This is a genomic window from Streptomyces sp. NPDC028305 (genome assembly GCF_055569495.1).
The window spans coordinates 343,907-387,049 of sequence record NZ_JBVHTN010000005.1 but is presented as its reverse complement, the minus strand read 5'-3'; the positions used below and the strand labels follow the sequence as shown (position 1 = coordinate 387,049).

Below are 43,143 nucleotides of genomic sequence, written 5' to 3'. Positions count from 1 at the left end.
TTGGCGGAGCTCCGCCCCAGCCCCCGGGGTCTGGGGCGGAGCCCCAGTTTCGGGAAGGGGCGGGTAGGGGACAATTCCGCCGCGTAGCGGACCCCAGGGGGGCGAAGCCCCCGGCGCGGCGGAGCCGCACACGGGACGGGGCGCGCGGCGGGAGGTCAGGCGTCCGCCAGGTCCGCCAGGCGCGCGCGTACGCGGGCGATCGAGAGCGCGTCGCCCGCCGTCTCGTACAGCCCCAGCGCCATGCGCAGATCGTCGGCCTCCCCGGCCAAGTCGCCGAGCCGCCGCGCGCAGCGAGCACGCATCTCCGCGGCGTCGGCGTGTTGCAACTCCGCGCCCTCGCGCCCCATCGTGGCGACGGCCGCGTCGAGGCAGACACGGGCCGACTCGGCGTTGTCCGCGCCCCCGGCGTCCAGGTGCGTCTCGCCCAGGCTCATGTACACGCGGCCCTCGTTGTACAGGTCCGGCTCGGGCAGGGCCCGGAAGTCGGCCAGGGCCTGGTGGAGTCGGCGCACGGCCTCAACGTGGCGCCCCTGGCCGCGCAGGGCGCGCCCGGTGTGGTGGGCCAGCAGCGCCAGGGCGCGGGGCACGTCCGGCGCGCCGTCGTCCCCGGGGCGGATCCGCCCGAGCGCCTGCCGGGCCTCTTCGAGGCTCCGCCGCGCGTCGGGGTATCGCCACTGCTTGAGGCGCAGCAGGCCGAGGGCCTCGGCGGCGGTGGCCTGGCCGCGGTGGTGCCGGGCCCGCCCGTCCGCGGCGGCGGCCTCCAGCAGGGCCTGCTCGGCCTCGGCCAGGCGGCCGAGGCCCATGTGGGCGAAGGCGAGTTGGACGAGCATCCGGCCCTCGGCCCGCGGGTCGCCGAACTCGGCGGCGCTGCGGCGGGCGGCGGCCACGCCCCTCAGATGGGTGTCGACCCACTGCTCGTGGTAGCCGAGCCGCAGATGCAGGCCCCACATCGCCTCGCACAGCTGCCAGGCCAGGTCGTCGAAGCCGTGGTGTTCCGCGGCGCGCACTGCCGCGGCGAGGTTCTCGCGCTCGGCGCGCAGCTCGGCGAGGGCGAGGCGGCCGTCCTCGGGGCCGCGGCCCGCCGGCGGCTCCAGCCGCGCGTAGGCGGGGCCCAGCCGCCAGCGCCCGGGGATGACGCGGAGGTCGGCGGCGGCGGCGCACCCGAGGTGCCAGACGACGACGCGGCGCACGGCGGCCACCCGGTCGGCGTGTCGGTCCTCCGTCTCGCCGCGCCGCTCGGCGTGTTGGCGTACGAGGTCGTGGAAGCGGTAGCGCTCCTCGCCCACTTCCTCGAGCAGATGGACGCCGGCCAGCTCGCCGAGGAGGACCCGCGCCTCGTCGTCGTCCGTCGCGTCCACGGCCCTGCGCGCGGCCCCCACGGTGACGCTGTGCCACGGCCACACGCCCAGCATCCGGTACAGCAGGGCCGCCCGCGGGCTCAGTTCCCCGTAGGTGACATCGGTGGTGAGGTCCACCGCGTCCCGGGAGGAGCGGTCGTCCATGGGCAGGGCCTCCCGTTCCCGGCGGTGTGCCCGCTCGGCCAGCTGGCGTCCGACGGTGTGCCAGGTGAGATGTTCCCGTACGGCGACGCGGGCGCCCGTCTCGCACAGCGCGAGCGGAATCCCGCCGCACCGCTCCGCGACCGCAGCCGCGCCGGGTCCGCGCCCGGCCATCGCGTCGTGGCCCACGATGCGGGTCAGCAGCTGGACGGAGTCGGCGGTGGAGAGCGGATCGAGCCTGATCACCCGGGCGCCGGGGTCGGCGGCGAGCCGGTCCAGGCGATAGCGGCTGGTGATGATGACCAGGGATTCGGAGGCGGCGGTCAGCAGCGGCGCGACCTGGCGCTCCGAGTGGGCGTTGTCGAGCACGACGACCATGCGCCGCTCGGCCGCGCAGTCACGGTAGAGCTCGCTCAGCCGCTGCTCGTCGGCGGGCATCCGGCCGGACGGCACCCCGAGCCGGTCCAGGAACCGGACCAGCGCCTCGGAGGGGGTCAGCGCCGTCGTCGCGGACTGCCCCTCCAGGTCGATGTAGAGCTGCCCGTCGGGGAAGCGGTCCTTGAGCAGATGCGCGCAGTGCACGGCCGCGGCGGTCTTCCCGATGCCGCCGGGCCCGACCAGCACGACGACCGCGGGCACGCCGGCGGGCCGGTCCACGCCGTCCAGCACCTGGGCGATCTGCTCCGGCAGCGACTCGCGGTCGGTGAAGGCGGCGTTCGCGGGAGGCAGCATCCGCGGACGGGACGCCCCGGGGGCCACGGCCGGGACGGCGCCGGACCCCAGCCACCCGGCCTCCCGCAGCCAGGCCGTGACCTCACGGGCCAGGCCGGGCGAGGTGCGCGCGCCCTCCCACAGCTGCCGGGCGAGCTCGCGCCGCTCCTCCTCGGTGGCGGGCAGCAGCGGCTCGCTGTCGGCGCCGGGGGCGGGGGCGGGGTTCTGACGCCGCATCCGCCGTACGAGCCCGGCCAGCGCCTCCGAGCTTCGCCGCCCCATCTCCCCGCCCGCTCCCGACAGGGCACCGGAGGTCACCGTGCCGACCGCCGAAGCCACCGCCGCCATCGTGAACGGCTCCACAGCCCACCCACCCCCAACTCGCGTCTGTGCCACACGGTATCGGGAAGATCGCCACGTCGCGGCCGGGATCGCGTCAGGCGGCCGGGGTGAAGGTGGAGTGTCCGGAGCCCACCGTGTAGACGGCGTAGCCGTTACGGACGCCCCGGAAGCGCGGCGTTGACGCGCCGTCAGGCCCGGCGCCACGGGCCTCGGGCGTCCGGCCACCGGCCAGCGGGGCCTGCACCTCGGCGGTGACGTTGACGGGGATGTCGACCTTCACCGCGGTGCCGTGCGCGGTGGTGCTCCAGCGGACCCCGACGGTGCCCGCCTGGGTCCACACCGTGCCCTCGGCGTGGGTCAGACCGGTGTCGCGCGGTGGCCTGATCCGCAGGGTGGCGGCGCCCGGGGCGGTGATGTTCAGGCCGAGCATGTCCTGCTGGAGATCCACCAGTGCGGTGGCGCCCCAGCCGTGGGAGAGGTTCTGGCCGTCGTCCGGCGCCTCCCAGGACTCCCAGGTGAAGGTTCCGCCCCGGGCGAGGATGTTGGCCCAGCCGAGCGAGGTGCGGTCGGTGAGCCGGGCCAGCACCTGGTCGTCACGGCCGGCCCGGTGCAGGGCGGTGAGCAGCCAGTTGGCGGTCATCGGGCCCATCTGGAGCTTCAGCGAGGCGAGATGGTCGGCGATGGTGTCCACGGCCGCGTCGGGGGCGATGCCGAAGGCGACGGCGTAGGCGTTGGCGATCTGCGAGGCGTGTGCGGCCGGGCGCGGTCGCCGACGGTCAGGTCGGCGGGGGCGAGGGGCGCGTGGCCACCGCGCGGTTCGGCGGCCGCCGCGCGGCCGGGGACGGCCGTGGACACCACCGGGAGCAGGGCGGCCGCCAGCACGACGCCGAACCGCCGCAGTCAGCCGCCGCTGCTGCCACTACCGCTGCTGCCGCTGCCGGTCTCCCGGCGCCTGGGGACTCTCGATGTCGCCTCCGAAAGCGATACCTGGAACACGGAAATCCGTCAGGCCCCCGGCGGGACCGGGGGCCTGACGGGGTGTGCGGCAGTGGTCAGGGGTGGGCGGTGGGTTCCGCCGTGAGCCGCTCCACCGGCTGCGCCTGGCTCTGGCCGCGGCCGGTGAAGCGCATCGCGACACACGCGCCCGCGTACAGCACGGCGACCAGGAGCAGCAGCGCCTGATAGCCGGTGATCAGGGCGAGGTATTCGAGCGTGCCGCCGACGAGGGCGCCCAGGAGGTTGGCCCCGAAGGCGGACGTGGGGTCGGAGGCCGCCGCCAGCCGGTCGGAGAAGATGATGTTGGCGCAGAAGATCGGGGCGAAGGCCAGCGCGATCGCCGCGACCAGGCGCGCGGCGAAGGGCAGCCCGAGCACCAGATGGGTCGGGACCAGCCAGGACACGGCCAGCGTGGCGAACAGCGCGAGCTGGAGGGCGGTCTGGTTGACGCGGCGCATCCGGCGGCGGACCTCGACGCCGCACAGCACGGCCAGCATGACACCGGCGAAGACGACCGCGTTGACCAGCCAGGTGGTGCCGAAGTAGAGCGCGAACCCGATCACGTTCTTGGTCTCGAGCAGCATGAACGCGGCACCGAGCAGGAACATGTCGGCGTACTTGACGGTGCGTCCGACGCGGACCCCGGTCAGCCGCACCGACACCAGGGTCACCAGCAGGATCGCGCCGAGCACCCCGAGGTAGAGGTTGGGGATGGTGCGGTGCAGCAGGTACGGGAAGGGGTGGTCGTCGGTGGCGGCCGCGGGCACCGGGCCCGAGGGCCGCCAGGCGGTGCGGCACCGCTGGTCGCCCGGGGTGGCGCCGGCGACGAGGATCGCGGCCTTCTTGCCGCCGTAGTGGGTGATGCAGGGCGCGTGCCCGAAGACGTCGGTGATCGTGGAGCCGTAGCGGTCGATCAGCCAGTTCTGCCGGTAGTAGTTGTACATCGCGAACGCGCCGCCGGGGGCCAGATGGCGGTGGGCCGCCTCGAACGCCTGCCGGGTGAACAGATAGCTCTCCAGGCGGAGGTTGCTGGCGCCGGACACCAGGGTCAGGGAGTCCGGCAGCGCGAGGACGACCAGGTCGTAGCGGGCGTCGGTGCGCTCCAGGAAGGCCCGCCCGTCGTCGATGTGGACATGCACCCGGGGGTCGTCGTACGGCCGGTCCGGGTGCAGATCGGCGCCGATCTGCTTGAGCCTGGGGTCGATCTCGACCGCGTCCACCCGCCGGGCGCCGTGAGCGAGCGCCACGGCCACGTCATTGCCGTTGCCGGCGCCGATGACCAGGACGCGGCGGTGCGGATTGGCCGGGGTCTCCTGGTAGGGCCGCTCGTACGGGGAGTCGGAGCGCCGCAGCACCTTCAGCGGCGCGATGCTCTGGTGCGGCACCCCGTTGGCGGAGATCTTGTAGTCGCGGCTGCCGGTGGTCGGCCGGGTGACCTCGATCTTGTAGTACGGGGACCAGGAGATGCCGGTCGCCAGCGACTCCAGCGTCAGCGCCGCCACCACCAAGGCCAGCGGCGCCGCGTATCGGACGGTGTTGCGCCGCCCGCCCAGCACCAGCAGCGCCACCGCGGCGAGCGCCCCCCACGCCACCGACGGGGCGCGCAGCCAGGACAGCGCCGCGAAGGAGAGCGAGCCGCCCAGCGAGCCCAGCAGGTCGTAGCGGTAGGCGTCCAGCGACGGCAGCTGCCGGAACAGGTCCGCCGTCATCTTGCCGAGCGCCGTCATGGTGAGCGCGGCAAGGCCGAACAGGACAGGGAGGGTCACCCACTGGGGCAGCCCGGTGGTCTTCACGGCCGTGAAGTAGATGACCTCGCCGCTGGTCTGCCGCACTTGCACGGGGAACGCCCGCACCAGGACGACGAGGACGGCGAGCGGCACGGGCGCCCAGCGGGTGAGCCACTGCCCGCGCCCGGCCGGGATCAGGAACCCCAGGCCGATCCCGAGGAACGAGCCCAGCAGGATGAAGTTCGAGAAGTAGCTCAGGTGGACGACGTTGGCCCCGGTCCACCTGATCAGCGCCAGCTCGACGAAGAGCATGGTGGCGCTGGCGAGCACCAGCCTCGGGCGCAGGTTCCGCGTTCGAGCGCTGTGATCCATGTCACGAGACGGTGTCATCTGAGCGGGGGCAGGTCGAGCACCCCGGCGGTACGTGCGCCACCTGACCCGCGCCTGTCACCTGATGGGCCCAACCGTGCCGTCGGTGGGGCATGCCACCCTGAACCTCCGTTCGAACGGAATCACGATCTTCGGTGTGGAGGTGGGGTTCGCCATGGGGATGTCCGGCTGCTGGCTCGTGGGGGCGCTGGGTGAGGCGGACGTCGCGGAGCTGGCCCCGCTGGCGGTGCCCGCCATCGAGGCCACCGCGGCCCGGGCGGCGGCGGTGGGGACCTGGGCGCGCTGGGAGCGGGACGCGGAGCGCGGCGGTGGCGCGGTGCCGGTGTGGCGCGAGGACGGCGCCTACAACACCGAGGACGCGCTGCACCTGTACAACCTGGTCGACGACTCGGCCTTCGACGCGATGGACGGCTCGGGGAAGCTCCACATCATGGAGTGGTGGGACCGGATCGACACCGACGCGGTCGAGCCCTTCGTCGAGTCCGTGCGCAAGGACAACCCGGTGGCCGCCCTCTTCCACGGCCTGGGGCCCGAGCGCGCCGGGAAGCTGCCCGGCTGGGCCGGTGACGCCGTCTTCACCGCCGACGAGGTGCGCCGTCGGCTCCCCGCGGCCGAGGCCGCGCTCGCGGTGTCCGGGGCGGAGCGCGAGCGGGCGCTGGCCCGGATCGACGACTGGCCGGGCGAGAAGGAAGCCGAGGCGCTCCTCGACGGGCCGCTGCGGGTGTGGCGGGGGGCGGCCGAGGCCGGGACGGGGCTACTGGCCTCCCGCGTCTGGTTCTGATCCGCCGGTGGCGCTGCGCACCGGCTTCCCGGCGGCGTCGGTCCGGCCGTCGCGCGGGGCGCGCGGTGCGCCCGGGGCGGCCGGCGAGCCCTGGGCGCCCGGGGCGTCCTTGGGCGCGCCGTTCTCGGCTGCGGGCTTCGCCGACGCACCATTCGCCGACGCGCCGTTCTCCGACGCGCCGTTCTCCGACGCCCTCGGCTCCGACGCCCTCGGCTCGGGCGCGCGCTGCTCCGGCGCGCGCTGCTCCGGCGATTGCTGCTCCTGCCGGGCGGCGCGCTTGCCGTGCAGCCGGGAGCGTACGTCGGCGTGCGGCAGGAACTGCGCCCAGCGCTCGGGGAACTCCGAGGGCGGGGTGATCTCCGCCGCCCCGTCGTCCGCGGTGCGCTGCTCCCAGGCCCGCCGCCGGGTCGCCTCCTCCCGGACCCGGGCGGCCGCCTCGGCGCGCCCGGCGGCGGTGGCCACCGACGGCCAGACGCGGTCGATCGCGGCGTTGACGGCGGCGCCCACGAGCACCGCGAAGGCGGACACACCGATCCACAGCAGCACGGCGACGGGCGCGGCCAGCGAGCCGTAGATCGTCGGCCCCTCCACGGTGTGGAGCAGGTAGATACGGAGCAGGAAGCTGCCGAGCACCCATATCGCCAGGGCGACGAGCGCGCCGGGGATGTCCTCCCGCCAGGGCGAGCGCACCGGCACGGAGACGTGGTAGAGGGTGGTGAGGAAGGCGACGGACAGCAGGATGACCACGGGCCAGTAGAGGATCCGTACGAGGTCCCCGCTCGAGGGCACCAGGTCCACCACGGTCTCCGGGCCGATCACCATCAGGGGCAGCGCCACCGCCCCGATGACCAGCGCGACCAGATAGAGGAGAAAGGACAGCAGCCGGGTCCTGACGATCCCGCGGCGGCCTTCGAGCCCGTACATGATGGTGATGGTGTCGACGAAGACGTTGACCGCGCGGGAGCCGGACCACAGGGCGATGGCGAAGCCGAGCGAGATGACGTCGGGGCGGCCGCCCCTGATGACGTCGTCCAGCAGCGGCCGGGCGATCTCCCGGACCCCCTTGTCGGAGAGCACGGTCCCCGAGGCGTTGAGGATGTTCTGCCGGATGGTGGCCACGGTGTCGGTGTTGGTCCACGCGTCGAAGTAGCCGAGCAGCCCGATCAGGCCGAGCAGCAGCGGCGGCAGAGACAGGAGGGTGAAGAAGGCGGCCTCGGCGGCCAGGCCGGTGACCCGGTACTCCATGCAGGAGTTGACGGTGTCCTTCAGCAGCAGCCAGACCATCCTGCGCTTGGACACGTTTCGGTACAAGGCGCGCGCCTTGTAGAGCCGACCGGACGGCTTCGACGGTTCTTTCCCTGGCTGCACCTTCTCACGGTATCCGCCCCGGGGTGCCCGGCGGCGCCCGGTGTTTCCCTCCGTGACCAGCCGGTGACCAGGCCGGACGGTGCGTGGCCGGGGCCTGGGCCGGGCCGGCGGAGGGGATGCCGCGCCGACTCGGTACCGCCCTCCGCCGCGCCCACTGTCCGTGCGGGGTACAGCCATAGGCAAAGGTTGCGCGGCGTTGCAACGCGCCGCCCGCCGGGCAGCGCGCGCCCGCCCCGGGCACCCGGCGGCGGTCGTGATTGGCTGTGCTCCATGAGCATCACGGTCACCACCTGGTCCCTGGAGCAGACCTCGCCCGCGGACCTCGCCCCGGCGCAGGAGCCGCCCGCCTCCGCGGGGGTGTGGATCGTACGGGCCGAGATCCCCAGCCCGGAGTTCAACCGCTTCCTCTACACGTCGGTGGGCGCGGACGTGGCCTGGACGGACCGGCTGGGCTGGACGCCCGACCGGTGGCGGGAGTTCCTGGAGCGGCCCGGGGTGGAGACCTGGGTCGCGTACGAGCGCGGCACCCCGGCCGGATACATCGAGCTGGAAGGGCAGGACGAGGGCGTGGTCGAGATCGCGTACTTCGGGCTGCTGCCCGCCTTCCGGGGCCGGCGCATCGGCGGGCACCTGCTGTCCTGGGGCACCGGCCGGGCCTGGGACCTGTCCGAGCGCTGGGCCGGGCGGCCGCCGACCAAGCGGGTGTGGGTGCACACCTGTAGCAAGGACGGGCCGCATGCGCTGGACAACTACCGGCGGCGCGGATTCCGGGTCTTCGACACCAAGGTCGACACAGAGGCCGACGCCGGGGGCGACACCAGGGCCGACGCCGGGGCCGAGTAGGCCGGTCTTTCCCCCCGGCGAGGGGCGGCACACGTGACCAAGGACACATCGTCTCACGATGCGGGACAGAGTCGTCCAAATATTGGATGATGGTGGACTGCCCTGAGACCCCCATGCCACGCTTCCCTCATGTCTCGAGCTGGAATTGCCTTGGTGAGTCGGCGACACGTCGATCTCGGCCGCATGTCCAGCGCGATCTGTCCAGCGGGCTGAGGCTGTACCCGTAGTCGGGCCTCCGTCCTGGACGCCACCGCCAGCAGCGCAGCTTTCCCCGCCGCCCCCGACGTCGTGGGCGAGCGCGCACGTCTCGCACTCTCCCCGCCTCCTTAACCTCTGCACCCCGCGCCCCGCGCCCTCTGCCGCAACGCCGTGCCCGCCTGCACAAAAGCGCAGGTCACCGAGGGTGCGCTGACGAGTACCGCCCGCCGCACCAGAGCCGCTCAGAAGGACACACACCGCCATGGCCGCCACCCCGGACCGCCCCAGCGCAGCCACGCCCCGCCGCAAGGCCGGACGCCACCGCGGCGAGGGCCAGTGGGCCGCGGGTCACTTCACCCCGCTCAACGCCAACGAGCAGTTCAAGAAGGACGACGACGGTCTCAATGTGCGGACACGCATTGAGACGATCTACGCCCACCGCGGCTTCGACGCCATCGACGGCGCCGACCTGCGCGGACGTATGCGCTGGTGGGGCCTCTACACCCAGCGCAAGCCCGGCATCGACGGCGGCAAGACCGCCATCCTGGAGCCGGAGGAGCTGGACGACGAGCACTTCATGCTGCGCGTCCGTATCGACGGCGGGCGGCTGACCACCGAGCAGCTGCGGGTCGTCGGCGAGGTCTCGCAGGAGTTCGCCCGCGGCACGGCGGACATCACGGACCGGCAGAACGTCCAGTACCACTGGATCCGGATCGAGGACGTGCCCGAGATCTGGCGTCGGCTGGAGGCCGTCGGCCTGTCGACCACCGAGGCCTGCGGCGACACTCCGCGCGTCATCGTCGGCTCACCGGTCGCCGGGATCGCCGAGGACGAGATCATCGACGGCACCCCGGCCATCGACGAGATCCACCGCCGCTTCATCGGCACCAAGGAGTTCTCCAACCTTCCGCGCAAGTTCAAGACGGCCATCTCCGGCTCGCCGGTGCTCGATGTCGTCCACGAGATCAACGACATCGCGTTCGTCGGCGTGCGCCACCCCGAGCACGGCCCCGGCTTCGACCTGTGGGTCGGCGGCGGTCTTTCCACCAACCCGAAGATCGGCGTCCGGCTCGGCGCCTGGGTCCCGCTGGAGGAGGTCCCGGAGGTCTGGGCGGGGGTCATCGGCATCTTTCGCGACTACGGCTACCGGCGGCTGCGCACCCGCGCCCGGCTGAAGTTCCTGGTCGCCGACTGGGGCGCGGAGAAGTTCCGCCAGGTGCTGGAGGACGAGTACCTGAAGCGCAAGCTGGCCGACGGCCCCGCGCCCGCGCAGCCGGTGCAGCGGTGGCGCGACCACATCGGCGTGCACCGCCAGCAGGACGGCCGCTACTACGTCGGCTTCGCGCCGCGCGTCGGCCGCGTGGACGGGGCCACCCTCACCAAGATCGCCGAGCTGGCCGAGGCACATGGCTCCGGCCGCGTCAGGACCACCGTCGAGCAGAAGATGATCGTGCTCGATGTCGAGCAGGACCGGGTCGACTCGCTCGTCGCGGGTCTGGAGGCGCTGGACCTCCAGGTCACCCCGTCGACGTTCCGGCGCGGCACCATGGCCTGCACCGGCATCGAGTTCTGCAAGCTCGCGATCGTCGAGACCAAGGCGCGCGGCTCCTCGCTGATCGACGAGCTGGAGCGCCGGCTGCCCGAGTTCGACGAGCCCATCACCATCAACCTCAACGGCTGCCCGAACGCGTGCGCGCGCATCCAGGTCGCCGACATCGGCCTCAAGGGCCAGCTGGTCATGGACGACAACGGCGAGCAGGTCGAGGGCTACCAGGTCCACCTGGGCGGCGCGCTCGGCCTGGAGCCCGGCTTCGGCCGCAAGGTGCGCGGCCTCAAGGTCACCTCCGCCGAACTCCCCGACTACATCGAGCGCGTGCTGCGCCGCTTCGAGGAAGAGCGGGAAGAGGGCGAGCGGTTCGCGACGTGGGCGTCGCGGGCCAGTGAGGAGGCCCTCTCATGAGCGAGCGTGCGGCGCCTTTTTACTGCCCGTACTGCGGGGACGAGGACCTGCGCCCCTCCGAGGAAGGCCACGGGGCGTGGGAATGCGCGTCCTGCAACCGCGCGTTCCGGCTGTCGTTCCTCGGGCTGCTGGCCAAGGGCCTGCGGCGCGAACACGGCGAAGGGGGCACGGCGATATGACCGAGCACGTGGACCTCGACGAGTCCGGCGACCCCGCGCACCTGGAGCGGCTCGCCGAGCGCGCGGGGCGCGAGCTGGAGGACGCCCCGGCGCTGGAGATCCTGCGCTGGGCGGCCGACACCTTCGGGCCGCGCTTCTGTGTCACCTCCTCGATGGAGGACGCGGTGGTGGCCCATCTGGCCTCCCGCGTCCTGCCCGGCGTCGATGTCGTCTTCCTCGACACCGGCTACCACTTCCCCGAGACCATCGGCACCCGTGACGCGGTGGCGGCCGTGATGGACGTCAACGTCATCACGCTCACCCCCCGCCAGACCGTGGCCGAGCAGGACGCCGAGTACGGCCCGAAGCTGCACGACCGGAACCCGGACCTGTGCTGCGCCCTGCGCAAGGTCAAGCCGCTGGAGGAGGGGCTGCGCGGCTACGCCGCCTGGGCGACCGGGCTGCGCCGCGACGAGTCCCCGACCCGCGCCAACACCCCGGTCGTCGGCTGGGACGCCAGGCGCGGCAAGGTCAAGGTCTCCCCCATCGCCCGCTGGACGCAGGCGGACGTGGACGCGTACGTCGACGAACACGGCGTGCTCACCAACCCCCTGCTGATGGACGGCTATGCGTCCGTGGGGTGCGCGCCCTGCACCCGGCGGGTACTGGAGGGCGAGGACGCGCGCGCCGGCCGCTGGGCGGGCCGCGCCAAGACCGAGTGCGGGCTGCACGGCTGATGGCTGACCAGGAGAACCAGATGAGCGTGACAGAGCAGGGCGCCACGGTATGGCTCACCGGTCTGCCGAGCGCGGGCAAGACGACGATCGCCTACGCGCTGGCCGAGCGGCTGCGCGGCGAGGGGCACCGGGTGGAGGTGCTGGACGGCGACGAGATCCGCGAGTTCCTCTCCTCCGGCCTCGGCTTCTCCCGCGCGGACCGGGACACCAACGTCCAGCGGATCGGCTTCGTGGCCGAGCTGCTGGCCTCCAACGGCGTCAAGGTCCTGGTGCCGGTCATCGCCCCGTACGCGGACAGCCGCGAGACGGTCCGCAAGCGCCACCAGAGCGAGGGCACGGCCTATCTGGAGGTGCACGTCGCCACGCCGGTGGACGTGTGCGCCGAGCGGGACGTCAAGGGGCTGTACGCCAAGCAGGCGGCGGGCGAGATCTCCGGGCTGACCGGGGTCGACGACCCGTACGAGGCCCCCGAGGTCCCGGACCTGCGCATCGAGACGCACGGGCAGGGCGTCCAGGAATCCGCCGCGGCGCTGAGAGCGCTGCTGGGTGAGAGGGGACTGGCATGACGACCGTGGCTCAGGTCAACGGGACGGGACCCGGCTCGGAGGACGGCGACGGCGACGGCGCCCTCTACACGCTGTCGCACCTGGACTCGCTGGAGTCCGAGGCGGTGCACATCTTCCGCGAGGTGGCGGGCGAGTTCGAGCGGCCGGTGATCCTGTTCTCCGGCGGCAAGGACTCCATCGTCATGCTGCATCTGGCGCTCAAGGCGTTCGCCCCGGCACCGGTGCCCTTCTCACTGCTCCACGTCGACACCGGGCACAACTTCCCCGAGGTCCTGGAGTACCGGGACCGCGCGGTGGCGGCCCACGGGCTGCGCCTCCATGTGGCCTCCGTCCAGGACTACATCGACCGCGGGGTCCTCAAGGAGCGCCCCGACGGCACCCGCAACCCGCTCCAGACGCTGCCGCTGACGGAGAAGATCCAGGCCGAGCGGTTCGACGCGGTGTTCGGCGGCGGGCGCCGCGACGAGGAGAAGGCCCGCGCCAAGGAGCGGGTGTTCTCGCTGCGGGACGAGTTCTCGCAGTGGGACCCGCGCCGCCAGCGCCCCGAGCTGTGGAACCTGTACAACGGCCGCCACGCGCCGGGCGAGCACGTCCGCGTGTTCCCGCTGTCCAACTGGACCGAGCTGGACGTGTGGCAGTACATCGCCCGCGAGAACATCGAGCTGCCGGAGATCTACTTCGCCCATGAGCGCGAGGTCTTCGCGCGGGGCGGCATGTGGCTGACCGCGGGCGAGTGGGGCGGGCCCAAGGACGGCGAGACCGTCGAGAAGCGGCAGGTCCGTTACCGCACCGTCGGCGACATGTCCTGCACCGGCGCGGTCGACTCGGACGCCACCACGCTCGACGCCGTCATCGCCGAGATCGCCGCCTCCCGGCTCACCGAGCGCGGCGCCACCCGCGCCGACGACAAGCTGTCCGAGGCCGCCATGGAGGACCGCAAGCGCGAGGGGTACTTCTAAGCATGACCACGACCACGGAGCTCTCCGAGACGACCCTTCTGCGGTTCGCCACCGCCGGTTCGGTCGACGACGGCAAGTCCACCCTCGTCGGCCGTCTTCTGCACGACTCCAAGTCGGTCCTCGCCGACCAGCTGGAGGCCGTGGAGCGCGCGTCGGCGAACCGGGGCCAGGAGGGCCCGGACCTGGCGCTGCTCACCGACGGCCTGCGCGCCGAGCGCGAGCAGGGCATCACCATCGACGTGGCGTACCGCTACTTCGCCACGCCCCGGCGCCGGTTCATCCTCGCCGACACCCCCGGCCATGTGCAGTACACCCGCAACATGGTCACCGGCGCCTCCACCGCCGAGCTCACGGTGATCCTGGTCGACGCCCGCAACGGCGTCGTCGAGCAGACCCGCCGCCACGCCGCCATCGCGGCCCTGCTGCGCGTCCCGCACGTGGTCCTCGCGGTCAACAAGATGGACCTCGTCGGCTACCGGGAGCCGGTCTTCGCCACCATCGCCGAGGAGTTCACGGCCTACGCCACCGAGCTCGGCATCCCCGAGGTCACCGCCATCCCGATCTCGGCGCTGGCCGGTGACAACGTGGTGGAGCCGTCCGCCACCATGGACTGGTACGGCGGCCCGACCGTCCTCGAACACCTGGAGACCGTCCCGGTCAGCCACGACCTGGCGCACTGCCACGCGCGGCTGCCCGTGCAGTATGTGATCCGTCCGCAGACCGCCGAGCACCCGGACTACCGGGGGTACGCGGGCCAGATCGCGGCCGGTTCGTTCCGCGTCGGGGAGCGGGTCACGGTGCTGCCGTCCGGCCGTACGACCACGATCTCGGGCATCGACCTGCTGGGCAAGCCGGTCGACGTGGCCTGGACGACGCAGTCGGTGACCGTCCTGCTGGAGGACGACATCGACGTCTCGCGCGGCGATCTGCTCGTGCCGAGCAAGGACGCGCCACCGGCCACGCAGGACATCGAGGCGACGGTCTGCCATGTCGCGGACCAGCCGCTGACGGTGGGCCACCGGGTGCTGGTCAAGCACGGCACGCGCACCGTGAAGGCCGTCGTCAAGGACATCCCGTCCCGGCTGACGCTGGACGACCTGTCCCTGCACCCGCACCCGGAGCAGCTCGTGGCCAACGACATCGGCCGAGTGAAGATCCGTACCGCCGAGCCGCTGCCGGTGGACTCCTACGCCGACTCGCGCCGCACCGGCTCGTTCATCCTGATCGACCCGGCCGACGGCACCACGCTGACGGCGGGCATGGTGGGCGACTCGTTCGCGACCGCCACCCCGGCCACGGCCGACGACGACACGTCCGACGACGACGGATGGGACTTCTGATCATGTCCGGTGATGTCTTCTCCACCTTCGCGAAGGAGGGCGGCCGCGTCGGCAGCGGCGCCCTCGGCAGTGGACAGGGAGGGGTCGGCCGATGTGCCAGCTGACCCGCTCGTTCCCCGTTCCCCCGCCGTATCGCAAGCGGCGTAACCGAAGACCAGCCGAACTGCCGGGCGTCCCCTGACGCTGTCCCCGGCCCTCCGAGAGGAACTCCTCCCGTGCCCGTCGACCGCACCACGCACCCGCGCCCGGCCTTCAGCCGGCGCACCCGCCTCTTCGCGGCAGCCGCCGCCCTCCCGCTGCTGATCGGCGCGCTGGGCGCCTGCGGCTACGGCTCAAAGAAGGACGACACGGGAGACAAGGCCGTCCCCGCCGCCGGCGGGAAGAAGATCGACGGCCTGGACAAGGTGAGGATCGGCTACTTCGCCAACCTCACGCACGCCACCGCGCTGGTGGGCCTGCGCGACGGCGGGCTGATCCAGAAGGAGCTGGGCGGCACCGAGATCCAGCCGTTCGTCTTCAACGCGGGCCCGTCCGAGATCGAGGCGCTCAACGCGAACTCCATCGACATCGGCTGGATCGGCCCCTCGCCGTCCATCAACGGCTATGTGAAGTCGCACGGCAAGAACCTCAAGATCATCGCGGGTTCGGCGTCCGGCGGGGTCAAGCTCGTCGTCAACCCGAAGAAGATCAAGACGCTGGACGACGTCAAGGGCAAGAAGATCGCCACCCCGCAGCTCGGCAACACCCAGGACGTGGCGTTCCTCAACTGGATCGCCGAGAAGGGCTGGAAGGTCGACGCCCAGAGCGGCAAGGGCGATGTCTCCGTGGTCCGCACGGACAACAAGGTGACCCCCGACGCCTACAAGTCCGGCGCGATCGACGGCGCCTGGGTGCCCGAGCCCACCGCCTCCAAGCTGGTCGCCGAGGGCGGGAAGGTGCTGCTGGACGAGTCCACCCTGTGGCCGGACAAGAAGTTCGTCATCACCAACGTGATCGTCCGGCAGGACTTCCTGAAGAAGCACCCGGACGTCGTCGAGGCGGTGCTGCGCGGCTCGGTGAACACCAACGCGTACATCAAGGCCAACCCCGACAAGGCGAAGTCCGAGGCCAACGCCGCCCTCGAGGCGGAGACCGGCAAGGGGCTCCCGGCCGAGGTGATCGACCCGGCGTGGAAGAGCATCCAGGTCACCGACGACCCGCTGGCCTCGACCCTGGACACCGAGGCGGAACACGCGGTCAAGGCCGGGCTCCTGGAGAAGCCCGACCTCAAGGGCATCTACGACCTGACCCTGCTCAACAAGGTCCTCAAGGCGGAGGGCAAGCCGACGGTCTCCGCCGCGGGGCTCGGCACCCAGTAGCCGCCGGCCGCCCGCGTACGCACGCATCGCGTACGCGGGCACCCCGTACGCACGCCCATACGCACGTACGCACCCATCAGGAGGTGACCGGATGTCCCCGGCACTGACCACCGACAAGGCCGACCGGGCGGGCGCGGCCGCGGCGGCCGCGGCAGGCCCCTCGGATTCCTCCGGAGCTGTCCGGATCAACCACGTCCACAAGGCGTTCGGCCGCCCCGGCGCCGCACAGCCCGTGCTCGACGACATCAGTCTCGATGTGCGGCCGGGCGAGTTCGTGTGCATCCTGGGCGCCTCCGGCTGCGGCAAGTCGACGCTGCTCAACCTGGTCGCCGACCTGGACAGGCCGACCGCCGGGTCCATCGAGGTCCCGGGCGGCCGGCCGGCCCTGATGTTCCAGGAGCACGCGCTCTTCCCCTGGCTGACCGCGGGCAAGAACATCGAGCTGGCGCTGCGTCTTGGCGGCGTGCCGCGCGCCGAGCGCAGGCCGAAGGCGGAGCAGCTGCTGGAGCTGGTGCGGCTGGGCGGCGCGCACGGCAAGCGGGTGCACGAGCTGTCCGGCGGCATGCGGCAGCGCGTGGCGCTCGCCCGCGCGCTGGCGCAGGACTCCAGCGTGCTGCTGATGGACGAGCCGTTCGCCGCGCTCGACGCCATCACCCGCGATGTGCTGCACGGCGAACTGACCCGCATCTGGAGCGAGACGGGCGTCTCGGTCCTGTTCGTCACGCACAACGTGCGCGAGGCGGTGCGCCTGGCCCAGCGCGTGGTGCTGCTGTCCTCGCGGCCGGGGCGGGTCGTCCGGGAGTGGACGGTGGACATTCCGCAGCCGCGCCGGATCGAGGACGCGGCCGTCGCGGACCTGTCCATCGAGATCACCGAAGAACTGCGTGGGGAGATCCGCCGTCATGGCCGGCACTGAGATCACCGGCGAATCGCCGAAGACCACGGCCGCCGTGGCGAAGACGGAGCTTGAGAAGGAGCCGGGAAAGCAGACCAGCCAGGACCTGGCGGGCCTGGAGGCCGGGCTCGACGCGCTGGACGCGGTGCAGATCCGGCGCACCTCGCCCGCCGAGGTGCTGGTCCAGAAGGTGCTGCCGCCCATTGTGGCGATCGCGCTGATCCTGGCCGTGTGGAAGGCGCTGGTCTGGGCGAAGGTCACCGACGACTACAAGCTCCCCGACCCCAAGCTGGTCTGGGACGCGCTGGAGCAGCTGTGGCTCCGCGGCGAGCTGCTCGACATCGTCTGGACGAGCGTCTCGCGCGGCCTGTTCGGCTTCCTCATCGCGCTGGCGATCGCCACCCCGCTGGGGCTGATCGTCGCCCGGGTGAAGGTGATCCGCGCCGGGATCGGCCCGATCCTGTCCGGGCTCCAGTCGCTGCCCTCGGTCGCCTGGGTGGCGCCCGCGGTGATCTGGCTGGGCCTCAACGACCGGATGATGTACGCCGTGATCCTGCTCGGCGCGGTCCCCTCGATCGCCAACGGCCTGGTCTCCGGCATCGACCAGGTGCCGCCGCTGTTCCTGCGCGCCGGACGCACGCTCGGCGCCCGGGGCCTGGTCAGCGCCCGGCACATCCTGCTGCCCGCCGCGCTGCCCGGGTATGTCGCCGGGCTCAAGCAGGGCTGGGCGTTCTCCTGGCGCTCGCTGATGGCCGCGGAGATCATCGCCAAGTCCCCCGACCTGGGGCTCGGGCTCGGCCAGTACCTGGAGAACCAGCGCAACAACTCCGACATGGCGGGGGTGCTGCTCGGCATCATCATGATCCTGTTCGTCGGGATCGCGATCGAGCTGCTGATCTTCGCCCCGATCGAGCGGCGGGTGCTGCGGAGCCGGGGCCTGCTGGTGAGCACCCACTGACACCCCGTCCCGACGACCCCGCCCGTAGCCCGGCCACCCCGCCCGTAGCCCCCCGCCCGCCCTCGTAAGGAATCCGGTAACGCATCCCGTGACCCCCTCTCCCCCCGTCCTGCTGGTCATCGCCCACGGCAGCCGCGACCCGCGCCACGCGGCGACCGTCGCCGCGCTGTGCGCGCGGGTGCGGTCGCTGCGGGCGGGGCTTCGGGTGGAGGCGGCGTTCCTGGACTTCAACGCGCCGAGGGTGGGGCAGGTCCTGGACCGCCTGGCGGCGGAGGGCGCCCGCGATGTGGTCGCCCTCCCGCTCCTCCTCACCCGCGCCTTCCACGCGAAGGCCGACATCCCGGCGGTGCTGCGCGAGACGACGGCCCGCCACCCGGGCCTGCGGGTCCGGCAGGCCGAGGTGCTCGGCCCCTCGCCGCTGCTGATCAGCGCCCTGGAGCGGCGGCTGTACGAGGCCGGGCTGCGGCCCGGCGACCGAAGCTCGACCGGGGTCGTCCTGGCCTCGGCGGGCTCCACCGACCCGGAGGCGATCGCGGTGATCGCAGAAATCGCGCGGGAGTGGCGGCACACCGGTTGGTGCGCCGTGCGGCCCGCGTTCGCCTCCGCCACTCTTCCAAGAACCGAGGACGCGGTGCGCGCGCTGCGCGCCGAGGGCGCCCGCCGCGTGGCCGTCGCCCCGTACGTCATCGCCCCCGGCCGCCTCCCGGACCGCATCGCGCACGGCGCGCGGGAGGCGGGTGCGGACGTCCTGGCGGGCGTCCTGGGCCCGGCCCCGGAGCTGGCCCGGCTGCTGCTGCGCCGCTACGACGAGGCGGGGGCCCGGAAGCTGACGGCGCTCACCGCCTGACCGCGCGGTCCCGTCCCTTCTTCCCTCACCCGTTCGGGCTACTCTCCCGCTCCGCCTCAGAGGGACGCCCGACCCCGGCGGGGCCTGGGGTCCGACGGGGTTCGGCCACCTCCGCCCCGTGCGATTCACCGCGTCTTCCGTGTCCCGTCCCCCGCCCGTCCCGCATCCTTGTCAGCCCGGCCCCCGGACACCGCTGGACTTGCCTCCCACACATCAGGACGTTGCAGAACGCCGACGCCCCAGGGGATGCCATGCGCACTGAACACGCCCCCCGTCCACTCGGAACCGACATGGTCGGCACGGCCGACAGAGCAGCCCGCCGCGGCGCCCGCAGGCGGGGCGCGATCGCGGTGGCCGCCACCATCGCGCTGACGGTCATCAACCCCTGGGCGGTGCCCGGGCCGGCGCAGGCGGCCACGCCCGCGGCGGCGAAGCCCGCCCCAACCGCCGCCGCGAAGTCCGTCACCGACTGGACGACGCGGACCGTGGCCCCGGGCGTCGAACTGCGCACCGGCGTCATCAAGGACCCCGACGCCAAACCCTCCTGGACGGTCACCATCCAGGCCCCCGCCGTCAACCGGCTGACCGGCGCCCCGACGTCCGCCCCGCTCTCCACCCGCGCCTGGGCCGACGACACCGCGCGGCGGCTGCGGGACGCCGGTCTCGAGCCGCGCCTGGAGCAGGTCCGCTGGCCCGCGTACGCGGACACGCCGAGCGGCACGATGGGCTGGCGGGTGCGCGTGGGCTCGTACGCCACCGCGGAGGGCGCCCAGAGCACCAGCCAGAAGGTGTCCGCGAGCGGCCTGCGCCCGGCCGTGGAGTGGACCGGCTACGACGTGCAGCAGCCGGCCGACCGGGAGAGCGTGCACGTCGCGGTCATCGACCCGGCCGCCTTCACCGGCACCGTCGCGGGCACGCACAACGGCGATGTCGCGGACCGCGAGACGACCTCCTCCGTCGCCGCGAAGGTCGGCTCCCTGATCGGCGTCAACGGCGGCTTCTTCATCACCTCCGACGCCGACGGCGTCCAGGGCACCATGGCCGGAATCGGCGCCTACGACGGCGAACTCCAGTCGATGGCCGCCGGCTCACGGGCCGCGCTGATCCTCGACGACGGCGGCCGGAACCCCCGTATCGCGGACCTGACCACCACGGTCACCGCCCGCGCCGGAACCGCCGGCTACGCGGTGGAGGGCATCAACCGGGTGCCCGGGAAGGTGCGCAACTGCGGCCGCCCAGGCGCCACCCCCACCGAGGAGCCCCGCCAGGACCTCACCTGCGCCAAGACCGACGACCTGGTGAAGTTCACGTCGTCGTTCCGCGCCGACCTGCCCACCGGCCCCGGCGTCCAGGCCGTGCTCGACGCCGACCACCGCGTGGTGTCCGTCGGCGCGCGCGGCGGCAAGGTCCCGTCCGGCGGCTCGGTGCTCCAGGGCATCGGCGGCGGCGCCGACTGGCTCACGGCCCACGGCCGCGCGGGCGAGCCCATATCCGTCGAGGAGGTCATCCGCGACACCGCCGGCCGGCAGGTCGAACTCGGCCCCGACGACAGCGTCGTCAGCGCCGCGCCCACCCTGGTCGAGGACGGCCGGAACGCCGTCGACGCCGCCACCGAAGGCATGCTCGACCCCCAGGACCTCTCCTTCGGCTACGCCTGGTCCAACGGACGGCAGCCCCGCACCATGGCCGGGATCGACAAGCAGGGACGGCTGATCCTCGCCACGGTGGACGGGCGGCAGCCCGGCGTCAGCGAGGGCTTCACGCTCGTGGAGGGCGCCGACTTCATGCGCTCCCTGGGTGCGGAGCAGGCTCTCAACCTGGACGGCGGCGGCTCCAGCGCCATGGCCGTGAACGGCGGGCTCGTCAACGCCCCCTCGGACGTGGCGGGCGAGCGCGCGGTGGGCGACACGGTCCAGGTGCTTCCGGCGGGCGCGGGACGGTGACTTCGTGGTGGATATGAGACGACGACACGCCGTGGCATCGGCGTGTCGCTGTCTCATATCCACCACAAACCGCAGACCTCCTACACCAGCAGATCCAGCCCCTTGTACCCGATGCCGGGAGCGTTGAGGGCCAGCCAGCCGTGGCCCCGCATCGCGGTGCCGGGGCCGACCTTCGTGGGGTCGACGGACAGCTGCCCGCACGCGTACGCCGCCCGCGCCGTGCCCTCGTGGGGCTCGGCCTCGTAGTACTCCGGGTCGTAGTCCTCGTCGTCGACGACCAGGTCCTCCCACGGCAGCGGCTCGCCGATCCACTCGGGGTCGCTCTCCGCCGCGTAACGCCGCCGGATCCGCCCCTTCTCCGCCACCACCCAGATGTCCGCCCCGGCCGCCTGGTCCTCGAAGAACATCTGCGCCTCGCCGCAGTGCTCGCTCAGCCGCTCCACCGCGCCCATCCACTCGTCCCAGCCCTCGCCGACCACACTGATGAGGTTGCCGTAGATCAGCCGCCAGCCGTCCAGCTCCGGGGTGATGAACACGGGCAACGCGCCCCGGCGCCACGGCATGTCGTCCACATCGACACCCTCCTCCAGCGTGACCGGGAACCGGTCGTGCAGCTCCAGCGCCTCGAACACCCCCTCGTACGCCGCGCCCGGCACCGCGTACCACCATCCGCGCGGTTCCACCCGAAACGGCTTCTCCCCACTGGCCTTGGTCCGCGCGCGACGCTCCAGCAGCGTCTTGTCGCGGGCGTCGAGGCGGTCGATGAGTCCGGTGGCGAGGATTTGGCGAAGCCTGTCGTTCGTCATGTCGGACGACCCTAATAGGCTGGGCTGACAGCTGATGCGGGACCATGGTCATGACCCGTGAGGAGGGCTTGCCATGCGGAGTCTGCTGCGCCGGTGGTGGACGACGGCCGCCGCCGTGACCGTCGCGGTGATCGGCGCTCTTCTGCTGTCAGGACAGATCAAACACGTATGGGACGGCCACTCCGAACTGGCCGCGCTGCGCGCCCACGGACTGCACGCGCGGGCCGAGGCGTCCCTGTCCACCGCCTGCTCCCAGGGGCGGGGCATCAGCTGCGAGACGTCGTCGGTGTGGCTCGATTTCGTCGACGCCGACGGCGATCCGGTCAGCGTGCCGGAGACGGCGATCGACGGCTCGCTCTATGTCCCGCACGGCCACCGGGACGCCGAGGACCGCGTGGCGACGACCGTCGTCTACAACCGTGAAGACCCCTACCAGGCCCAGCCCGCCGGGGCCCTCGACCAGAGCGTCCTCGACCTCGCGGCCCACCGCTGGCTCGCCCTCACCATCGCGCTCGCCCTGCTCGGCGCGGGCATCACCGGCACCGTCGCCGCATGGCCGCCTCCCCGCCCGGCCCACCGGCCCCCCGCCTGACGGCAATTCGCGTGCCTCCCGCCACGCCCCCGTGATTCGCTACCCCGCATGGCAAGACTGCGACTCGACCGCGTCCTCGTCGTGGACCTCGAAGCGACCTGCTGGGACGGCCCCACCCCCGAGGGCATGGAATCCGACATCATCGAGATCGGCCTGTGCGAACTCGACGTCGCCACCGGCGAACGCTCCGGCCGCCGCTCCCTGATGATCCGCCCCGAGCGCTCCACGGTCAGCCCCTTCTGCACCGAACTGACCACCATCACCCCCGAACAGGCCGCCGACGGCCTCGAATTCGCCGAAGCCTGCGAGATCCTGCGCGACGAGCACGGCGCCGGGCACCGCGTATGGGCGAGCTGGGGCGAGTACGACCGCGCCCAGTTCACGCGCCAGTGCGAGGCGACCGACACCCGCTATCCGTTCGGCACCCGGCATCTCAACGTCAAGAACCTGTATTCGCTGATGCACTCCCTCGACCGCGAACTGGGCATGGCCGGGGCCCTCCACCACGCCGGGCTCCCCCTGGAGGGCACACACCACCGGGGCGTGGACGACGCGTGGAACATCGCGGGGCTGCTGGCGGGGTTGCTCAGACGGTGAACCGCGGCCCTCTCGCGGGTGACCACCTCACTCCAAAGAGTGATAAGCATGCCTTTCGACGCATGCTAGCGGCTCGGGCTGGAAGTCTCGGCGAATGTCAGAACTGCGTGCCATGCTGGAGTCCAAGAACACGAGGAGGCGGTGATGGCAGTCATGAGCGTCGAAAATATGCGAGTCGACGATCACGAAGGCCCTTGGACAGTTGAGGACGTCCTCGCGCTCCCGGAGCACCCTGCACGCGCCCGCTATGAGCTCGTGGACGGTGTCCTCATGATGTCCCCTGCACCCTCATGGGACCACCAGATCGTGTCCTCGGAGTTGCACAGCCAGATCAAGGCTGCCCTGGTTCGGTCCGCCGCGCCCTTTATTTCCGCCGAGGCAGTGAACGTGACGGGGGAATCCCGACTGTTCATCCCCGACATCGCCATCGCCGACCGCGCCGCAGTCCAGCGCGGGACGCTGGCCGTGCCGCTCGAAGCGGTCCTCCTGCTCGTCGAGATCGTGTCGCCGAGCAACCAGTCCACCGACCGCATCCTCAAGCCCGCCCTCTACGCCCAGGCGAAGGTGCCGGCCTACTGGCGGGTCGAGCTCGAGCCTCAGGTGCGGGTTGTGGCGCACGAGTTGTCGGTCGACACCTACCGCGAGGTGGCCACGGTCACGGGCAATGAGTCCATCCAGATCGCCGGAGAGTTCAGCGTCGAGCTGGACGTCGCCGCGCTGCTCGGCGACCTGGCGGGCTGAGCGCCTCACGGCTACCCCGCCAGCACGCCCACGGCCAGCGCCAGTACGGCGATCAGTACGGTCAGGGCGCCCCCGAAGGCCGCCCCCGCGCGCAGCAGCGAGGCGTGCGCGTCCGCCCCGCCGCGAGGAGGCTCGGGTCAGCGACACTGGAAGTCGTACGAGACCTGCATGAGCCCTGGGCTCCCGCTCTGGCCTCAGCTGGGGTTGTGTGTGGCGCACGGCCGGAGCCCCGCACGGGCCCGTTGGACCGGCGATGGGGCCCAGAGGCGTTCCGCGGGGCAGTGACGGCGATGTGCCCGGCCTCGCAGCGAGACCGGGCACCTCCCCAGTGATGCTGGGCGATCTGTTCAGACTCCGGGGCGCCTAGGTGACCGTCAAAGTCACCGGCCCACCCGGCATCGGGGTGCCGTTCGGGAAGCCGAAGGACGAGGACTTGCGCGCCTGGTCGGACAGGCGCAGAGCGACGGTGTACGTCCCGGGGGCCACGTCGGAGGGAAGTGGGAAGGAGAAGGTCAACGAGCCGCTGAAGGTCACTGAGGTACCGCCGAACACGGCCGGGATCCGCTGCCCCGAGGAGTCGATCAGGTAGACGTCGTAGTTGTTGACACCCGCGGTGGTGCCCGAGACGTTGACGGTGAGGCGGATGTCCGTGAAGTGGTCCGTTGCCGGGATGGTGGTGGGCGAGAGCGTGGCCTGGTCGATCTCGGGCAGCACCGTGTCGGGTGCCGAAGCGATCGTCAGACCGGTCTCCGGTGCGCCGAACTGCGAGCCGTACAGCGCGACGTTCCCGGCGTTGTCCGTGATGATCAGGCCGGTGACGTGGCAGGTGAAGACCCCCCGCGGCACCTGGTAGTTCACCGAGACGGTCCCGTCCGCCGCGGTCGTTGCCGTGGTGGAGGTCTGCCGACAGCCGTTGGCACTGTTGGTAATCACGACCGCCGATGCGACCTCGCCCTGGTCCCCGTGGGGCCGGAAGCCGACCTTGATCGTCCGGGCGCCGTGCCAGGTGTCGACCGGGTTCGGCGTCGCCGTGAAACCGTCCGCGGAGAGCACGTCGTTGGAGGTGACGTGGACAGGGGCGGCTGAGAGGTTGTTGTAGGTGCTGGTGTTGCCCGCGTTGTCGGTGAGCTCGACCTTCGAGACGGTCCACGTGCCCGATGCCGCGTGCGCGGGGAAGGTCACGGACACGCGGCAGGACCCGGCGTATGTCTGGCCCCAATCGATGGAGCCACACCCCTGGTAGCCCTCGTACCAGGTCCACTCGATCGCGAACGAGCCGGTCAGGTGCTGCCCGCCGGGGCCGGTCACCGTCAGGGTGCCGCCGGAAATGCCGGCCTGGGCGTCGTACACATCGAGCTCGTAGGTCATGCTCGACGAGTCCTCGCCGGCGTAGACGTACGGCTCCTGTTCGCTGTTCACCGCAAGGTCGTCGTACGTCGGACCCTGCGCGTCGGCGAGCGTCTTCGCCTCGAACGTGCTGTGGAACGCACCCAGCTCGGCGGCGCCCCAGTCCAGCGAGGTGCCCTGGTTGTCCCAGGCCTCTAAGCGGGTAACGGCCCAGGTGACCGACGTCCCGGCCGCGTACTGCGGAACGGCCAGGGTCCACTCATAAGTAGCCTCCTGAGGCGTCGAACCGGGCACCACGGTGATGTCCTGGCCAGAGGAGCCCACGTCATAGGTCCCGACCAGCGGCACGCCCAGGTACGTACCGGCCGTCGCGCCCTGGCGGCGCAGGTAGACCCGCGCGCTCATGCCGTCGCTCTCTGGGGTGGTATCCGTCATCGTCCAGCGGAGCGTGACGGTCTCGCCGCCAGGCGTCGCGTCCACTGCGGACGGGGTGAAGTCCATGTCGGTCACGGCCATGGTGCCCGTCTCCTGCGCCGCCGCGGTCCCCGTGATCGGCGTCAGGGCCAGCGCGAGCCCCACCCCGATCACCGCGATCATCCGTCTTATTTGTATGCGCAACTCTGGTCCCCTCATTCTGCTTTCCGTCGTGTCCCCGTACTCGGGGCAAGCGGACTGTAACAGTGCGGTCACTGATCTGTTCCGCTGCGCCCGTGCCGGCTCGTCATTGCCCACCACCAGCATCTGGGCCCGGTTGATGCCGCCCGGAGCCGTCACCCAGAGCCCCCGCCCCCGGGCGTAAACGCTATGGCGCGTCTTGACTCTTGCCGACCGAAAAAGTTCGGAACACACTCCGGAATGTTTCATCACCGTTGCCGGAAGTCACCAGAGATCGAGAGGCGGCACCATGGTTCCGTTACCAAGGAAGACGATCACGAGGCGGATGAGACGCCTGGTCACCAGCTCCATCGCTCTCGCGGCCCTGATCTTCGCACTGATCACCACAACGGGCACCGCCCACGCCGCACTCGCCACACCCACCGCACCGGCCGCCGGAGTGCGCGTCATGCCGCTCGGCGACTCGATCACCGACGGTTTCAACGTGCCGGGCGGCTACCGCGTCGACCTCTGGCAGAAGTTCGTGGCAGCCGGCCGCAACGTCGACTTCGTCGGCTCCATGTCCAACGGTCCGAGCGGTCTCGGCGACCGGGATCACGAAGGCCACTCCGGGTGGACGATCGGCCAGATCGACAGCAATGTCGTGAACTGGCTCCGCACCTACACCCCGCACACCGTGCTCCTGCACATCGGCACCAATGACATGTACGGGAGCGACCCCGCCGGAGCACCGGCCCGGCTCTCCACCCTGCTCGACCACATCACCGCCACGGCCCCCGACACGGAGGTCTTCGTGGCGACGATCGTCCCCATCTCCTTCGCCGACCCGACCGTCCGCACCTTCAACGCGGCGATCCCCGGGATCGTGCAGAGCAAGGTGAACGCCGGCAAGCGTGTCCATCTGGTTGACATGTACCGGGCACTCACGACCGCCGACCTGGCGGACGGAGTGCACCCGAACGCGGGCGGCTACAGCAAGATGGCCAACGTCTGGTACAGCGCGCTTCTCTCGATGCCCGGCAGCATGGGCGCCAGAGGCCCGTCACGAGCGCAGGGAGCACCCCAGGCGGCAACAGCACGGTAGTCACCGAGGGAGTACCGGCCCCGGCGCCGGAGAAGGGCCGGGGCCGGACTCGGGTTCCACATGGTCGGGACCGGCCGGAGGCTGGATGATTGATGCGTCTTTCGGTCTGCTAAGCCTTACTCGCGGTCGGCGCAGAGGTCAGCGGTCAGCGCCGCACAGGCCCACTCCTCCCAGGCGTCGGGGGACCAGCCGCGGTCGCGGACGAAGACCAGGTACAGCTCGGGGCTGAGCAGACCGTACAGCAGGTCGGCAGCGCGGGTGACGTCGACGTCGGCGCGGGCGTCGGGCTTGGAGGTCAGCGCCTCAGCTGCGGCGTACTGGACGGTGTAGCGCGGGTCCGGGCCGGTGGGCCACTGCGCGGCGATCTCCGGGTCGGTGGCCGCGGCGGCGGCGATCAGCGGCATGATCGGGGCGACCCGGCCGAGGATCTCGCGCACGCCCCGTACGTGGGCGCGCAGTTGTCCGGCCGCAGTGGGCTCGGCGCACGCGCTGCGGAACCAGTCTCGGTCCATCGTGGCGACCGGTTCGGCATCGCCGGCGATGGACGTGTCGACGACGTCCTTGAACAGCGCGCGCTTGTTGCGGAACACGAAATACACGGTCTGGACGGCCACGCCCGCGCGGTCTGCGACCTCCTGAAGGCTCGTCGCCCCATACCCCTGCGCGACGAACAGATCCCGCGCCGCCGCGACGATCTTCTCGCGGGTGCGCCGCGAGCGCTCGGCCCGCTTGTCGGGGCGCTTGTCGGATCCCTTGACGGCAGCCATGCCGGGAGTCTATCTCTAGAGCCAGACACTAGAGTCGAACTCTAAATTCTTGGAGGGGTAGCGGTGAGCGATATACGGACGGCTGCGGAGCTCGACCAAGAGGCGGCCGTACGCCGCTCGTTGGAGGACTACTACCGGGACGGCAAGCCGCCGTGGGACAGCGGCGTCACACCACCCGAGCTGGTGGACCTGGTAGAGGGACCTGGCGCGCTGACGCCCGGTCACGTCCTCGAACTCGGCTGCGGCACCGGGACCAACGCGGTGTACCTGGCCCGGCACGGCTGGCGGGTGGCGGCCGTCGACCTGGTCGACCGCGCGGTCCGTCAGGCCCGGAAGAAGGCCGACGCGGCGGGGGTGGACGTTACGGTGCTGTGCGGGGACGCCACCCGGCTCGACGAGGTAGGCGTGCTCGGCCCGTACGATCTGTTCTTCGACCTGAGCTGCTACTGCGGCATTCCGCCGCACCGCCGCGACGCCTACGCCGCCGGTCTCACGAAGCGCGCCGCCCCGGGAGCACAGTTGCTGATGTTCGGGTACGGCCCCGAGGCGTTCGACGACCCGATCTCCGGCGTTACTGCGGATGAGCTCCGCGCCAAGTTCGCCGGGTGGCAACTGACCGACGTGACGCCTGGTACGAACCCGGTCCCGACCTTCTGGTTCACGCTGCACCGCACCTCCGCCGCGGCGTGAGGGGCGTCGTGGACACCGAACCGTCCGCGGCGGAGCTGCTACGGCTGATGGACAACACCCTCGTGCCGTGCGGAGCATCCCGGAAACGCAGCCTCATCGCCTACGACCACGTCAAGCCGAAGACCGGCACGCATAGCACATCAATCAGCTAGCCCGCGTGGACCGGCACCGCGACGGCCCCGGCCTCGCGGTCGCCGCCCGCCGGGCCGCCGGTCGCCGCGTCGGCCTGCCGGCCCGGCGCCTTGGCGTTGATGAACACGCCCGCGACCACCGCGGCCAGCAGCATGACGCCCGCGGAGATCCAGGTCGCCACGGAGTAGCCGTGCACCGTCGCCTCCGCCAGTGCCGCCTTCGCCTGCGGTGTCCGCTGGGTGGGGTCGACCCGGTGGTCCGTCAGCCAGTCCGTGGTCACGCCGGCCGCGATCGTGTTCAGCAGCGCGGTGCCGACCGACCCGCCCACCTGCTGCATGGTGTTGAGGGTCGCCGAGGCCGCCCCCTGCTCATGCGGGGCGACGCGCCCGGTGGCCGTGGAGATGGCCGCCATGAAGGTGGCGCCCATGCCGAGGCCCATCAGGCTGATGCCGGGCAGGACGTGGCCGAGGTAGCCGGCGTCGACGTCCATGGAGGCAAGGAAGGCCAGGCCGCCGGCGGCCAGCGCCAGGCCGGGCATGATCAGCGCCCGGGCCGGCACCTTCTGGAGCAGCCGCGCCGAGATCTGCGTGGAGCCGATGATCATGCAGACGGTCATCGGCAGATAGGCCACACCGGTCTTCAGCGGCGACCAGCCCTTGATCCCCTGAAGGTAGTAGGTCAGGAACAGGAAGACGCCGAACATGGCGATCGTGACCAGGGCCATCGTCAGATAGGCGCCCGCCCGCTGGCGGTCCTTGACGATGTGCAGGGGCAGCAGCGGGGTCCGGGCGCGGGTCTGCCACCGCGCGAAGATCCCGAGGACCACCACGCCGCCGATCAGCAGAGTCAGCACCCGGGCATCGCCCCAGTCGCGGGACTCGGCCTCACTGAAGCCGTAGACGATGGACAGCACACCGGCGGTCCCCAGCACGGCGCCGAGGATGTCCAGCCGACCGCCGGTCCTGCGGCCCGGGTCCTTGAGCACCACGATCGCGCCGATCACCGCCACGGCCGCCACCGGCGCATTGACGTACAGGCACCAGCGCCAGTCCAGGTACTCGGTCAGGAAACCGCCGAGCAGCATGCCGATGGCGCCACCGGCACCTGCGATGGCGCCGAACACACCGAACGCCTTGCCGCGTTCGCGCGGGTCGGTGAAGGTCGTGGTCATCAGGGACAGCGCGGCGGGGGCCAGCAGCGCGGCGAAGGCGCCCTGGAGGGCTCGGGCCGCGAAGAGCATGCCGGGGCCGGTGGCGGCGCCGCCGAGCGCGGAGGCCCCGGCGAAGCCGATCAGGCCGATGATGAAGTTGCGCTTGCGGCCGAACAGGTCGCCGAGGCGGCCGCCGAGCAGCAGCAGGCCGCCGAAGGCGAGGGTGTAGGCGGTGATGGCCCACTGCCGGTTGCCGTCGGTCAAGCCGAGGTCCTGCTGGGCGGACGGCAGGGCGATGTTGACGATGGTCATGTCCAGCACCACGATCAGCTGGGCGAGGGCGATGACCACCAGGCCCCACCAGCGGCGGGGGTCGGGGGGCGGCGGGTCTCCCCCCTTGTCCAGCAACATGTCGCGGCGTTCGGGGCCGGTTTCAGGCAGGGCTGTGTGGGCCATGTGTCGGGCTACCTTCTCCGTGTGCGTGCTCGGGGGTCGATTCGGACGATTCGTGGTGCCGCGTGCCGCCCGGTTCGTTCGCGCGGCGTCCTGACGCACACAAGACGCCGGCGCCCCGATCCCTGTGACAGGGCGGAACTGTGACATGGGCCACCGATCACGGGTGTCACAAAACGGTGGGGACCGGCGTCCTGTGCGTGTGGCAGTGCGACGGGCGAACAGGCAGGAGCCGGGTATGAGCGAGCGCAGCGAACGCACCACGGACACGGGTGAGCCGCTCGATCGTGCCGACCGCGTGGACTCCGTGGACTCCGCCACCGAGGCGTTCGTCGCCCACCGCAACCTGCTGTTCACCGTGGCCTACGAGATGCTCGGCTCGGCCACCGACGCCGAAGACGTCCTTCAGGAGACCTGGCTGCGATGGGTGGGCGTCGATCCCGGCACCGTGCGGGAGGAGCGTGCCTACCTGGTGCGGATCGTCACCCGGCAGGCACTGGACCGGCTGCGTGCGCTCAGCCGGCGCAAGGAGTCCTACGTCGGGCCGTGGTTGCCCGAGCCGTTGCTGATCGCGCCCGATGTGGCAGAGGACATCGAGTTGGCCGACAGCGTCTCGATGGCGATGCTGCTGGTGCTGGAGACGCTCGGGCCGACCGAGCGGGCGGTGTTCGTGCTGCGCGAGGTGTTCGATCTGGACTACGACGAAATCGCCGAAGCCGTCGACAAGACCCCCGCCGCCGTGCGCCAGATCGCGCATCGGGCACGGTCACACGTCGCCACGCGCCGACCGCGCGGCACCGTCTCCCCGGCCGAGAGCCGAGCCGCCCTCCATGCCTTCCAACGAGCGATCGAAACCGGCGACCTACAGAGCCTGCTCGACATCCTCGCGCCGGACGTCGTCGCCCTGAGCGACGGCGGCGGAGTCAGGCACGCTCTGCTGCGGCCCGTCGTGGGGATCGGCAAGGTGGCCGCCCTCTTGCTGGGCGCCCACTCGTACCAGCGCGACGCCGCAAGGTCCCTCGAGCCGGTACAGGTCAACGGCAGCCCGGGGCTGCTCGTCCGGCTCGACGGCGAGATCGACACCGTCATGGCGCTGCGCCTCGACGACGGACTCATCACCGGGCTCTACGCCGTGCGCAATCCCGAGAAGCTGTCGCGTGTGGAACGGGAGACCGCCGTGAGCCGCTGAGACCGGCGCGCTGCTCGACGACGCGGGAGCTCTGGAGGGTGGCGGGTGGGCTCGGCCTCGACGCCGCCTCGGCGGGCGGTCAGCGGAGCCCGACCCCCGGCCCCGAGGCCGTCGCCACGATCGGGGGCTCCCGCATCGTCGAGCCACGAGAGGGAAACGGCCCGGACCTCGCCGTCGTACGGATGGAACTCCGCCAACCGCTCGTTCCGGGCCAGTCCGACGGGCCGGTCACAAACCGCCGTGGCCCCGCCTTCCGGCGGGACCACCGCGACTTCAGAACCGACCTCTGATCCGAGCCACAGCTCAGAAACCCTTGTTCAGGATGTCTTGATGAAGAGATACCACACTGCCCCGTACCTCTGGCAGTACCACGGGAACGGCTGGCCGTAGCCGGCGAGTCCACACTGGTATTCCGTGAGGTACTGCCCCGCGTAGACGTAGCCCTGCACGCCGGCGGGGGCGTCCACGGAGACGCTGGCCGACTGTGCGACGGACTGAGACGAGGCGGCCTGGGCGGGGACGGCTATCGCCCCGAGGGCGAGCACAGCTCCCAAGGCCGCGCCGATGAGGGCATAACGAATACGCACAACCTACTCCCCATCTTCAGGAATCGCGGCTTCGCGTGGTCAGCCATCGAGGAGCGCGATGCGGATGTCTTTAACCCCGCTGGATGCACCGATGTCCCTGATCGGGAAATTCTCGCCCTTCGTCAAGTTGACTGCATCGGTGGTGTAGTACTCCCCGTCGCCCCCCTTCTTGTCACCGGTCACCTGGATGGTGTGCCACCCGCTTCCCGAGCAGGTTCGCGTGATGCTTCCGCTCAGACTGAAGCCGTACCAGCCGGTGCCGTCGCTCCAGTAGGTGTAGTCACCGGTGAACTTGGCGCACGCGCTTGTGCGGCCGAGGGGGGCGGCTTGCGCGACGCCCTGCCCCAGCATGGCGACAGCGGCCGTCAGCGCGCCGACCACCGTGGCTGCTCGCTTGATATTGCCCCTCATGTCGTCTCCTTGGAGATCAGAGTTGTCGGTTCTGTGATCACTGGTCGACACCAGTGCGAACGGTTCCACCTGAGGGCCCTTGGGTGTTCGGCACTCAGGATGCCAAGGGCTACAGCACCCGGCCTTGTCACTCCGCGCACGGCCTTTGACGATTCGCGCACGCTGTTTGCGGCGGGTTCAAGGGGCGAGGTAGCGCGCCTCGCCCCTTAACTGTGCAGTCAGGCGGCCTCGACGCGCTCGAAGTCGGCGGCGTCGGCCTGGCCGAGCCAGACCAGCCTCGCCGACACCTCGTCCTCGCCGCCGCGCCCGGTGAACCACCGGAGCGCTCGCTCGGGCGTGTTGAGGACGAACTGGCGGGTGCCGTCGATGGTGGTGACGCGTACGGAGCCGTCGTCGAAGGCCATGCCCCAGGCCGCGACGCAACCGTCCTTCACGCCCGGGTCCACCTCGTATTCCTGGATGACGGCGAAGACGCGGGGCGCGACGGCGACGACGAGGTCGCACAGCTCTTTGTCGAAGGCTTCCGGGGATGTGTCCGCCCACGGGAACGGGAGCGGAGGGTGGTTCGGGCTCGGTGGGTTGGGGTTAGGTGTCTCCACGTGGGCCTCCGAGAGGTGTCGATGCCCCCGCTTCGGACATGCCGGTGCCGAGGCAGCAGGCATGAGGGGGCCGTACGCTTTCGACTTGCACCGATCATCGCTGTGTGATGAGTGCGTCACTCACAGTACGCCACAACTTTGTGCACCACAAGTTTGTGGCGATGTCCGAGCTGTCTGGTTGGATGGCGCAACGAGCGTTTGTCGGGCTCTCGATGGATCGGAGGGAACGGCCGCATGGCACTGAGGAGTCAGCCCACCGCGTTCCAGGCGCGACTGGGCGCCGAACTGCGCAAGATGCGCGAGGCGGCGGGCATGACCGCCCGCGAGGCAGCCGAGCGAGTCGGTACGACATCGGCCCAGATGAGCCACGTGGAGTCGGGGCGTGCGGGCATCAGCGCGGAACGGGTTCGGCAGATGGCGACTCATTACGCCTGCCTCGAAGAGGAATTGATCGCCGAGTTGGCCGCCATGGCCACGGATCGCGGCAAGGGGTGGTGGGAGGAGTTCCGAGGCCACCTCGCACACGGGGCGCTGGATCTCGCCGAGCTGGAATCCCGCTCCTGCTACATGCGAACGCTTCAGGCTGTCTACATCCCGGGGCTTCTACAGACCAAGGACTACATGCGCTCCCTCATGGCCTATGGGCTCCCCGAGCCAACGCCACACCACCTTGACGTGTTGGTCGACTTCCGCATGCGCCGCCAGCGCGTCCTGGAGCGCGATACCCCTCCCTCGTTCGAAGCGGTCATCTGCGAATCCGCCCTACGAACACGGGTTGCCGACCGGGACGTAGCGCGCCGCCAGTTGCAGTACGTGCTGGAGCAGTCAGAACGGCCGAACATCACTGTCCGGGTGATCCCGTTCGACGTCGACGGGTTTGGCGGGGCCGGAAATTCCATGCTGTACGCAGGTGGGCCAGTACCGAAACTGGATACCGTACAGCTAGACGCGCTGAGGATGATTTTGCTGGACGCAGAGTCGCAACTCGTACGGTTTCGCCTACTTCTCGACAAGGCCCTCGGATTCGCTCTCCCACCAGAGGAATCGCGCGATCTCATCCGTCGCATCACGGTAGAACTTTGAAGGGACAGATCGTGACTGAAGCAATGGAGTGGCGGAAGTCATCCTTCTCGGGCCACGGCGAGGAAGAAAACTGCGTCGAGCTGGCCGCCGCAGACGGCAAAATATGGCTGCGGGAGAGCGACACCCCCACCGCAGCCATCCGCACGACCCCAGCCCGGCTCGGCACCTTCATACGCACCGTGAAAACCGGCGCGCTCGACGACCTCAGCTGAAGTCCAGGCCCCCCGTCCGGGTCCGCTTGAGCTCGAAGAAGTCCGGGTAGCCCGCGAGCAGCCGGGCGCCGTCGAAGATGCGCACCGCATCCTCGCCGCGCGGGATGGACGACAGCACCGGGCCGAAGAAGGCGACGCCGTCGACGTGAAGAGTCGGCGTGCCGACGTCTTCGCCGACGGGGTCCATGCCCTCGTGGTGGCTCTCGCGGAGGGCCTCGTCGTAGGCGGTGCTGGTCGCGGCCGAGGCGAGGTCGGCGGGGAGGCCGACTTCGGCGAGGGCTTCGCGGATCACGGCCTCGGTGTCCTCGTTGCCCTGGTTGTGGATGCGGGTGCCGAGCGCGGTGTAGAGGTCGCGCAGGACCTCCTCGCCGTGGTTCTGTGCGGCGGCGACGCAGACGCGGACGGGGCCCCAGCCCGCCTCGAGCAGGTCTCGGTAGCGCTCGGGGAGGTCCTCGCGGCCCTCGTTGAGGACGGACAAGCTCATGACCCGGAAGCGCAGGTCGAGGTCGCGCTGGCCCTCGACCTCGAGGATCCAGCGCGAAGTGATCCAGGCGAAGGGGCAGATGGGGTCGAAGTAGAGGTCGACCTTCGTGCGGGTGGCGGTATTCGAAGATGTGTTCATGGGTGGGACATTAGCCGTTGAGCGGCCCACCGCTCTGGGCCATTCCCGGCCCTGGACGGTGGGCCACTCGCGGCCCGGGAATGGCCCGGGAATGGGGCCGCCGCGCTCCATGGGGGATGAGCGCGGCGGCACTGGGTCGTGCTGGTCCTACTCCACTATCTTCAGCAGCTTGTTGGGCGTGCCCGCGCTCGGGTTGGAGATCTTGTCCGGGGTCGCGCCCTCGGTCAGCGCCTTGGCCACGTCCGCCGGGGTGGCGTCGGGGTGGCCGCCGAGGTAGACCGCCGCGGCGCCGACCACGTGCGGGGTGGCCATGGACGTGCCGGAGATGGTGTTCGTGGCGTCGTCGCCGGTGTTCCAGTCGGAGGTGATGTCCGAGCCGGGGGCGTAGAGGTCGACGATGTCGCCGTAGTTGGAGAAGTCGGACTGCTCGTCGGCGTCCGTGCTGGAGGCGACGGTGATCGCGTCCTTGACGCGCGCGGGCGAGCCCTGGCCCGCGTCGGTGGACTCGTTGCCGGCCGCGACGGCGAAGGTGATGCCGGAGTCGATGGCCTTCTGGACGGCCGCGTCGAGGGCGTCATCCGCCGTGCCGCCGAGGCTCATGTTGGCGACGGACGGGCCCTGGTGGTTCTCGGTGACCCAGTCGATGCCCGCGACGACCTGTTCGGTGGTGCCGGAGCCCTGGTCGTCCAGGACGCGGACCGCGACGATCTTGGCCTTCTTGGCGACGCCGTGCTCGGCTCCGGCGATGGTGCCGGCCACGTGCGTGCCGTGGCCGTGGCCGTCGTCCGCGTCGTCGTCGTTGTCGATGGCGTCGAAGCCGGAGACGGCGCGGCCGCCGAAGTCCTCGTGGCTGACGCGGACGCCGGTGTCGATGACGTACGCGGTGACGCCCTCGCCCGCGGCGTCCGGGTAGGTGTACTTCTTGTCGCCCTCGGTGTCGGTCTGGTCGATGCGGTCCAGGCCCCAGGACGGGGGGTTGTCCTGGGTGGCGTCGATCGTGAAGCGGTGGTTCTGGACGACCTTGTCGACGGCGGGGTCGGCGGCCAGCCGCTTGGCCTCGGTCTCGGTGAGGCCGCTCGCGGAGAAGCCGTTGACCGCGGAGTCGTAGCTGCGGCGCAGGGTTCCGCCGTAGCGCTGGGCGAGGTCCTTGCCCTCCGCCGCGGCCTTGATGCTCCTGCCGCCCTTGAGCAGGACGATGTAGCTGCCCTTGACGGCGTCCGCGGACTGGGTGCCGTAGACCTTGCCCTCGGCGGGCGCGGCGGTGGACGCGCCTGCGGGGACGGCCACGAAGGCACCGGCGGCAACAGCGGCCGCAACGGCCGTGGCCAGGGTGAGTTGACGCGCGTTGACTCGCTTGTGAACTGCCATGACGAGGGATCCTCCTCGTGTGGTTGTGGGGGGAAAGTTCGCCTTGCAACGCGCCGGAGCATCGGTGGGGACCCGCTCCGGCCTGCCCGAAACCCTGACCGATTGACGCGGTCATTTCAAGATCCTCGGCCATGTGTGACGTAAACAACGTTCTTGATTACAGGGGAGGTTGAGGCTCAGGTCGGCCGGTGCGGGCCGTTTTACGTGTAAGGGGCCTCTTTCCTGGGGGTGGGGATATCCCCCCTCCTTTCGGTGGAGATGACTGCCCGAGGGTTCACCGGACAGCAGGATGGGACGGCACCCCCGCGCCCCATAGCGTCTTGTCCAGGGGGCGGCGGCGAGTCCGTCACCGGGAGATCTGGGGAAAAGGGGACGTCGTGGCGGACACAGGCCACATGGACAGGCCGCACGGAATCGCGGCCCGCATGGGCAGTTGGAGTGCCCGGCACCGGTGGACCGCGGTCGGGGGGTGGGTGCTGCTCGTCATCCTCGCCCTCGCCGTCGGGTCGATGGCGGGCCGGGTGGACGTATCGAACGGCGAGGCCATGCCGGGCGAGTCCGGGCGTGTTCTGAAGCTTCTGGACGACGTCGGCATTGAAGACCCGGCCGGCGAGACCGTGCTCATCCAGGCGAAGGGCAAGGGTGTCACGGCGAGCGACCCGGCGTTCCGCTCCGCCGTCGACGGCGTGATCAAGGCCGTACAGGGCACGGGGCAGGTCACCGAAGTCACCTCGCCGTACGACACGAAGACGATCTCCGCCGACCAGCGGTCCGCGCTGGTCCAGTTCGATATGCGCGGCGACCCCGACAAGGCCGCCGACCACGTCCAGCCGGTGCTGGACGCGGTGAAGAAGGCGCAGGGCGAGCACAAGGACCTGCTGATCGAGCAGTTCGGCGACGCGAGCGGCCAGAAGGCGTTCGACGACGCGTTCGGCGACGACTTCCAGCAGGCCGAGTACTCGGCGCTGCCCGTGGCCCTCGGCATCCTGCTGATCGCCTTCGGCGCGCTGGTGGCGGCCCTGCTGCCGGTCCTGCTGGCGATGACCGCGTTCCTGGCCACCTCCGGTCTGGTGGCGGTGGTCAGCCACGCCGTGCACATGAGCGACACCGCCAACTCCGTGATGCTGCTGGTGGGTCTCGCGGTGGGCGTCGACTACTGCCTGTTCTACCTGCGGCGGGAGCGCGAGGAGCGGGCCGCGGGCCGGGACGCGCAGACCGCGCTGCGGATAGCCGCCGCCACCTCCGGCCGGGCCATCCTCGTCTCGGGCTTCACCGTGATCGTGGCGATGGCGGGCATGCTCTTCACCGGCATCGCCGAGTTCAAGGCGATGGGCCTGGCCACCCTGCTGGTGGTGGCCGTGGCGATGATCGGCTCGGTGACGGTGCTCCCGGCGCTGCTGTCGCTGCTGGGCGAGCGGGTCGATAAGGGCCGGGTGCCGTTCCTGGGCCGCATCAAGCGGGAGAGCAACGGCGAGAGCCGCTTCTGGCGCGCCGTGCTGACCCGGGTGCTGCGCAAGCCGAAGCTGTCGGTGGCGCTGGCGGGCGGTGTGCTGATCGCCGTGGCCGTCCCGGCCGTGGGCATGAACACCGCGAACCTCACCCTGGACCAGGAGTTCGGCAACTCCCTGCCGATCGTGGCCGCGTACGAGCACATGGACGAGGCGTTCCCCGGCGGTCCCTCCCCGGCCCAGGTGGCCGTCAAGGCCGATGACATCAACGCGGCGCCGGTGCGCGCCGCGATCGAGGACTTCCGTGCCGAGGCGGTCGCCAAGGGCGCCTCCAAGGGCCCGGTGAAGGTGGCCTTCCACGACCGCGAGAACCTCGCCGTCATCGAGGTGCCGCTGACCGGCGGCTCCGACGAGGCCAAGAGCGAGAAAAGCCTGAACATCCTGCGCGACACGGTGCGTCCGGACACGCTCGACAAGGCCGACGGCATCATCGACGCGCCGATCGGCGGCTCCACCGCCATGTCCAAGGACTTCAACGACAAGCTCGGCTCGGCCGTGACGCCGGTCTTCGCCTTCGTCGTCGTCTTCGCCTTCCTGCTGATGCTGATGTCCTTCAGGTCGCTGACGGTCGCCATCACCTCGATCGTGCTCAACCTGCTGTCGGTGGGCGCCGCGTACGGCGTCCTCACCGCGATCTTCCAGCACGGCTGGGGCGCGGGCCTGGTCGGCGCGGAGGGGGTCGGCGCGATCGTGTCCTGGCTGCCGCTGTTCCTCTTCGTGATCCTGTTCGGGCTGAGCATGGACTACCACGTCTTCGTGGTCTCCCGGATCCGCGAGGCGCGGATGGCCGGGCGGACCACCAAGGACGCGGTGGTGCACGGCGTGGTCACCACGGCGGGCGTGGTCACCAGCGCCGCCGTGATCATGGTCGCGGTCTTCGCGATCTTCGGCACGCTGTCGATGCAGAGCATGAAGCAGATGGGCGTGGGGCTCGCGGCCGCGGTGCTCATCGACGCCACCATCATCCGCGGGGTGCTGCTGCCGGCCGTGATGTCGCTGCTCGGCGAGCGCAACTGGTACCTGCCGCGCTGGCTCCAGTGGCTGCCGGACCTCACACACGACGAGCCGGCCGTGGCGGCGGCGCCGGCCGCCGGGGTGGAGCCGGAGCCGGAGCCGGAGCGTAAATCGGTTGCGGCCCGCTAGGGCGCGTCCCTACGGTGAACCGGTCGCGTGGCCCTCGTGCCGCGCGGCCGGTTCCGTGTTTTTGGCGGCACGGACGGCAGACAGGAACGACGCACGCGCGCGGAAGGCACTCACCGATGGGATCTCTGATCGGCGCGTTCATCCGCGACTCCCAGGGCTTCGCCCGGGCAGCGTGTGTGAACGCCTCTCTCCTGCTCACCCGCCGCCCGCGGCGCGGCCCCGGTGCCCTGGCCGGCCCGGACGCGCCCAGCGCCTTCCCCAGCCGTTGACCGCTCGCCACTGAGCGCTCGACGCCTGTCCGACGCTGAGGCTTTCAGAGCCTCGTAGCTCCGTACCTTCGTAGCTCTGTAGCTCCGTCACCTCGTAGCGGTATCGCCTCCGGCTTCACAGCCCTACGGCTCGCTTCCGCACGCCCTCGGCCAGGGCCCCCGCCAGTCCAGGAATCATTCACTCCGGGACGGGCGGCAGGGCCCGTTCCGTGCTGCTGCCGCCCGCCCGGCTCCGAAAGGACCGCCGGCTGTGGCCCGCAAGCGAACTCCATCCCGAAACCCGCGCTGTTCCGAACGCGATCTGGCGCGCCGTACGCTCTCGCAGAACTTCCTGGTCGACCCGGCCTCCGTCGCCCGCGTGGTGCGGGCCGCGCGGCCCGGCCCCGGCGACCTGGTGGTCGAGGTCGGCATGGGCAAGGGCGCGCTCACCGCGGCGCTCGCGCCGCACTGCCGCGAGCTCATCGGCTACGAGATCGACCCCCACCTCATCCCCGGCCTGCGGCTGCGCCTGGCCGGGCACCCCCATGTGCGCGTGGTGCACCGGGATTTCCTGACCGCACGGCCCCCGCTGGAGCCCTTCGCGGTGGTCGGCAATGTGCCCTACGCCCGCACCGCCGAGATCGTCGACTGGTGTCTGCGGGCGCCCCGGCTGACCTCGGCCACCTTCCTGACGCAGTTGGAGTACGCCCGCAAGCGCACCGGGGACTTCGGCCGCTGGAGCCTGCTGACCGTACGGACCTGGCCGGATGTCGAGTGGCGGATGTGCGGGCGGGTTCCGCGCGCCGCCTTCCGGCCGGTGCCGAGGGTCGACGGCGGGATCATGCGGCTGACCCGGCGCCCGCGGCCGCTGCTGACGGGGGCGGCCGAGCGGGCCGCGTACGAGCGGCTGGTCGAGCTCGGCTTCTCCGGCATCGGCGGGACGCTGTACGCGTCGCTGCGCCGCGCGCACCCCGCCCGGCGGCTGGACTCCGCGTTCCGGCGGGCGGGGCTCGGCCGGGATGCCGTGGTGGCGTACGCGACTCCGCGGCAGTGGCTCGTGCTGTTCGAGGAGCTCAGCGGCACGCCTGCCTGAGCGGTGCTCAAGCGGTGGTGCCGAAGGAGTTGAGGGTGCGGGTGAAGTCCCGGGTCGACAGCAGCAGCTTGTAGATGATGGCCAGCTCGAAGACGAGCAGCAGAGCGGCTGAGACGACGGTCCCCGCCACCACCGAGTCCAGGGCGGGCCCGATGATGAACACGCCCATCTGGAACTCGATACCGCTGACGAGATGAGCGCGGACGCGGTGCCGCTGAAGGAACGAGCGGCACCGCGTCCACCAGGGGAAGCGGCGGCGGAACGACCGCTGGAGATCGACGACCACGGGCCCGTCGGGGGCCTCCGGTGCGGTCGCCTCGGCCGGCGCCCTCGCCGTCGTCGCCTCCGCCGTCGTCACCTCCACCGTCGTCCCGCGCGCCGCCCCGGCCGCGACGGCGCGGTCGTGCTCCACGTCGGCCTGGGGGTTGTCCCTCAGCAGGTCCTCCATGAAGGCCAGCTCGGCCTCGTTGTGCGCCTCGCGGGCCGCCTCCATCCGGGCCTTGATCTGCTCGCGCATCCCGTGCCGGATCTTGAACGTCTCGAGCGAGTTGATATAGCGCAGCGCGTCCAGGGCCGCCACTGCCAGCGCGAGCCAGATGTAGCGCACCTCCCCGGTGCGCTCGTACTGGCCGGCCATCAGCGCGACCGCGCAGACCAGGACCCGGATCCGGTCGAAGACGAAGTCCAGCCAGGCGCCGAAGACCGAGCCGGCGCCGGTCAGCCGGGCCAGCTTGCCGTCCATGCAGTCGAAGATGAAGCTGACGTGGTAGAGCAGGGCGCCGAGCAGCAGCCAGCGCCAGTCCCCCTGCGCGAAGCAGGCGGCGGACCCGAGGCCCACGAGGAACGCGCCCCAGGTGAGCTGGTTCGGGGTGACGCGGGTGTGCATCGCGGTCCAGCGGACCAGCGGTGTGGCGACCGGGTCCACAAGCATGACGGTCCACCACGCGTCGCGCTTCTTCTCGGTGATACGACGTACTTCGGCGAGTGGCGGTATGTCTGCGCGCATGTCCAACTTTCCTGCGTTAGTCAAGAGTTCACTCGACGGTAAGAAGCAGTAAAGAAAGGACACAAGGCAGTCGGTACACAACCTTTCCTCCGCGGTAACGGTCTCCCGGAGGGAGCTGGTCCATGGCATCGGCCTGTCAGGGGTGTGCCCTGGCGGCCTTGCGGCGGCGGATGACCACGGCCGTGATGACAGTGGCCTTGACCGCGACAATGCCGAGGACGGTGACGAGCGCCCAGCTCGACCAGGAGGAGTCCACCAGGGTGCGGCCGGCCGCGAGGTGCACGGCCAGGACCAGCAGGGCGACGGCGGACAAGGCGATCGCCCCGCCGTGGGCGCGGAGCGGCGACCGTGCGGCGGGTGGCCCGCCCGCCACGCCGGGGGCGGCGTCGGCGGCGCCGGGACGATGCCAGGTCACGTGCAGATTGTCACGTCTGCCGATCTTCTCGATGCGTGCGGCGATGCCGTCCAGGATGCGCCGCGGCTTCGCCAACTCCGCGACAGCCTCCCCGACCCCGGCGAACGGGTTCGGGCGGTCCTTGAGCGCTACGCGCTCATCTCCTACCGCCGACGCGGCCAGGGCACCGAGGAACTCTCGGCGCTGCTCCACCGCGGCGAAGCGATCGTCCAGGCACAGCGCGACCTCAGCCGGCTCTTCGAAGATGTGATCGCGCAAGCCGCGGCCGCCCAAGCACTCCGGGACGACATCGCCCCCCGGGAACTCGCCACCTACTGCCTTCACTCACTCACGGCCGCCGCCGACCTGCCGTCGGAAGCCGCGGTCCGTCAGGCCGGCCGGTAGACCGCCAGCCGGAAGGACGTGGTCACCCGCAGCGGGGCGGGCAGACGGGCGGCCCGGCGGCGCACTTCGGCCTCGTCGAGGTGGTAGGCGGAGGGCCCCATGGAGACCGCGTTCTCCGCGTCCTCGGTGGTCAGTGCGACCGTACGGTCACAGGACGCGGTGCGCTCCAGCCGGAAGCGGCCGTCCAGCGTGCGGCGCAGCCGGTCGTCCTTGGCCGCGTCGACCGACAACAGGCCCATGGAGGGCCGGAGTTCGGCGAGATGCCGCTCCGTGGGGGTGACCACCAGGAGCGCACCGCCGGGCCGCAGCACGCGGCGGAACTCACCGCCGTTGCGCGGCGCGAACACATTGAGCAGCACGTCGACCGAGCCGGTCCGGACGGGCAGCGGCCGCCGCAGGTCCCAGCGGGCGGCGCCCGCGCGGGGGTGGGCCCGCCCGGCCCGGCGCAGCGCGTGCTTGGAGGTGTCCAGCGCCAGGCCGACCGCGCCGGGGGCGGTGTCCAGCACGGCGGACAGGTAGTAGCCGGTGCCCGCCCCGGCGTCCAGCACGGTGGAGCCGGGCGGGCACAGCGGCGCGGCGAGCCGCGCGAGGGCGCCCGCGAGACCCGCGTAGTGCCCGGCCCCGAGGAACGCCGCCCGGGCCCGGACCATGGCCGCGGTGTCGGCGCTCGCGGTGGAGGCGCCGCCCACGAGCAGGCTGGCGTATCCCTGGCGGGCGATGTCGAAGGCGTGGCCGCGGGGACAGCCGAGCGACCCGGCGGAGGGACGGAGGCCGTCGCCGCACAGCGGGCACAGCAGGGCGTCGAAGGGTTCGGCCACGGCCGTGACATTAAGCGAGACGATACGTCTCGTGCAACTTGAACCTGGTGCTGTCCGCCGCGCCGGTCGCGATCGCTATCGCTGGTAGCGGGCGAGCACCAGGTTTCCGTCCTTCACCAGCCTGTCCCTCAGCTCCTCCATCCCGATCTCGCCGCCGTAGTACTCCTGAAGCCCCGGTGTCGCGATCTTGTCCTTCCACTCCGGATAGCCCCGGACCGCCTGGGCGGGCGCCGGGCGCAGCGCGCTCGCCAGGGCCGCGCCGGTCGCCCAGCCGTGCTCGCGGGTGCGCAGCGCGGGGTCGGCCAGGGCGCGCGTGCCCGTCGGCAGCAGCCAGTCGCCGCGCGCCAGCCGCACCATGTTGCGCGGCCGGAGGAAGAAGTCGATGAAGCGGGCCGCCTCCTCCTTGTACGGGCTGTCCTGCGCGATGGACAGCGTCTGCGGGCTGACGCCCTGCCGCTGCTCTCCCCCGGGCCCGGCGGGCGCCGGGAGGACGGTCCACTCGAAGCCCTCGGGCGCCTGCTGCACGATCTGCTGGCGGTACGAGAAGCCGAGCGGCACCATCGCGTACTTGCCGCCGAAGAAGCCGGGCAGGGTGTCCGAGCCGCCCATGCTCAAGGTGGCCCGGGCGCCCGTGCCGTCGGCGCCCAGCTGCCGGTGGATGACGGCGGGGACGGCCTGGTCGGCGGCGTCGAAGCGGATGGTGACCTTGTCGTCCGCGCCCCGGTGGAAGACCTGGCCGCCGGTGGACAGGGACAGGTTGAGGGTCGCGGAGACGGGCTCCTTGAGCGGCCAGGCCACGCCGTAGGTGCCCTTGCGCGTCAGCCGCTTCGCGGCCTCCTCGAACTCCTCCCAGCTCCAGGGGTCCCGGGCGGTCGGGACCCGCACCCGCGCCGCCTCCAGCAGGGCC

45 protein-coding genes (1 of these 45 running past the window's edge) are annotated in these 43,143 nt (G+C 71.3%); 28 read left to right on the top strand and 17 right to left on the bottom strand.

Annotated elements, in window-relative coordinates; all coding sequences use genetic code 11:
* Window positions 1-155: 155 nt before the first annotated feature.
* From ACZ4WQ_RS22665 to ACZ4WQ_RS22655, 3 genes are all read right to left on the bottom strand, one after another.
* Window positions 156-2,558 (bottom strand): ATP-binding protein, encoded by a 2,403-nt coding sequence (locus ACZ4WQ_RS22665; protein ID WP_468022354.1) that lies wholly within the window; start codon window positions 2,556-2,558, stop codon window positions 156-158.
* An 88-nt stretch (window positions 2,559-2,646) separates the two neighbouring features.
* A complete protein-coding gene (locus ACZ4WQ_RS22660; RefSeq protein WP_468022420.1) occupies window positions 2,647-3,456 on the bottom strand; it encodes an alpha-L-rhamnosidase C-terminal domain-containing protein in 810 nt (269 codons plus the stop codon).
* 148 nt (window positions 3,457-3,604) lie between these two features.
* Window positions 3,605-5,647 carry a spermidine synthase gene (locus ACZ4WQ_RS22655; protein WP_311723539.1) on the bottom strand — a complete coding sequence of 681 codons (2,043 nt, stop codon included), beginning with the start codon at window positions 5,645-5,647 and terminating at the stop codon, window positions 3,605-3,607.
* Window positions 5,648-5,750: 103 nt separating this feature from the next.
* Between ACZ4WQ_RS22655 and ACZ4WQ_RS22650 the strand changes: the two genes are divergently transcribed.
* Window positions 5,751-6,446, top strand: a complete 696-nt coding sequence (locus ACZ4WQ_RS22650; protein ID WP_398373781.1) for a hypothetical protein — start codon at window positions 5,751-5,753, stop codon at window positions 6,444-6,446.
* Here the strand turns inward: ACZ4WQ_RS22650 and ACZ4WQ_RS22645 are convergent.
* Window positions 6,420-7,730 (bottom strand): YhjD/YihY/BrkB family envelope integrity protein, encoded by a 1,311-nt coding sequence (locus ACZ4WQ_RS22645; RefSeq protein ID WP_398374006.1) that lies wholly within the window; start codon window positions 7,728-7,730, stop codon window positions 6,420-6,422. The two genes, ACZ4WQ_RS22650 and ACZ4WQ_RS22645, sit on opposite strands and share 27 nt — an antisense overlap.
* A gap of 354 nt (window positions 7,731-8,084) precedes the next feature.
* Here ACZ4WQ_RS22645 and ACZ4WQ_RS22640 point away from each other — a divergent pair, with 354 nt between their 5' ends.
* The 13 genes from ACZ4WQ_RS22640 (at window position 8,085) to ACZ4WQ_RS22580 (ending at window position 20,576) form a co-directional block, all read left to right on the top strand.
* Window positions 8,085-8,657, top strand: coding sequence for a GNAT family N-acetyltransferase (locus ACZ4WQ_RS22640; RefSeq protein ID WP_385347506.1), 573 nt, complete (start codon window positions 8,085-8,087; stop codon window positions 8,655-8,657).
* Window positions 8,658-8,786: 129 nt separating this feature from the next.
* Complete coding sequence (locus ACZ4WQ_RS22635) at window positions 8,787-8,870, top strand: putative leader peptide (RefSeq protein ID WP_309471194.1); 84 nt, start codon at window positions 8,787-8,789, stop codon at window positions 8,868-8,870.
* 247 nt (window positions 8,871-9,117) lie between these two features.
* Entirely contained in the window at window positions 9,118-10,815 is a 1,698-nt protein-coding gene (locus tag ACZ4WQ_RS22630) for a nitrite/sulfite reductase (protein WP_398373779.1), read from the top strand.
* A complete protein-coding gene (locus ACZ4WQ_RS22625) occupies window positions 10,812-10,994 on the top strand; it encodes a hypothetical protein (RefSeq protein ID WP_311723542.1) in 183 nt (60 codons plus the stop codon). Before ACZ4WQ_RS22630 ends, ACZ4WQ_RS22625 begins: the two co-directional genes overlap by 4 nt.
* Window positions 10,991-11,710, top strand: coding sequence for a phosphoadenylyl-sulfate reductase (locus ACZ4WQ_RS22620; RefSeq protein WP_311723543.1), 720 nt, complete (start codon window positions 10,991-10,993; stop codon window positions 11,708-11,710). The genes ACZ4WQ_RS22625 and ACZ4WQ_RS22620 overlap by 4 nt, the downstream gene beginning before the upstream one ends.
* A complete protein-coding gene (cysC, locus tag ACZ4WQ_RS22615) occupies window positions 11,710-12,276 on the top strand; it encodes an adenylyl-sulfate kinase (protein WP_398373778.1) in 567 nt (188 codons plus the stop codon). The genes ACZ4WQ_RS22620 and cysC overlap by 1 nt, the downstream gene beginning before the upstream one ends.
* Window positions 12,273-13,235 (top strand): sulfate adenylyltransferase subunit CysD, encoded by a 963-nt coding sequence (gene cysD / locus ACZ4WQ_RS22610; protein ID WP_385347516.1) that lies wholly within the window; start codon window positions 12,273-12,275, stop codon window positions 13,233-13,235. Before cysC ends, cysD begins: the two co-directional genes overlap by 4 nt.
* A 2-nt stretch (window positions 13,236-13,237) precedes the next feature.
* Entirely contained in the window at window positions 13,238-14,575 is a 1,338-nt protein-coding gene (locus ACZ4WQ_RS22605; RefSeq protein ID WP_468022353.1) for a sulfate adenylyltransferase subunit 1, read from the top strand.
* A gap of 215 nt (window positions 14,576-14,790) precedes the next feature.
* Entirely contained in the window at window positions 14,791-15,933 is a 1,143-nt protein-coding gene (locus ACZ4WQ_RS22600) for an ABC transporter substrate-binding protein (protein ID WP_311723547.1), read from the top strand.
* A gap of 91 nt (window positions 15,934-16,024) precedes the next feature.
* Window positions 16,025-16,849 (top strand): ABC transporter ATP-binding protein, encoded by an 825-nt coding sequence (locus tag ACZ4WQ_RS22595; RefSeq protein ID WP_311723548.1) that lies wholly within the window; start codon window positions 16,025-16,027, stop codon window positions 16,847-16,849.
* Window positions 16,836-17,786: an ABC transporter permease gene (locus ACZ4WQ_RS22590; RefSeq protein WP_311723549.1), complete on the top strand. Its 951-nt coding sequence runs from the start codon at window positions 16,836-16,838 to the stop codon at window positions 17,784-17,786. The genes ACZ4WQ_RS22595 and ACZ4WQ_RS22590 overlap by 14 nt, the downstream gene beginning before the upstream one ends.
* Before the next feature lie 88 nt (window positions 17,787-17,874).
* Window positions 17,875-18,633, top strand: a complete 759-nt coding sequence (locus ACZ4WQ_RS22585; RefSeq protein WP_311723550.1) for a sirohydrochlorin chelatase — start codon at window positions 17,875-17,877, stop codon at window positions 18,631-18,633.
* Window positions 18,634-18,884: 251 nt separating this feature from the next.
* On the top strand, window positions 18,885-20,576 hold the full coding sequence (locus ACZ4WQ_RS22580; protein WP_468022352.1) for a phosphodiester glycosidase family protein: 1,692 nt from the start codon (window positions 18,885-18,887) through the stop codon (window positions 20,574-20,576).
* An 80-nt stretch (window positions 20,577-20,656) separates the two neighbouring features.
* Here the strand turns inward: ACZ4WQ_RS22580 and ACZ4WQ_RS22575 are convergent, their stop codons facing one another.
* A complete protein-coding gene (locus ACZ4WQ_RS22575; protein WP_468022351.1) occupies window positions 20,657-21,382 on the bottom strand; it encodes a hypothetical protein in 726 nt (241 codons plus the stop codon).
* 73 nt (window positions 21,383-21,455) lie between these two features.
* Here ACZ4WQ_RS22575 and ACZ4WQ_RS22570 point away from each other — a divergent pair, with 73 nt between their 5' ends.
* From ACZ4WQ_RS22570 to ACZ4WQ_RS22560, 3 genes are all read left to right on the top strand, one after another.
* A complete protein-coding gene (locus tag ACZ4WQ_RS22570; RefSeq protein ID WP_468022350.1) occupies window positions 21,456-21,974 on the top strand; it encodes a hypothetical protein in 519 nt (172 codons plus the stop codon).
* A gap of 48 nt (window positions 21,975-22,022) precedes the next feature.
* Window positions 22,023-22,571, top strand: coding sequence for a 3'-5' exonuclease (locus ACZ4WQ_RS22565; RefSeq protein ID WP_311723554.1), 549 nt, complete (start codon window positions 22,023-22,025; stop codon window positions 22,569-22,571).
* Window positions 22,572-22,715: 144 nt separating this feature from the next.
* Complete coding sequence (locus tag ACZ4WQ_RS22560) at window positions 22,716-23,312, top strand: Uma2 family endonuclease (RefSeq protein ID WP_311723555.1); 597 nt, start codon at window positions 22,716-22,718, stop codon at window positions 23,310-23,312.
* A gap of 363 nt (window positions 23,313-23,675) precedes the next feature.
* Here the strand turns inward: ACZ4WQ_RS22560 and ACZ4WQ_RS22555 are convergent, their stop codons facing one another.
* A complete protein-coding gene (locus ACZ4WQ_RS22555) occupies window positions 23,676-25,256 on the bottom strand; it encodes a cupredoxin domain-containing protein (protein ID WP_468022349.1) in 1,581 nt (526 codons plus the stop codon).
* Between the two features lie 343 nt (window positions 25,257-25,599).
* Between ACZ4WQ_RS22555 and ACZ4WQ_RS22550 the strand changes: the two genes are divergently transcribed.
* The gene (locus ACZ4WQ_RS22550) at window positions 25,600-26,358 is read left to right on the top strand and encodes an SGNH/GDSL hydrolase family protein (protein ID WP_468022348.1); all 759 of its coding nucleotides are present in this window, start codon (window positions 25,600-25,602) and stop codon (window positions 26,356-26,358) included.
* A 116-nt stretch (window positions 26,359-26,474) separates the two neighbouring features.
* On the opposite strand, the gene ACZ4WQ_RS22545 is transcribed toward ACZ4WQ_RS22550, so the two are convergent.
* Complete coding sequence (locus tag ACZ4WQ_RS22545) at window positions 26,475-27,125, bottom strand: TetR/AcrR family transcriptional regulator (RefSeq protein ID WP_385347542.1); 651 nt, start codon at window positions 27,123-27,125, stop codon at window positions 26,475-26,477.
* Window positions 27,126-27,188: 63 nt separating this feature from the next.
* Here ACZ4WQ_RS22545 and ACZ4WQ_RS22540 point away from each other — a divergent pair, with 63 nt between their 5' ends.
* On the top strand, window positions 27,189-27,815 hold the full coding sequence (locus tag ACZ4WQ_RS22540; RefSeq protein WP_311723559.1) for a class I SAM-dependent methyltransferase: 627 nt from the start codon (window positions 27,189-27,191) through the stop codon (window positions 27,813-27,815).
* An 8-nt stretch (window positions 27,816-27,823) separates the two neighbouring features.
* Window positions 27,824-27,967, top strand: coding sequence for a hypothetical protein (locus ACZ4WQ_RS22535; protein WP_468022347.1), 144 nt, complete (start codon window positions 27,824-27,826; stop codon window positions 27,965-27,967).
* On the opposite strand, the gene ACZ4WQ_RS22530 is transcribed toward ACZ4WQ_RS22535, so the two are convergent.
* A complete protein-coding gene (locus ACZ4WQ_RS22530) occupies window positions 27,964-29,508 on the bottom strand; it encodes an MFS transporter (protein ID WP_468022419.1) in 1,545 nt (514 codons plus the stop codon). The genes ACZ4WQ_RS22535 and ACZ4WQ_RS22530 overlap by 4 nt on opposite strands.
* A gap of 280 nt (window positions 29,509-29,788) precedes the next feature.
* Between ACZ4WQ_RS22530 and ACZ4WQ_RS22525 the strand changes: the two genes are divergently transcribed.
* Both ACZ4WQ_RS22525 and ACZ4WQ_RS22520 read left to right on the top strand, forming a co-directional pair.
* Complete coding sequence (locus ACZ4WQ_RS22525; RefSeq protein ID WP_398373771.1) at window positions 29,789-30,739, top strand: RNA polymerase sigma-70 factor; 951 nt, start codon at window positions 29,789-29,791, stop codon at window positions 30,737-30,739.
* A 38-nt stretch (window positions 30,740-30,777) separates the two neighbouring features.
* Window positions 30,778-31,029, top strand: coding sequence for a hypothetical protein (locus tag ACZ4WQ_RS22520; RefSeq protein WP_398373770.1), 252 nt, complete (start codon window positions 30,778-30,780; stop codon window positions 31,027-31,029).
* 27 nt (window positions 31,030-31,056) lie between these two features.
* On the opposite strand, the gene ACZ4WQ_RS22515 is transcribed toward ACZ4WQ_RS22520, so the two are convergent.
* The 3 genes from ACZ4WQ_RS22515 to ACZ4WQ_RS22505 all read right to left on the bottom strand — a co-directional run bounded on the left by ACZ4WQ_RS22515 (window position 31,057) and on the right by ACZ4WQ_RS22505 (window position 32,336).
* A complete protein-coding gene (locus ACZ4WQ_RS22515; protein WP_385347557.1) occupies window positions 31,057-31,326 on the bottom strand; it encodes a hypothetical protein in 270 nt (89 codons plus the stop codon).
* Window positions 31,327-31,365: 39 nt separating this feature from the next.
* Window positions 31,366-31,737, bottom strand: a complete 372-nt coding sequence (locus ACZ4WQ_RS22510; RefSeq protein ID WP_468022346.1) for a hypothetical protein — start codon at window positions 31,735-31,737, stop codon at window positions 31,366-31,368.
* Window positions 31,738-31,955: 218 nt separating this feature from the next.
* Window positions 31,956-32,336, bottom strand: a complete 381-nt coding sequence (locus ACZ4WQ_RS22505) for a hypothetical protein (RefSeq protein ID WP_385347563.1) — start codon at window positions 32,334-32,336, stop codon at window positions 31,956-31,958.
* Window positions 32,337-32,570: 234 nt separating this feature from the next.
* Here ACZ4WQ_RS22505 and ACZ4WQ_RS22500 point away from each other — a divergent pair, with 234 nt between their 5' ends.
* On the top strand, window positions 32,571-33,419 hold the full coding sequence (locus ACZ4WQ_RS22500; protein WP_358846125.1) for a helix-turn-helix domain-containing protein: 849 nt from the start codon (window positions 32,571-32,573) through the stop codon (window positions 33,417-33,419).
* Window positions 33,416-33,631, top strand: coding sequence for a DUF397 domain-containing protein (locus tag ACZ4WQ_RS22495; RefSeq protein WP_398373769.1), 216 nt, complete (start codon window positions 33,416-33,418; stop codon window positions 33,629-33,631). Before ACZ4WQ_RS22500 ends, ACZ4WQ_RS22495 begins: the two co-directional genes overlap by 4 nt.
* On the opposite strand, the gene ACZ4WQ_RS22490 is transcribed toward ACZ4WQ_RS22495, so the two are convergent.
* Window positions 33,624-34,253 (bottom strand): mycothiol-dependent nitroreductase Rv2466c family protein, encoded by a 630-nt coding sequence (locus ACZ4WQ_RS22490; RefSeq protein ID WP_398373768.1) that lies wholly within the window; start codon window positions 34,251-34,253, stop codon window positions 33,624-33,626. The two genes, ACZ4WQ_RS22495 and ACZ4WQ_RS22490, sit on opposite strands and share 8 nt — an antisense overlap.
* A 147-nt stretch (window positions 34,254-34,400) precedes the next feature.
* Window positions 34,401-35,621 carry a S8 family peptidase gene (locus ACZ4WQ_RS22485; RefSeq protein WP_398373767.1) on the bottom strand — a complete coding sequence of 407 codons (1,221 nt, stop codon included), beginning with the start codon at window positions 35,619-35,621 and terminating at the stop codon, window positions 34,401-34,403.
* Between the two features lie 395 nt (window positions 35,622-36,016).
* On the opposite strand from ACZ4WQ_RS22485, the gene ACZ4WQ_RS22480 reads away from it, so the two are divergent.
* From ACZ4WQ_RS22480 to erm, 3 genes are all read left to right on the top strand, one after another.
* Window positions 36,017-38,272 carry an MMPL family transporter gene (locus ACZ4WQ_RS22480; RefSeq protein WP_385347654.1) on the top strand — a complete coding sequence of 752 codons (2,256 nt, stop codon included), beginning with the start codon at window positions 36,017-36,019 and terminating at the stop codon, window positions 38,270-38,272.
* A gap of 116 nt (window positions 38,273-38,388) precedes the next feature.
* Window positions 38,389-38,541 carry a hypothetical protein gene (locus ACZ4WQ_RS22475; RefSeq protein WP_311723567.1) on the top strand — a complete coding sequence of 51 codons (153 nt, stop codon included), beginning with the start codon at window positions 38,389-38,391 and terminating at the stop codon, window positions 38,539-38,541.
* Between the two features lie 301 nt (window positions 38,542-38,842).
* Complete coding sequence (gene erm, locus ACZ4WQ_RS22470; RefSeq protein WP_385347657.1) at window positions 38,843-39,613, top strand: ErmE/ErmH/ErmO/ErmR family 23S rRNA (adenine(2058)-N(6))-methyltransferase; 771 nt, start codon at window positions 38,843-38,845, stop codon at window positions 39,611-39,613.
* Between the two features lie 7 nt (window positions 39,614-39,620).
* Here the strand turns inward: erm and ACZ4WQ_RS22465 are convergent, their stop codons facing one another.
* Entirely contained in the window at window positions 39,621-40,619 is a 999-nt protein-coding gene (locus ACZ4WQ_RS22465) for a CDP-alcohol phosphatidyltransferase family protein (protein WP_398373766.1), read from the bottom strand.
* 136 nt (window positions 40,620-40,755) lie between these two features.
* A complete protein-coding gene (locus ACZ4WQ_RS22460; protein WP_398373765.1) occupies window positions 40,756-41,034 on the bottom strand; it encodes a hypothetical protein in 279 nt (92 codons plus the stop codon).
* Here ACZ4WQ_RS22460 and ACZ4WQ_RS22455 point away from each other — a divergent pair, their 5' ends adjacent.
* On the top strand, window positions 41,035-41,418 hold the full coding sequence (locus ACZ4WQ_RS22455; RefSeq protein WP_385347584.1) for a hypothetical protein: 384 nt from the start codon (window positions 41,035-41,037) through the stop codon (window positions 41,416-41,418).
* On the opposite strand, the gene ACZ4WQ_RS22450 is transcribed toward ACZ4WQ_RS22455, so the two are convergent.
* Both ACZ4WQ_RS22450 and ACZ4WQ_RS22445 read right to left on the bottom strand, forming a co-directional pair.
* Entirely contained in the window at window positions 41,403-42,236 is an 834-nt protein-coding gene (locus ACZ4WQ_RS22450) for a putative RNA methyltransferase (protein WP_311723572.1), read from the bottom strand. The two genes, ACZ4WQ_RS22455 and ACZ4WQ_RS22450, sit on opposite strands and share 16 nt — an antisense overlap.
* 75 nt (window positions 42,237-42,311) lie before the next feature.
* Window positions 42,312-43,143: the 3' portion of an ABC transporter substrate-binding protein gene (locus ACZ4WQ_RS22445; RefSeq protein ID WP_398373764.1), read on the bottom strand. It continues 467 nt past the right edge of the window; the window shows 832 of its 1,299 coding nt (coding positions 468-1,299); its start codon lies off the right edge, out of view — the gene reads right to left on this strand; the stop codon is at window positions 42,312-42,314.

Bases quoted from the DNA above. Each gene is read 5' to 3' on its own strand.
- ACZ4WQ_RS22595 (WP_311723548.1), top strand. From the start codon at position 16,025: ATGTCCCCGGCACTGACCACCGACAAGGCCGACCGGGCGGGCGCGGCC.
- ACZ4WQ_RS22555 (WP_468022349.1), bottom strand. From the start codon at position 25,256: ATGATCGCGGTGATCGGGGTGGGGCTCGCGCTGGCCCTGACGCCGATC.
- ACZ4WQ_RS22605 (WP_468022353.1), top strand. From the start codon at position 13,238: ATGACCACGACCACGGAGCTCTCCGAGACGACCCTTCTGCGGTTCGCC.
- cysD (WP_385347516.1), top strand. From the start codon at position 12,273: ATGACGACCGTGGCTCAGGTCAACGGGACGGGACCCGGCTCGGAGGAC.
- ACZ4WQ_RS22575 (WP_468022351.1), bottom strand. From the start codon at position 21,382: ATGACGAACGACAGGCTTCGCCAAATCCTCGCCACCGGACTCATCGAC.
- ACZ4WQ_RS22545 (WP_385347542.1), bottom strand. From the start codon at position 27,125: ATGGCTGCCGTCAAGGGATCCGACAAGCGCCCCGACAAGCGGGCCGAG.
- ACZ4WQ_RS22485 (WP_398373767.1), bottom strand. From the start codon at position 35,621: ATGGCAGTTCACAAGCGAGTCAACGCGCGTCAACTCACCCTGGCCACG.
- ACZ4WQ_RS22640 (WP_385347506.1), top strand. From the start codon at position 8,085: ATGAGCATCACGGTCACCACCTGGTCCCTGGAGCAGACCTCGCCCGCG.
- ACZ4WQ_RS22590 (WP_311723549.1), top strand. From the start codon at position 16,836: ATGGCCGGCACTGAGATCACCGGCGAATCGCCGAAGACCACGGCCGCC.
- ACZ4WQ_RS22655 (WP_311723539.1), bottom strand. From the start codon at position 5,647: ATGGATCACAGCGCTCGAACGCGGAACCTGCGCCCGAGGCTGGTGCTC.
- ACZ4WQ_RS22620 (WP_311723543.1), top strand. From the start codon at position 10,991: ATGACCGAGCACGTGGACCTCGACGAGTCCGGCGACCCCGCGCACCTG.
- cysC (WP_398373778.1), top strand. From the start codon at position 11,710: ATGGCTGACCAGGAGAACCAGATGAGCGTGACAGAGCAGGGCGCCACG.
- ACZ4WQ_RS22480 (WP_385347654.1), top strand. From the start codon at position 36,017: ATGGACAGGCCGCACGGAATCGCGGCCCGCATGGGCAGTTGGAGTGCC.
- ACZ4WQ_RS22490 (WP_398373768.1), bottom strand. From the start codon at position 34,253: ATGAACACATCTTCGAATACCGCCACCCGCACGAAGGTCGACCTCTAC.
- ACZ4WQ_RS22645 (WP_398374006.1), bottom strand. From the start codon at position 7,730: ATGGTCTGGCTGCTGCTGAAGGACACCGTCAACTCCTGCATGGAGTAC.
- ACZ4WQ_RS22665 (WP_468022354.1), bottom strand. From the start codon at position 2,558: ATGGCGGCGGTGGCTTCGGCGGTCGGCACGGTGACCTCCGGTGCCCTG.
- ACZ4WQ_RS22635 (WP_309471194.1), top strand. From the start codon at position 8,787: ATGTCTCGAGCTGGAATTGCCTTGGTGAGTCGGCGACACGTCGATCTC.
- ACZ4WQ_RS22550 (WP_468022348.1), top strand. From the start codon at position 25,600: ATGAGACGCCTGGTCACCAGCTCCATCGCTCTCGCGGCCCTGATCTTC.
- ACZ4WQ_RS22475 (WP_311723567.1), top strand. From the start codon at position 38,389: ATGGGATCTCTGATCGGCGCGTTCATCCGCGACTCCCAGGGCTTCGCC.
- ACZ4WQ_RS22510 (WP_468022346.1), bottom strand. From the start codon at position 31,737: ATGAGGGGCAATATCAAGCGAGCAGCCACGGTGGTCGGCGCGCTGACG.
- ACZ4WQ_RS22560 (WP_311723555.1), top strand. From the start codon at position 22,716: ATGGCAGTCATGAGCGTCGAAAATATGCGAGTCGACGATCACGAAGGC.
- ACZ4WQ_RS22630 (WP_398373779.1), top strand. From the start codon at position 9,118: ATGGCCGCCACCCCGGACCGCCCCAGCGCAGCCACGCCCCGCCGCAAG.
- ACZ4WQ_RS22625 (WP_311723542.1), top strand. From the start codon at position 10,812: ATGAGCGAGCGTGCGGCGCCTTTTTACTGCCCGTACTGCGGGGACGAG.
- ACZ4WQ_RS22525 (WP_398373771.1), top strand. From the start codon at position 29,789: ATGAGCGAGCGCAGCGAACGCACCACGGACACGGGTGAGCCGCTCGAT.
- ACZ4WQ_RS22500 (WP_358846125.1), top strand. From the start codon at position 32,571: ATGGCACTGAGGAGTCAGCCCACCGCGTTCCAGGCGCGACTGGGCGCC.
- ACZ4WQ_RS22580 (WP_468022352.1), top strand. From the start codon at position 18,885: ATGCGCACTGAACACGCCCCCCGTCCACTCGGAACCGACATGGTCGGC.
- ACZ4WQ_RS22465 (WP_398373766.1), bottom strand. From the start codon at position 40,619: ATGCGCGCAGACATACCGCCACTCGCCGAAGTACGTCGTATCACCGAG.
- ACZ4WQ_RS22565 (WP_311723554.1), top strand. From the start codon at position 22,023: ATGGCAAGACTGCGACTCGACCGCGTCCTCGTCGTGGACCTCGAAGCG.
- ACZ4WQ_RS22530 (WP_468022419.1), bottom strand. From the start codon at position 29,508: ATGTTGCTGGACAAGGGGGGAGACCCGCCGCCCCCCGACCCCCGCCGC.
- ACZ4WQ_RS22570 (WP_468022350.1), top strand. From the start codon at position 21,456: ATGCGGAGTCTGCTGCGCCGGTGGTGGACGACGGCCGCCGCCGTGACC.